The 56,992-nt window shown below is 64.1% G+C and carries 50 protein-coding genes and 4 pseudogenes (1 of these 54 cut by a window edge); 28 read left to right on the top strand and 26 right to left on the bottom strand.

What is annotated here, in order from left to right; all coding sequences use genetic code 11:
- The 4 genes from K307_RS34635 to K307_RS34620 form a co-directional block, all read left to right on the top strand.
- Positions 1 to 309: the 3' portion of a hypothetical protein gene (locus tag K307_RS34635; protein WP_042885548.1), read on the top strand. It extends 60 nt beyond the left edge of the window; 309 of the gene's 369 nt are visible here — the last part of the coding sequence; its start codon lies beyond the left edge, outside the window; it ends in the stop codon at positions 307 to 309.
- A gap of 4 nt (positions 310 to 313) precedes the next feature.
- The gene (locus K307_RS34630) at positions 314 to 508 is read left to right on the top strand and encodes a hypothetical protein (protein ID WP_042885545.1); all 195 of its coding nucleotides are present in this window, start codon (positions 314 to 316) and stop codon (positions 506 to 508) included.
- 867 nt (positions 509 to 1,375) lie between these two features.
- Positions 1,376 to 2,041 (top strand): helix-turn-helix transcriptional regulator, encoded by a 666-nt coding sequence (locus tag K307_RS34625; RefSeq protein ID WP_042885543.1) that lies wholly within the window; start codon positions 1,376 to 1,378, stop codon positions 2,039 to 2,041.
- Positions 2,038 to 2,604 carry a DUF6036 family nucleotidyltransferase gene (locus tag K307_RS34620; protein WP_042885542.1) on the top strand — a complete coding sequence of 189 codons (567 nt, stop codon included), beginning with the start codon at positions 2,038 to 2,040 and terminating at the stop codon, positions 2,602 to 2,604. The genes K307_RS34625 and K307_RS34620 overlap by 4 nt, the downstream gene beginning before the upstream one ends.
- A 193-nt stretch (positions 2,605 to 2,797) precedes the next feature.
- Here the strand turns inward: K307_RS34620 and K307_RS34615 are convergent, their stop codons facing one another.
- Entirely contained in the window at positions 2,798 to 2,980 is a 183-nt protein-coding gene (locus tag K307_RS34615) for a tyrosine-type recombinase/integrase (RefSeq protein ID WP_042885540.1), read from the bottom strand.
- A gap of 313 nt (positions 2,981 to 3,293) precedes the next feature.
- Here K307_RS34615 and K307_RS34610 point away from each other — a divergent pair, with 313 nt between their 5' ends.
- Positions 3,294 to 3,599 carry a YciI family protein gene (locus tag K307_RS34610; RefSeq protein WP_080744864.1) on the top strand — a complete coding sequence of 102 codons (306 nt, stop codon included), beginning with the start codon at positions 3,294 to 3,296 and terminating at the stop codon, positions 3,597 to 3,599.
- Between the two features lie 98 nt (positions 3,600 to 3,697).
- Here K307_RS34610 and K307_RS44900 read toward each other — a convergent pair whose 3' ends face one another.
- Together K307_RS44900 and K307_RS46805 are read right to left on the bottom strand one after the other, a co-directional pair.
- Entirely contained in the window at positions 3,698 to 4,648 is a 951-nt protein-coding gene (locus K307_RS44900; protein WP_042885538.1) for a hypothetical protein, read from the bottom strand.
- A 187-nt stretch (positions 4,649 to 4,835) separates the two neighbouring features.
- Positions 4,836 to 5,225: a plasmid pRiA4b ORF-3 family protein gene (locus tag K307_RS46805; protein WP_080745319.1), complete on the bottom strand. Its 390-nt coding sequence runs from the start codon at positions 5,223 to 5,225 to the stop codon at positions 4,836 to 4,838.
- Between the two features lie 466 nt (positions 5,226 to 5,691).
- Here K307_RS46805 and K307_RS34590 point away from each other — a divergent pair, with 466 nt between their 5' ends.
- The 5 genes from K307_RS34590 (at position 5,692) to K307_RS34570 (ending at position 10,487) form a co-directional block, all read left to right on the top strand.
- The gene (locus tag K307_RS34590; RefSeq protein WP_230626257.1) at positions 5,692 to 6,633 is read left to right on the top strand and encodes a Bug family tripartite tricarboxylate transporter substrate binding protein; all 942 of its coding nucleotides are present in this window, start codon (positions 5,692 to 5,694) and stop codon (positions 6,631 to 6,633) included.
- Between the two features lie 23 nt (positions 6,634 to 6,656).
- Positions 6,657 to 7,832, top strand: coding sequence for a CaiB/BaiF CoA transferase family protein (locus tag K307_RS34585; protein WP_051975294.1), 1,176 nt, complete (start codon positions 6,657 to 6,659; stop codon positions 7,830 to 7,832).
- Positions 7,833 to 7,863: 31 nt separating this feature from the next.
- Positions 7,864 to 8,649: a crotonase/enoyl-CoA hydratase family protein gene (locus K307_RS34580; protein WP_042885535.1), complete on the top strand. Its 786-nt coding sequence runs from the start codon at positions 7,864 to 7,866 to the stop codon at positions 8,647 to 8,649.
- A 25-nt stretch (positions 8,650 to 8,674) separates the two neighbouring features.
- Positions 8,675 to 9,430, top strand: a complete 756-nt coding sequence (locus K307_RS34575; RefSeq protein ID WP_042885534.1) for an SDR family NAD(P)-dependent oxidoreductase — start codon at positions 8,675 to 8,677, stop codon at positions 9,428 to 9,430.
- Positions 9,431 to 9,602: 172 nt separating this feature from the next.
- Complete coding sequence (locus tag K307_RS34570) at positions 9,603 to 10,487, top strand: LysR family transcriptional regulator (protein WP_419187193.1); 885 nt, start codon at positions 9,603 to 9,605, stop codon at positions 10,485 to 10,487.
- Between the two features lie 27 nt (positions 10,488 to 10,514).
- On the opposite strand, the gene K307_RS34565 is transcribed toward K307_RS34570, so the two are convergent.
- From K307_RS34565 to K307_RS34545, 5 genes are read right to left on the bottom strand one after another with little or no spacing between them, the layout of a single operon-like run.
- Positions 10,515 to 11,285 carry an enoyl-CoA hydratase/isomerase family protein gene (locus K307_RS34565; RefSeq protein WP_042885533.1) on the bottom strand — a complete coding sequence of 257 codons (771 nt, stop codon included), beginning with the start codon at positions 11,283 to 11,285 and terminating at the stop codon, positions 10,515 to 10,517.
- Positions 11,286 to 11,296: 11 nt separating this feature from the next.
- Positions 11,297 to 12,475: a thiolase family protein gene (locus K307_RS34560; protein ID WP_042885531.1), complete on the bottom strand. Its 1,179-nt coding sequence runs from the start codon at positions 12,473 to 12,475 to the stop codon at positions 11,297 to 11,299.
- A 52-nt stretch (positions 12,476 to 12,527) separates the two neighbouring features.
- A complete protein-coding gene (locus K307_RS34555; RefSeq protein ID WP_042885530.1) occupies positions 12,528 to 13,544 on the bottom strand; it encodes an acyl-CoA dehydrogenase in 1,017 nt (338 codons plus the stop codon).
- Positions 13,545 to 13,563: 19 nt separating this feature from the next.
- A complete protein-coding gene (locus tag K307_RS34550; protein WP_013959548.1) occupies positions 13,564 to 14,727 on the bottom strand; it encodes an acyl-CoA dehydrogenase family protein in 1,164 nt (387 codons plus the stop codon).
- A gap of 27 nt (positions 14,728 to 14,754) precedes the next feature.
- The gene (locus tag K307_RS34545) at positions 14,755 to 15,966 is read right to left on the bottom strand and encodes a CaiB/BaiF CoA transferase family protein (RefSeq protein WP_042885529.1); all 1,212 of its coding nucleotides are present in this window, start codon (positions 15,964 to 15,966) and stop codon (positions 14,755 to 14,757) included.
- Positions 15,967 to 16,295: 329 nt separating this feature from the next.
- Here K307_RS34545 and K307_RS34540 point away from each other — a divergent pair, with 329 nt between their 5' ends.
- The gene (locus K307_RS34540) at positions 16,296 to 17,273 is read left to right on the top strand and encodes a Bug family tripartite tricarboxylate transporter substrate binding protein (protein ID WP_042885528.1); all 978 of its coding nucleotides are present in this window, start codon (positions 16,296 to 16,298) and stop codon (positions 17,271 to 17,273) included.
- A 66-nt stretch (positions 17,274 to 17,339) separates the two neighbouring features.
- On the opposite strand, the gene K307_RS34535 is transcribed toward K307_RS34540, so the two are convergent.
- The 3 genes and pseudogenes from K307_RS34535 to K307_RS34530 all read right to left on the bottom strand — a co-directional run bounded on the left by K307_RS34535 (position 17,340) and on the right by K307_RS34530 (position 19,472).
- Positions 17,340 to 18,281 carry a porin gene (locus tag K307_RS34535; RefSeq protein ID WP_329955944.1) on the bottom strand — a complete coding sequence of 314 codons (942 nt, stop codon included), beginning with the start codon at positions 18,279 to 18,281 and terminating at the stop codon, positions 17,340 to 17,342.
- A gap of 58 nt (positions 18,282 to 18,339) precedes the next feature.
- Positions 18,340 to 18,474, bottom strand: a pseudogene (locus K307_RS50730) (porin); the annotation flags it as partial.
- 152 nt (positions 18,475 to 18,626) lie between these two features.
- Complete coding sequence (locus K307_RS34530; RefSeq protein WP_042885527.1) at positions 18,627 to 19,472, bottom strand: enoyl-CoA hydratase/isomerase family protein; 846 nt, start codon at positions 19,470 to 19,472, stop codon at positions 18,627 to 18,629.
- A gap of 274 nt (positions 19,473 to 19,746) precedes the next feature.
- Between K307_RS34530 and K307_RS34525 the strand changes: the two genes are divergently transcribed.
- Entirely contained in the window at positions 19,747 to 20,946 is a 1,200-nt protein-coding gene (locus K307_RS34525) for an acyl-CoA dehydrogenase family protein (protein WP_042885526.1), read from the top strand.
- 415 nt (positions 20,947 to 21,361) lie between these two features.
- Here K307_RS34525 and K307_RS50460 read toward each other — a convergent pair whose 3' ends face one another.
- The 3 genes from K307_RS50460 to K307_RS34515 all read right to left on the bottom strand — a co-directional run bounded on the left by K307_RS50460 (position 21,362) and on the right by K307_RS34515 (position 27,172).
- On the bottom strand, positions 21,362 to 21,484 hold the full coding sequence (locus K307_RS50460; protein ID WP_268989235.1) for a hypothetical protein: 123 nt from the start codon (positions 21,482 to 21,484) through the stop codon (positions 21,362 to 21,364).
- Positions 21,481 to 22,629 carry an acyl-CoA dehydrogenase family protein gene (locus K307_RS34520; RefSeq protein ID WP_042887780.1) on the bottom strand — a complete coding sequence of 383 codons (1,149 nt, stop codon included), beginning with the start codon at positions 22,627 to 22,629 and terminating at the stop codon, positions 21,481 to 21,483. The genes K307_RS50460 and K307_RS34520 overlap by 4 nt, the downstream gene beginning before the upstream one ends.
- Positions 22,630 to 23,266: 637 nt before the next feature.
- Positions 23,267 to 27,172, bottom strand: a complete 3,906-nt coding sequence (locus K307_RS34515) for a LuxR C-terminal-related transcriptional regulator (RefSeq protein ID WP_042885525.1) — start codon at positions 27,170 to 27,172, stop codon at positions 23,267 to 23,269.
- 317 nt (positions 27,173 to 27,489) lie between these two features.
- On the opposite strand from K307_RS34515, the gene K307_RS46800 reads away from it, so the two are divergent.
- The 11 genes from K307_RS46800 to K307_RS34465 all read left to right on the top strand — a co-directional run bounded on the left by K307_RS46800 (position 27,490) and on the right by K307_RS34465 (position 38,500).
- A complete protein-coding gene (locus K307_RS46800) occupies positions 27,490 to 27,858 on the top strand; it encodes a hypothetical protein (RefSeq protein WP_230626255.1) in 369 nt (122 codons plus the stop codon).
- Between the two features lie 27 nt (positions 27,859 to 27,885).
- Positions 27,886 to 28,476: a DUF2889 domain-containing protein gene (locus K307_RS34510; RefSeq protein WP_042885524.1), complete on the top strand. Its 591-nt coding sequence runs from the start codon at positions 27,886 to 27,888 to the stop codon at positions 28,474 to 28,476.
- A 111-nt stretch (positions 28,477 to 28,587) separates the two neighbouring features.
- Positions 28,588 to 29,754 (top strand): thiolase domain-containing protein, encoded by a 1,167-nt coding sequence (locus tag K307_RS34505; protein ID WP_042885522.1) that lies wholly within the window; start codon positions 28,588 to 28,590, stop codon positions 29,752 to 29,754.
- 32 nt (positions 29,755 to 29,786) lie between these two features.
- Positions 29,787 to 30,185, top strand: coding sequence for a Zn-ribbon domain-containing OB-fold protein (locus K307_RS34500; protein WP_042885521.1), 399 nt, complete (start codon positions 29,787 to 29,789; stop codon positions 30,183 to 30,185).
- 52 nt (positions 30,186 to 30,237) lie between these two features.
- Positions 30,238 to 32,337, top strand: coding sequence for an acetate--CoA ligase family protein (locus K307_RS34495; protein ID WP_042885519.1), 2,100 nt, complete (start codon positions 30,238 to 30,240; stop codon positions 32,335 to 32,337).
- Positions 32,338 to 32,854: 517 nt separating this feature from the next.
- Positions 32,855 to 33,685 (top strand): SDR family NAD(P)-dependent oxidoreductase, encoded by an 831-nt coding sequence (locus tag K307_RS34490; RefSeq protein WP_042885517.1) that lies wholly within the window; start codon positions 32,855 to 32,857, stop codon positions 33,683 to 33,685.
- 87 nt (positions 33,686 to 33,772) lie between these two features.
- A complete protein-coding gene (locus K307_RS34485) occupies positions 33,773 to 34,762 on the top strand; it encodes a Bug family tripartite tricarboxylate transporter substrate binding protein (protein ID WP_051975293.1) in 990 nt (329 codons plus the stop codon).
- A gap of 167 nt (positions 34,763 to 34,929) precedes the next feature.
- The gene (locus K307_RS34480) at positions 34,930 to 35,862 is read left to right on the top strand and encodes an SDR family oxidoreductase (RefSeq protein ID WP_042885515.1); all 933 of its coding nucleotides are present in this window, start codon (positions 34,930 to 34,932) and stop codon (positions 35,860 to 35,862) included.
- A 28-nt stretch (positions 35,863 to 35,890) separates the two neighbouring features.
- A complete protein-coding gene (locus K307_RS34475; RefSeq protein ID WP_042885514.1) occupies positions 35,891 to 36,334 on the top strand; it encodes a MaoC family dehydratase N-terminal domain-containing protein in 444 nt (147 codons plus the stop codon).
- A 13-nt stretch (positions 36,335 to 36,347) separates the two neighbouring features.
- A complete protein-coding gene (locus K307_RS34470; protein WP_042885513.1) occupies positions 36,348 to 36,767 on the top strand; it encodes a MaoC/PaaZ C-terminal domain-containing protein in 420 nt (139 codons plus the stop codon).
- 35 nt (positions 36,768 to 36,802) lie between these two features.
- Positions 36,803 to 38,500 (top strand): long-chain-fatty-acid--CoA ligase, encoded by a 1,698-nt coding sequence (locus K307_RS34465; protein WP_042885512.1) that lies wholly within the window; start codon positions 36,803 to 36,805, stop codon positions 38,498 to 38,500.
- A gap of 431 nt (positions 38,501 to 38,931) precedes the next feature.
- Here the strand turns inward: K307_RS34465 and K307_RS34460 are convergent, their stop codons facing one another.
- The 5 genes and pseudogenes from K307_RS34460 to K307_RS34445 all read right to left on the bottom strand — a co-directional run bounded on the left by K307_RS34460 (position 38,932) and on the right by K307_RS34445 (position 45,551).
- Positions 38,932 to 39,927: an IS110 family transposase gene (locus K307_RS34460; protein WP_042885511.1), complete on the bottom strand. Its 996-nt coding sequence runs from the start codon at positions 39,925 to 39,927 to the stop codon at positions 38,932 to 38,934.
- Positions 39,928 to 40,259: 332 nt separating this feature from the next.
- Positions 40,260 to 40,575 (bottom strand): annotated as a pseudogene (locus K307_RS46795) (transposase); the annotation flags it as partial.
- A gap of 159 nt (positions 40,576 to 40,734) precedes the next feature.
- Positions 40,735 to 41,922, bottom strand: coding sequence for a lipid-transfer protein (locus K307_RS34455; RefSeq protein WP_042885510.1), 1,188 nt, complete (start codon positions 41,920 to 41,922; stop codon positions 40,735 to 40,737).
- Between the two features lie 45 nt (positions 41,923 to 41,967).
- The gene (locus tag K307_RS34450) at positions 41,968 to 43,107 is read right to left on the bottom strand and encodes an acyl-CoA dehydrogenase family protein (RefSeq protein ID WP_042887778.1); all 1,140 of its coding nucleotides are present in this window, start codon (positions 43,105 to 43,107) and stop codon (positions 41,968 to 41,970) included.
- Between the two features lie 128 nt (positions 43,108 to 43,235).
- Positions 43,236 to 45,551: a LuxR C-terminal-related transcriptional regulator gene (locus K307_RS34445; RefSeq protein WP_230626253.1), complete on the bottom strand. Its 2,316-nt coding sequence runs from the start codon at positions 45,549 to 45,551 to the stop codon at positions 43,236 to 43,238.
- On the opposite strand from K307_RS34445, the gene K307_RS50015 reads away from it, so the two are divergent.
- Together K307_RS50015 and K307_RS51255 are read left to right on the top strand one after the other, a co-directional pair.
- A complete protein-coding gene (locus K307_RS50015; RefSeq protein WP_230626251.1) occupies positions 45,531 to 45,875 on the top strand; it encodes a hypothetical protein in 345 nt (114 codons plus the stop codon). The genes K307_RS34445 and K307_RS50015 overlap by 21 nt on opposite strands.
- Before the next feature lie 538 nt (positions 45,876 to 46,413).
- A pseudogene (locus K307_RS51255) lies at positions 46,414 to 47,038 on the top strand (DUF4158 domain-containing protein); the annotation flags it as partial.
- A 718-nt stretch (positions 47,039 to 47,756) separates the two neighbouring features.
- Here K307_RS51255 and K307_RS34435 read toward each other — a convergent pair.
- Both K307_RS34435 and K307_RS34430 read right to left on the bottom strand, forming a co-directional pair.
- Positions 47,757 to 48,221 (bottom strand): hypothetical protein, encoded by a 465-nt coding sequence (locus K307_RS34435; protein WP_042885508.1) that lies wholly within the window; start codon positions 48,219 to 48,221, stop codon positions 47,757 to 47,759.
- Positions 48,222 to 48,473: 252 nt separating this feature from the next.
- A pseudogene (locus K307_RS34430) lies at positions 48,474 to 48,727 on the bottom strand (H-NS histone family protein).
- Between the two features lie 58 nt (positions 48,728 to 48,785).
- On the opposite strand from K307_RS34430, the gene K307_RS50725 reads away from it, so the two are divergent.
- Positions 48,786 to 49,133 (top strand): hypothetical protein, encoded by a 348-nt coding sequence (locus K307_RS50725; RefSeq protein ID WP_042885507.1) that lies wholly within the window; start codon positions 48,786 to 48,788, stop codon positions 49,131 to 49,133.
- Positions 49,134 to 49,166: 33 nt separating this feature from the next.
- On the opposite strand, the gene K307_RS34420 is transcribed toward K307_RS50725, so the two are convergent.
- The 5 genes from K307_RS34420 to K307_RS34395 all read right to left on the bottom strand — a co-directional run bounded on the left by K307_RS34420 (position 49,167) and on the right by K307_RS34395 (position 55,429).
- Positions 49,167 to 49,733 (bottom strand): hypothetical protein, encoded by a 567-nt coding sequence (locus tag K307_RS34420; protein WP_155301319.1) that lies wholly within the window; start codon positions 49,731 to 49,733, stop codon positions 49,167 to 49,169.
- A gap of 2,601 nt (positions 49,734 to 52,334) precedes the next feature.
- Positions 52,335 to 53,396, bottom strand: a complete 1,062-nt coding sequence (locus tag K307_RS34410) for an HNH endonuclease (RefSeq protein WP_042885504.1) — start codon at positions 53,394 to 53,396, stop codon at positions 52,335 to 52,337.
- 2 nt (positions 53,397 to 53,398) lie between these two features.
- On the bottom strand, positions 53,399 to 53,791 hold the full coding sequence (locus K307_RS34405) for an HIT family protein (protein ID WP_042885503.1): 393 nt from the start codon (positions 53,789 to 53,791) through the stop codon (positions 53,399 to 53,401).
- A gap of 224 nt (positions 53,792 to 54,015) precedes the next feature.
- Entirely contained in the window at positions 54,016 to 54,276 is a 261-nt protein-coding gene (locus K307_RS34400) for an H-NS family nucleoid-associated regulatory protein (protein WP_042885502.1), read from the bottom strand.
- Complete coding sequence (locus tag K307_RS34395) at positions 54,257 to 55,429, bottom strand: DNA-binding protein (protein ID WP_042885501.1); 1,173 nt, start codon at positions 55,427 to 55,429, stop codon at positions 54,257 to 54,259. Before K307_RS34395 ends, K307_RS34400 begins: the two co-directional genes overlap by 20 nt.
- Before the next feature lie 736 nt (positions 55,430 to 56,165).
- On the opposite strand from K307_RS34395, the gene K307_RS34390 reads away from it, so the two are divergent.
- On the top strand, positions 56,166 to 56,516 hold the full coding sequence (locus K307_RS34390; RefSeq protein ID WP_051975292.1) for a DUF1778 domain-containing protein: 351 nt from the start codon (positions 56,166 to 56,168) through the stop codon (positions 56,514 to 56,516).
- 16 nt (positions 56,517 to 56,532) lie between these two features.
- Positions 56,533 to 56,964 carry a GNAT family N-acetyltransferase gene (locus K307_RS34385; protein WP_051975291.1) on the top strand — a complete coding sequence of 144 codons (432 nt, stop codon included), beginning with the start codon at positions 56,533 to 56,535 and terminating at the stop codon, positions 56,962 to 56,964.
- The last annotated feature ends 28 nt before the right edge of the window (positions 56,965 to 56,992 follow it).

The raw sequence follows: 56,992 nt of genomic DNA, 5'->3' as shown, positions 1-56,992 counted from the left end.
ACAGCGCCGCCCTACTCCGGCCGCCAGATGTCCACGTACGATATGTCGACGGAGTACACGGTGGAATACGTGCCGGACGGCTTCACGCTCATGGTCAACTACCGTTACCAGCGATTCACGATGCTGCCCAGTACCGCGGCGACCGATTGTAAAACAGCCGCCATCAATGTGGCCAACAGCCTGGCCGACCGACGGCACCGGCAGATCGAGTCAGTGGATGACCACCGCATCAAGCTGAGCACCAGCAGGAACTGGTTCGGCAAGGTAACGGCCTGCTCGGCCACCGCGCCGATAGTCTGGAAACGCTGAGACGATGGGGGCCAAGCCATCCGGGCGCCGCTTGACGCGGGCATGGCTGGGCCATGAAAGCATCGATACGACGCACATCTACATGGAGTCTAATCTTGCGCACAAGGAAGAAGCGCTAGGTCGCCTGCAGCCTGCCGGGCAGCGTACGCCGCGTTTTCACGCAACCGACAAGGTCATGGCGTTCCTCGAAACCCTCTGATTATGCGCACCGCAACGGCCGAGGTTTCCGTGCTCCAGACAGCTCCCTGGCCGTCGCTTCGCCTAATCTGCCGGTGTGGGTAATCGAAAATATCTTAAGCTTCAGATATTTGCGAATCCCGGCCAACCCTCGGTTTCGCCGTAGAGCGCCTGGTGTAACACCGCACCAAGCCTGATGAGCATGCCTCAAAAAGCGATCGACCGTCGGCTGAGGTCCGAGTGGGCCGACAGACATCTGCGCCCTACGCATCAGACATAACATCCCCAGCAACCAGCAAAATTTCGCTCTACGGGTGTTATGTATAAACTGGGCAGCGTCCGACGGCTGGCGCTTCTGGGGGATCGAGGCAAATCAATCAGGCGCAACTGCCGGAGGACTCGCTGGCTGAGACTTCAGGACGCGAAGGAGTTCGCCTCATTTGTCTACGCAGTGCGTAGACAAGGTCTCGCTTGGATAGGCTCCCAAGTGGCACAGCAGGCGATATTCTGGACGCTAACGCCGCGCATGCCCGCCTCCAGTTGCCGCGACGCGGGAAGCGACGATTTATTCGCCGTGATGCCCGGACGATTTTGATGTCTTGACGTCCACGATACCAGGTTTGTTCATGGGGGCGAGCATCTGGCCCAAGCACGATTGCTAGTGCTCGTCCGCCAGCATGGACGCCGGCGGCATATCGGCAAAGCGAGGCTCGTTGGGCGCGGGCCAAACGCGTGCTCGCGTGGGCCGTTCGCGCCAGAGCGGCGGTTTGCCGGCCTAGGCCGTGTGAAGCTTGCCAGCTTCCCGTTCAAACAACACCGAACTGGCGATGAAGCGAATATGTTCAGCAAACTAGTCTATTTTTAAGATTTTGACTAGAATACTGAACATATGCCAGCCTTCACTGACACTACCTCAGTCCTAGAACGTCACTTGTTGCTGCAACTCGGCGACCGCATCAAGCGCCTGCGGAAGGCCCAGAACATCAGCACGGTCGAGATGGCCAAGCGCGTTGGCATCTCCCGGACGACCCTCTCTGCCGTCGAGGCAGGTGACCCCGCGCCGACGATGGGCACTTACCTTCGCGTCATGTCGGTCCTCGGTGTGGCCGGTGACCTCGCACTGTTAGTCAGCGACACGTTCCAGCCGCCACCGGCGAATTCAGCAGCCGCTTCTTCCAAGCGTACCAGACCGCAGGTGCAGGTTATGGTGACGACGGATCCCAGCCGCCATCAAGCTCAGGACTTGCAGAGCATGGCGCTCCACAAGGAGGCGATCCGCATGATTCATGAGGACCCTGCGCTACTGGGTCGGGCCCAAGAGGTGCTGAAGCGATGGCGCTCGCAGGGAGATTCACGGTCTGATTCTCTTTGGTCCGAGTGGGAAACGATTCTTGCGAACCGGTCGTGGCGCAAAGTGCTTGGCCGAACTCGACGTGCTCAAGAGCTTCGCCAGGCCTCTCCCTTGCCGACGGTTCTACCTGATGCCGTTCGGCAGGACGTGCTTGCACAAATCCAGGCGTTGAAGAAAGGTGTTGTCCTCGGGGATCAGGAATGAACCGGGAAGATTTGGAACACATCATTCGGGCTGCGGCCGACATCACGAACGAATACGAGTTCGTTGTCGTCGGCAGCCAATCGATCCTAGGGCCGATCCCCAACCCTCCGGCGGTCTTCACGATGTCCGCGGAGGCCGACATCTACCCGCTCAATGCTGTCGACAAGGCAGATGCGATTGATGCCGCCATCGGAGAAGGCTCACGCTTTCACGAGACGTACGGTTACTATGCGCAGGGCGTCGGGCCTGAGACTGCGTGCCTCCCTGCCGGATGGCAAAGCCGCTTGCAACGCATTCAGACGGCGGGCACGAATGGACGGGTTGGCTATTGCTTGGACGTCGTTGACCTCTTTATGGCGAAGGCGGTAGCGGATCGCGATAAGGACCGCGTCTTTTGTATGGCCCTAATCCAATACGGCTATGTTTTGCCGCGCACAGCGATCAGCCGCGTCGACGACATGCCAATAGAAAAAGCTGCACAGGGACGACTGCGTGCACGCATCAAGCGCTGGACGAAGGCCTTGCGGGACCAAGGTCATGCGGTTCCTGATGGCGACGTTTAGTCTGAGCTACCTTGTCTTCGGCGTCCGTTAGGCTCGTAGTTGCAGTAACAACGTTTCCGGGTGCTCGGCAACTCGCCATAAGCGCCCGTTATCGGACCTTATCGCCGCGCCGCCGGCTCACGCTCTTCTCACACCCATGCCTTGCGACGAACAACTTGGAGTGCAACGGCAGAAGCCGGCCAGAAGCGGTCAATCACGTAGCCGCCTCGCGCCCCGATAGCAGTCGGTCCATCGGGCTGCACACCGCCAAGCCGCCCATCCGCATCACGTGGGCGTAGATCGTCGTCGTGGCCACGTCCGCATGGCCCAGCAGCTCCTGCACCGTGCGGATGTCGCTGCCACTTTGCAGCAGATGTGCGGCGACACACGCGTACACAAAGGAGCAAAAGGCAAAACATATGACGACATCTGATGACCCTCATGGCAAGATCACACAGCCGCTGGCCAGTTGTAACGGCAGCGCTAAAACACAGCAAATTTAATGCTGGATGAAAATACAGCCAATGAGAGCAAAGACGATGCAAGATCAACGGCTTACATGCTCGGAATCTGCAAGTGTTAGAGCGCATCATCCGTATTAGGGCGCGTTACACATCGCCCCATAACACGTTAGGCCTCACAAATAGCACCGACCTCAACCGAAGGACCGAACGATGACGAAATACCTTATCTCCTTTCCTGGAAGGGCGATGGAAGTCCCCGCCGAGGACTTTGCCGCAGTGGGCGAAGCTGCGCACGAGGTCATGCGCGAGGCGAAGGCTGCAGGCGTGTACGTGTTCGGTGGTGGTATCAACGAGGATGTCGCACCACTCATGGTCGCCTCAGACGGCACGGTCACAAACGAAACCTATCCCCAGACGAAGGAGTTCGACGGCGGCTTCTGTGTCCTGCAGCTCCCGTCGCGCGAAGCCGCCATCCTGTGGGCTGCAAAGATCGCCAAAGCTTGCCGCTGCTCGCAGGAACTCCGCGAGTTTGGGTATGACCCCGAGAGCTGACGGGTAGGGCCCATACCCACTGCGATCGATGACACTCTCCCGCATCTACTTTCTTCATCGCCATGAACTTCAGGAGACCGCGCCAAAACGGGGGCTGACTAAGCGGCAAGGCGGTGGTCTTCTTCCCTGGCGGTGGAGGGATACCATCGTTCAACGTGAGACCGGAGCTGGTTATTGAGCACGGCCGTCCGGATTTGCAGTAGGTTGTGCGCGTGCCTCGGCCGCCAGGCCATCTGCTGTCGTTTGACGAACCGCTTGCTGACCACCTGGTTGACGGCTGACTCGACAAAACCTGATGCAATGGGCTCCCCATGCCGATAACAGTCACCGTAGTTCACGATGAAGTGCCGGTTGTTGTCGAGGTAGACAATGAACTCCTCGAGCTTGCCAAGGAGTTTGGCCTCCTCAGGGCTGGCCTCGGCGTCCAGATCCCAGCCCAGGCTTTCGAGTCGGCGCAACGCCGGATAGGGGCAGCCGTGCCACAGGTGCCACTTGGCGCCATGCAGCGTCTTGATCAATGCGGTATTGCTGGGGCCATCGCAGTGTGCCGGCCGGCCCTTGATCATCTGTTCGAGGTTCTGGATCCGCATAGCGATGTGGAACCAGTCGAGAACGTACTCGCCGCGGTCACCAAAGCCGAGCTGTGCAAACCGTACCGTCTCTCCGCCGTCCGACAGGAAGGTAACCGGTTGCAGGCAGCGGGCGACCGGGCTAAAGCTAGCTGCGTCGCCCTTGCACCGCCGACAGGGGTACAGCCTGGGACTGTCAATCGACAATCGCCCGAACGCACTACGGAAGACCAAGTGATGGTGGCCCTTGCAAGCCAGCTGCGCCCCGCACGTGGGACAAACGCTGGTCCGGGCAACTGCCTCGGCAACCTGTGCCGCGACCATCGTGCGCTGCAGCCGCCCCAGCAACGATTTCGCCTCCTCCAGATGGAGGCCCAGCGAGCCCACATCAAGGCCGCCTCTCTCGAACTGGGCTATTTCGGTGATGGTGGCTGGCTCGCCTCCCTCATCGTGCACTACGAGTTGCAAGCTGATAGGCATGGCCGCCCTCCTCCCGTGGAAGCTGCGGCGACCAGTCTACGCCTGGAGCCGTCGCAACCGATCATTGAAAATTTGGCGGTCGAAGCGGCGGTCCGGCCAAGTCAGCCACTGGTCGACCTCATCGCGTAAGTCTTCCAGCACGATTGGACCCTCGCGCAGCGACTCAATCCAATCGAGGAACTCATACTCACCGCGTTCGTCTCTGGGGAAGTCGGCCAGGATGTTGCCGCAACATACGCCGCTCCATCCGTATCTCGTGACGCCACCACGCGTTGAAGTCATACACATAGGCGAAGCCTTCGTGTTCGCGGAGATGAAACGCGGTCAGCGGTAGCTCGTTTGCCACGGTGGAGAACTGCAAGACGCCCTCATGAGCTTCGCCGTAACGCCTGCCACGAATGCTGAACTGGTGCAGATGTTGGTCGGCCCAGCCCATGACTACCTGGATGACATGGTGCAATTGCCCGAGCGTCAAGTGCTCGGGAACGAGGACGCGTCGCCAAACCGGCGGGCTCAGGCCGCGCAGAGCAATTCGAAGTTGAAGGACGGAGGTCGCCGGCCCGGGATCGGAAGCCATGTGCGCATTGTAGGTGTCTCATTGGCATCTCAGTAGAGGTCGTCTGCCCCCGTTTTGGCGCGGTCTCCTTCAATGGTGTGCGACGCCGCACCTCCAACTTCGCCATTTTCTCGCTGATGCCTCTGCGAGCCATGAGCCGGTAATACGACTGTCAGAAGTCTTTGTAGCGCGGATCGTGTTCGCTATTGACTACGGGCCGTGTCGCGACGCCAGTTTCCATGGCCGCCTGTGCTACCGCTGGCGCAACAATGTTGCACTACGCCGAGGCCCGCCTCCTATCGAGTGAGACGGCTACCGAATGGGGCCGTCGCCGATACAGCGGACGTATCGGCTGACATATCGAAAGTATTTTTCCAGAGGCATTGCTGTCAGTAACATCCGAGTCGATCCGGATGCCAAACCTTTTGGGCTACCGGCACGAAAACAAGGAGACAACATGGCAACTGACGCCGTGAGGCGACGCCTCATGCTGGCCGCGCTCGGGCTATTCGCCCTGCCGGCCGGTGCGCAGCCCGATTACCCGGCAAGGCCAGTCAAGCTCGTGGTGTCGTTGCCGCCCGGCAGCGGCGCGGATTCCACGGCGCGCTTCATTGCCCAGAAGCTCGCTGCAAAGCTGGGCCAGCCGTTCGTGGTGGAGAACCGCCCCGGCGGGAACGGCTTCATCGGCGCCCGCGCCGTCGCCGACGCCGCGCCTGATGGCTACACGCTCTTCGTCGGCAGCAACTCGACGATGGTAACCAACGCCGTGCTGTTCACTAACCCGCCCTACGATCCCGTCAACGGCTTTGCCCCCGTTGAGCGCCTCGCGCGCTTTGCCATGGTCGTCGTCGTGCCGGCGAATTCGCCGTACAAGGCGCTTGGGGGGCTCATCGGCGCCCTGCGCACCGCGCCGGGCAAACTCAACTACGCGGCGGGTAGTCCCACCTACCAGATCTATACCGAACTGCTGAACGAGCGCTTCCATGTGCGCGCGAATCCCATCGCTTACAAGGGCACGGCGCCGGCCATGACCGACGTCGCCGCTGGCCACGTCGACTACGCGATCGGCGAGATCAGCGCGGTGTTACCGCTGATTCGCGCGGGCCGTGTCCGCCCGCTCGCCGTGACCGCCCCGCAGCGGCTCAAGGATCTTCCGCAGGTTCCTACCGTTGCCGAAAGCGGTGCGCCGGGCTTCGATGTGGCGGCATGGACCGGCGTCTTTGCGCCGTCCAAGGTGCCCGCGCAGATCGTTAACGTGCTGTCCGCCGCCGTACGTGAAGCCATGCAGCAGCCCGACAGCGTGAAGTTCATCACGGGCCTGGGCGGGGAGGTTTATCTCGGCGGGCCCCAACACTTCCGCCAGTTCCAGCTGGCCGAAATTGAGCGAACGCGCGACATCGTCAAGCGTGCCGCCATCCAGATTGAATAACCCATCGGACCAATTGAGATTCTATGCACACGGAACAACAAGCGCCGCAACGTGGCCCGCTGGCAGGTGTCAGGGTTATCGAAATGGCCGGCATCGGTCCCGGCCCGCTGGCCGGCATGATGCTGGCCGACATGGGTGCCGAGGTGCTGCGCATCGAGCGGCCAGGCGAAACCGATCTTGGCGTCAAGCGTGAGCGCCGCTACGACCTGATGCTGCGCGGGCGCAAGGCGATTGCGCTCGACCTGAAGGAACCACTTGCTGTGCAGGCCGTGCTGGACCTCGTGGCATCGGCCGACATGCTGATCGAGGGCTTCCGGCCCGGCGTCATGGAGCGGCTCGGCCTCGGACCCGAGGCTTGCCACGCGCGCAACCCGCGGCTCGTCTATGGCCGGGTCACGGGCTGGGGCCAGACGGGCCCGCTTGCGTCCAGCGCGGGGCACGATATCAACTACATCGCGCTCACCGGCGCCTTGAACGCCATCGGCCGACGCGGGCAGCCGCCTTCGATTCCGCCGGCCTACCTCGGCGATTTCGCGGGTGGCGGCATGTTCCTCGTCGCTGGCGTGCTCGCTGCACTGTTCGAGGCGAGCAAATCGGGTAAGGGCCAGGTCGTCGATGCGGCGATTGTCGATGGCACGGCGGCGTTGAGCAGCGTCTTCTTCGGGCTGTCGGCCGCCGGCATGTGGAACGCAGAGCGCGGCACCAACGTGCTCGACTCCGGCGCGCACTACTACAACGTCTACGCGTGCAAGGGCGGCGGCTGGATCTCGGTGGGGCCGATCGAGGCGCGCTTCTATCGGGATCTGCTGGCCCGCATTGGCATCGATCCCGACAGCCTCGGCGAGCAACTGGACCCGCGCAATTGGCCGGATGCAACCGACCGGCTGGCCGCGATCTTCCTCACGCGCACGCGCGACGAATGGACCGCACTGCTCGAAGGCACCGACGCCTGCGTGGCCCCGGTACTCGATTTCACCGAGGCGCCGCACCACCCTCACCTGCAGGCCCGGCAGACGTTCGTCGACATCGACGGCGTCACGCAGCCCGCGCCGGCGCCACGGTTCAGCCGCACGCCATCCGCCCGCCCGACACAGCCGCGCGCCGCCGACGTACGCGACTACGCGCAAACGCTGGCGGGCTGGCTGCCTCCGGAGCGCATCGCAGGCATCCGCGCGCTGACCGAGCAAGCTGCGCGCTGACCGGACACCATCTCATCATTTTTCACTATCCATGAGCAATTTCCTCGATATCCGCCGTGACGGTCCCGTGGCCATCGTCACGATGAACCGTCCCGAGACGCGCAACGCAGTTTCCGACGACGACGCCGTAGACGCTCTGGTCGCCATGTGCGATGCCTTCAACCGCGATCACAGCGTGCGTGTGGTGGTCCTGACCGGCGCCGGCGCGGCGTTTTCCTCGGGCGGCAACCTCAAGACGCTGCGCGCAAAGTTCGGCAACGAGAGCGGCGAGCCCGTGATGGCGCGCTACGCCTACCGCGAAGGCATCCAGCGCCTGCCGCTGGCGCTAGCCAATCTCGAAATCCCGGTCATAGCCGCCATCAACGGTCCGGCGCTCGGTGCCGGCAACGACCTGGCCTGCACCTGCGATATCCGCATCGCATCGGAGCAGGCTAGCTTCGCGGCCACGTTCGTGAAACTGGGACTGATTCCGGGCGATGGAGGCGCATGGCTGTTGCCCCGCGTCGTGGGTGCGTCGCGTGCGGCGGAACTTTGCTTCACCGGCGACACGATCGACGCGAAGCAGGCGCTGGAGTACGGGCTGGTGTCCCGCGTGGTGCCGCACGACGCGTTGCTGCCCACGGCCCTGGAACTGGCGCACCGAATCGCGGCCAATCCGGGCCACGCGCTGCGCATGTGCAAGCGGTTGCTCAAGGAGGCGCAGCACGCGCGTCTCGACACGATCCTCGAAATGTCAGCCGGCTTCCAGGCGCTAGCCCATCACACCGCCGAGCACAACGCGGCGCTCGACGGCGTGCTGGCACGGATCCGCGGATAAGGGGAGAGAGGGACAAAGGGACAACATGGACATTCTCGATAATGTATTCCTGATCTCCGGCGGCGCATCCGGCCTGGGCGAAGCAACCGCGCGCATGCTGGCTGCGGCCGGCGCAAAAGTGGCCATTGCCGACATTAACGAGGCCGGCGAAGCACTGGCCGCTGAACTGGACGGGCGCTTCGTGCGTTGCGACGTGTCCAGCGGAGCCGATGCCGATGCGGCTGTACGCGCGGCCACCGCCATCGGCCGGCTTACCGGACTCGTCAACTGCGCCGGCGTGGCACCGGCCTGCAAGACCGTGGGCAAGGATGGCCCGCATCCGCTCGACCTGTTCGAGCGGACCGTGCGGATCAACCTGATCGGCACGTTCAACATGACGCGCGTGGCGGCGGCCAGCATGGTGCAGAACGAACCCGACGCCAATGGCGAACGCGGCCTGATCATCAACACCGCATCGGTGGCCGCGTTCGAGGGGCAAGTTGGCCAAGCGGCATATGCGGCGTCCAAGGGTGGTGTCGCCGCCATGACGCTGGCCGTGGCGCGTGACCTGGCGCGCGACGGCGTGCGGTGCGTGACCATCGCGCCGGGCCTGTTCGAGACGCCCATGCTGCTTGGCTTGCCCGAACTCGTGCGCGACGCGCTGGGCCGGATGGTGCCGTTCCCGTCGCGCCTGGGCAGGCCGGCCGAGTATGCCCGTCTGGTCGAAGCGATCATCGGCAACACGATGCTGAACGGCGAAGTGATCCGGCTCGACGGCGCGATCCGGATGCAGCCGAAGTAGGCCACATCGATCCTCTCCAGGGCAGGGCCAGGAGCCGGCAGTATGCCGGCTCCGTTGCGTTCCGGGGCGCGCCACGCCACTGATTGTCCCGATTGTCATGCGCGGTGCACCAATGTAGATTTCCACCACACTTCGCCGATTCTCAAAGGGAATGGACATGGATCTTCGTCAAATGAAACAGGCCCTGGTGCTAAGCGAGACGCTGAACTTCCACCGCGCCGCCGAACGGCTGCACATGGCGCAGCCCCCGCTCTCCACTGCCATCCGCAAGCTCGAGGAAGAACTCGGCGTGACGCTGTTCGACCGGCAACCGTCGGGCCTCTCGCTGACCTCGGTGGGCGAACTCGTGCTGCCCCTGATGCGCAGCACGCTGTTCTTCGCCGACGAAATCCGCCGGGCCGCGCGCGAGGGCGAGCGTGGCGAGCAAGGCACGCTCAGGGTGGGCTTCGTAGGCTCGTCGGTGTATTCGGTCATGCCGCAGTTGATCCGCGCGTTCCGGCTGCGCTATCCGCACGTGGAGCTGACCATCGAGGAATCGACCACGGCCGACCTGCTGCGCGCCCTCGAGGACCATTCGCTCGATGTGGCGCTCGTGCGTTATCCGGTGCTGGCGCAGACGCGGGCGCAGATCACGTTCCTGCGCGCCGATCCGCTCGTGCTGGCTGTCAGCACCGACTCAGCCCTTGCCGACCGTACGACCGTGGACCTGTCTGAACTCGGCAACACGCCGTTCATCGTGTACTCGGAATCGCGCGTGCCGGCGATGCACGCGATGACGATGTCGGCGTTTCACCAGGCCGGCATCCGTCCACCCATCGTGCAGCAGGCGGTCCAGGTACAGACGCTGCTGGCGCTGGTGGAGAGCGGGCTGGGCGTGGCGCTGGTGCCGGCCACCGCGGCCGGCTACGCCGGAGGCGGCACGCGGTTGATTGCGCTGACCGGCATACCCGAAAAGCTCAGCTTCGGGCTTGCGCTGGCAACGATGCGCGATACCAGCGTCCCCACAGCGCGCAATTTTGTGGCGTTGGCGGAGGCCGTGGCGCAGTCGGCCGCATGATCGTCCCGAAACGCGCGCCGCTGCGCTCTAACGCCCCTGAAAAACCGGTTGGCGCTTCTCGGTGAAGGCCTGCAGGCCCTCGCGCATATCGTGGGAACGCTGGTGGTTGCGCAGTTCGAGCAGCTCGTGCCGCAGTGCGTCGCCCAGCGTCTTGTCGGCGGCCTCAGCCACCACCCGCTTCATGCGCGCCAGCACCAGTGGGCTTTTCGCGGCCAGCGCTTGTGCCAATGCCTGGGCGCGCGTCTGAAGTACGGCGTCGGGCACCACCTCATTGACCAGCCCGAAACGCTCCATCTGCGCGGCGGTAAAGCTCTCGCCGGTGTACAGCAACCATCGCGCCACGTTAGGCGGCAGCTTGCGCGACAACACCGCGGCCCCACCGGCGCCTGGAAATACGCCGAAGTTGGCATGGGCGTCCCCGAGCTTCGCGCTTTCGGCAGCAAGCACGAGATCGCACGCCATCACGGTTTCGAGTCCGCCTGCCAGCGCCAGGCCGTTCACGGCGGCGATGACAGGTTTGGGAAACGCGCGCAGCGTATCGATGAAGCGTACAACGACGTCCAGGAAATCGGGCTCGCCCGTGGTGCCGGGCTCGGCCACTTCCTTGAGATCCGCGCCGGCGCAGAACGCCCTGCCATTGCCGGTCAGGACCACCACGCGGATAGCGGGGTCGTCGCGCCAGGCGTCAAGCTGCGCGGCCATCGCTCCAGCCGTCGCGCGGTTCAGGCTGTTCATGGCGGCTGGGCGGTCCATCGTCAGCCAGCCGACGGGACCATCGATGCGGGTTTGCAGGCACATCGCGGTCTCCGTCAGCAAAGTTCGAGTCCCATGGCCACGGCTTCGCCGCCGCCCAGGCAGAGGCTGGCAAGGCCCCGCTTCATGCCGCGCTGCTGCAGCGCATGGATGAGCGTTACCAGCAGCCGCGCCCCGGAGGCTCCCACCGGATGGCCCAGCGCGCAGGCGCCGCCATTGACGTTGAGCCGCTCGGGGCTGATGCCGAGCTGCGCCATCGCGATCATCGATACCACGGCGAATGCTTCGTTGATTTCGTACAGGTCCACGTCCTGCGTGGTCCAGCCGGCCTTGTCGAGCACGCGGCGCGACGCATGCACTGGTGCTTCGGCAAACTGTTGCGGCGGGTTGGCGCGCGTGGCATGGGCAACGATGCGCGCCAGCGGCTTCAGGCGCTGCCGTACCGCATCGCTCTCGCGCATCAGCACCAGCGCCGCCGCGCCGTCGGAGATCGAGGAAGCATTGCCCGGCGTGACCGTGCCGCCGTCGCGGAACACGGCCCTGAGCTTCGGCAGCTTGTCGGCGTCGCATTGGCCCGGCGTTTCGTCCTCTGCGAATTCGGCACCGCGTTTCAGCGGCACAGGGGCGATCTCATCACGGAAGCGGCCTTCCGCCACCGACGCCTGGGCGCGCAGCAGGCTTTCGCGCGCGTACGCGTCCTGTGCCTCGCGGCCAATGTTGTGCGCCTCGGCGGCCAGGTCGGCGTAGTAGCCCATCAGGTGCCCTTCATAGGCGTCTTCCAGGCCGTCGCGGTACATGTGGTCGAGCAACTGGCCATGGCCGAGCCGGTAGCCCTGGCGGCCGCGCGGCACGATATGGGGCGCATTGGTCATCGACTCCATACCCCCTGCCACCGCCACGTTGCAGGTGCCGGCCAGTAGCAGATCATGCGCAAGCATGACCGCTTTCATGCCTGAGCCGCACATCTTGCTGATGGTGGTGGCGGGTGTGGTGGTAGGCAACCCGGCGCGCAGCACGGCCTGCCGCGCCGGTGCCTGGCCCACGCCGGCGAACAAGCACAGGCCCATGATCGCTTCATCGACCGAAGCAGGGGCGACGCCGGCCTGTCCCACGGCCGCGCCAATGGCGACCGCGCCCAGTTCGGGCGCGCTGCACGATGACAGCGCGCCGTTGAATGCGCCAATCGGGGTGCGCCTGGCACCCACGATGACAATGGATTCGTTGTTGTTCTGCATGAAAGTCTCTGTGCCTACAAGCTGGAGAATGGGGCTGGACCGACGCCGAAGGTCAGGCGGGGACGGCCAGCTGTGTGCGGGCGAAGTCAAGGATGGCGTGGCCCGATGCCGCGTCCTGCGCGAACACCGCCTCGCCAAGCAACGTGGCGCAGTACGTCTCGCTACCTGCCACGCTGCGCCACTCGTGCAGGCGGCGCGTGAACAGCCCGAGCGCCAATTCCTCGGTAATGCCGATGGCGCCGTGTACCGCATGCGCGATCGCCGCCACACGCTGGCCGGCCTCGCAGGCGCGCAGTTTGGCGGCGGCTGCGCGCAGCGGGTCAGGCACGTAGCCGTCCGCGGCACAGCCAATGCGCGCCGCAAACACGGCCGAGCTGGCCTGTTCGGCCATCACGCTCAGTTCCTGCTGCACGGCCTGGAACTGGCCGATGGCCCGGCCGAACTGCTGGCGGTCGTTAACATACGTGACGCTCATCGCCAGCACGCGCTGCATCGCACCGGCCATGCCTGCGGCGTGGGCCGCGTTGCAAAGCGCCAGGATGTCGGGCTCGCCATCGCTGAAGCGGAATATCGCGGCATCGGCCGACTGCCATTGCAGCGAAGCCGACGCATGCGGCCGATAAATGCCGGGCACATGCGTGGCGGCCACCACTGGCAGCAGCAACCATTCTCCGCGCCACACTGTCAGCACGAGTTCAGCCAACGCCGCGCCCGGCACATTGCGGCACGTGATCTGCGTCGCGCCCGAGCACGGTGCGATGGCGATGCACTCGCCCTCGCTCCTGCGGCCCGCTTTTGCGAGCATGGCACGCGCGATGGCGGTCTCGGCGAACGGATGGCTCAGGCCAGAACGGCCGGCGGCGAGGAACAGCGGGAACGCGTCGGCCAGCGACAAGCCCGCGCCATCGAGTTCGGCGGGAACCAGTGCGTCGGTGTAACCGAGGGCGTCAATGGCGGACCACTGACGCGCAGCGGCATCGTCTGCGCTGGACTCGCTGCGGCGCACCGCGTCGTCGGCGCACAGGTCGGCGAGCGCGCGCTCGAAGCCTTCCAGAAGGGAATCAGTCATGGCGTGTGTCTATATTGCGTCAACGAAGTCCGAGCGCGCGGGCAATGATGCCGCGCATGATCTGCCGCGTGCCGCCCCGCAGGGAGAAGCTTGGGGACAGCTGCGTGACGTAGGCCAGCGCGCGCTGCAGCGGCTCCGACGGTTCGAATTCGGGCATCCCTTCCATGGCCTCGGCGATCCAGGCCGGCACGGTCTGCTCGAACTCGGTGCCGAGATCCTTCACGTAAGCCGCGTCAGTCTCGGGGTTCCCGCCCTTGTCGAGCAGGTCGGCCACGGCGAGCGACATGGCGCGCAGCACGGCAAGCCGCCCGGCAATGCGTCCGGCGATCGCCTTGACGGCATCGGGCACCGGCAGCCCGCAGGCCCGCACCTCCGCCAGCCACGTTTCGGCCACGAGCTGGCTGGTCAGGATTCGCTCCGGGCCGCTGCGTTCGAAGGCTAGTTCGGCGGTCACCTGCTTCCAGCCCGATCCTTCCTCGCCGACCACCGCATCGGCGGGCAGGTCCACATCCTCGAATACCACTTCGCAGAAGTGCGCGTCGCCGGCCATGTCCTCGATCGGGCGATAGCTGATACCGGGCAGGCTCAGGTCGATCAGCACCTGCGACAGACCCTTGTGGCGGTCGCCATGCTGGCCTGACGTACGCACCAGTGCGCACATGTAGTGGGTGCGGTGTGCGTTGGTCGTCCAGATCTTGCGGCCGTTGAGCCGCCAGCCGGTCTCGGTGCGCACCGCGCGCGTTCGCACGCTCGACAGATCCGAGCCCGTGTCCGGCTCGCTCATGCCGATGCACATGAACATCTCGCCGCGCACCATGCGGGGCACGAAATACTCGCGCTGCGCCGGCGTCCCGAACTTCAGGATCAGCGGCGCGGTCTGGCGTTCCGCGAACCAGTGGGCCGACACGGGCGCACCGGCGGCGATCAGCTCCTCCACCAGCACGAAGCGCGCAAAGGCGCTGCGACCCGCGCCGCCATACTCCTTCGGCAGCGACAGGCCAAGCCAGCGCCGCTCGGCAAGCGCGCGGCTGAATTCCGCGTCATAGCCCATCCATGTGCGGGCACGCACGTGCGTGGGCGTATCGGCCAGCGCCTGTTGCAGGAAAGCGCGGATCGGGCCGCGCAGCGCCTCATCTTCGGGAGGGAGGGCGACGAGTGGCAATGACTCGAGGCTCGTGGTCAAGGGAATGCTCCTGGTAGCGGATTGTCGTTACTGGCGCGATGGCGCCAGCACGGTAGCGCCGGACGCAGCCAGCTTGCTGATGTCTTTGGTGCTGTAGCCGGCTTCGGCCAGCACCTCGGCGCTGTGCTCGCCGAGGCGCGGCGCCTGGCGCGTGATCTCGGGCGATGACTTCGACCACGTGCTGGGCACAGCCATCGAGCGGATGGCACCTTCGGTCGGGTGTTCAACCACTTCGAAGAAGCCTACCGCATCGAGATGCGGGTCGGCCAGCAGCGAGTCGATCGTGTGCAGCTGCATCACTGGCATGTCGGCGGCTTCGAGTACTGCGATCCATTCCGCGGTCGTGCGGGTAGGCATCACCTCCGCCACCATGCGGTACAGCGCATCGATATGCTTGGTGCGCTCGCCGATCGTGGCGAAGCGCGGGTCGCTGTCCATCAGGTCCGGCTGTCCGACCAGCGCGAAGAACTGGCGCCATTGCTTGTCGTTGTAAAACAGCACGCACAGGTAGCCGTCCTTGGTGCTGAGCGGGCGCCGATTGTGGTCCAGGATGCGGGCATAGCCGCTCGGGCCGATCGTCGGCTCGAACGTCATGCCACCCATGTGGTCACCTAGTACGAACTGCGCCATGGTCTCGAACATCGGCACGTCTACGCGCTGGCCCTCGCCGGTGCGCTCGCGATACAGCAGGCCGGCGCTGACCGCGTTGGCGGCGGCCAGGCCGACGATGCGATCGGCCATCGCACTGGGCGCGTAGCGCGGCAGATCGGCGCCAGCGGCCTTGGCCAGCGACGGGATGGCGACTGCGCCCTGGATCAGGTCGTCGTAGGCCGATTTGGCCGCGTAGGGGCCGCCCTGTCCGTAGCCGTAGACGCCCACGTAGAGGATGCGCGGATTGATCTTCGCGATGTCTTCATAGCCGAGGTTCAGCCGTGCCATGGCCTGGGGGCGCACGTTGTAGATCAGCACGTCGGCATCGGCCGCGAGCCGCAATAGCGCCTCGCGCCCGGCTGGCTGCTTCAGGTCCAGCACGATGCTGCGCTTGCTGCGGTTCGCGTGCAGGAAAATCCCCGCCATACCGTCGTTTCGCCGGGGCCCGACGTCGCGCACGGTATCGCCCGCGGGCGGTTCTACCTTGATCACATCTGCGCCCAGGTCGCCAAGGATCTGCGTGGCGTAAGGTCCCATCAGAACCGTCGTCATGTCGACGATCCGGATGCCCTGCAGTGGGCCGCTCATGGCCGGCTCCGCCGGTGCGATGGCGTCACGTCCTTCATGATGTCTCCTCCGTTCGTATGCGGCCATCGTACAGAACAGCGGGAAGGCGAAAAAATACTTTTGATATGTCGCGCCATACACGGGATGTATCGGGGTATCGGTCTGTCGGTGGTGCGAAGCGGTACTACCTGCCACGCACCGTTTCATCTGCTGGATATGCGCCGTCCAACCCACCCTTGTCGGGGTGTATCGCCTGCCCGCGTGTGGGGCAATCATGCCGGACGTGCGCCATGCCGATGCACGCGGCCCGCGTTGTACGGCGGCACCGATTCAATAAAAGGAGACCACTTATGCCCAGTTTCAAGCCCCGCATGCTGAGGCTGCTGTGCCCCTGGCTGGCGGGATTCGCCATCGCAACACCGGTCCATGCCGGCGAGTATCCCGAGCGGCCCGTCAGGATCGTCTCGGTCACCAGCGCAGGCACCGGCGTCGACGACTACACGCGCCTGCTGGCTAAGTACCTCACGGACAAGCTCGGGCGGAGCTTCGTAGTCGAGAACCGGCCTGGCGGCAACATGGTCGTGGCAACCGACTTGGTGGCGAAGGCTGCGCCGGATGGCTACACCGTACTGCTCGCGGGCTCCGGCGCCATGGCGGCCAACCCATACCTGTTCCGCAAGCTGCCCTATGACCCGATGAAGGACTTCGTGCCCGTGGCGCGGCTGTCGGTGCTGCCGATCGCCATCATCGTTCCGGGCAACTCGCCCTATCGCTCGGTGAAGGAACTCGTGGCGAGCGCGCAGGCGAATCCCGGCAAGCTAAACTGCGCCACCTCGAGCAACGGCTATCGCGTCATCGCCTATGCCTTCAATGAAGCCGCGAAGATCGACGCGGCAAGCGTGCCTTACAAGGCCTCGAACGCGTTGATGACGGACGTGATGGCCGGCGTGGTGGACTACGCGGCGGTCGAGGCGTCCGCCATCATTCCGCACGTGCAGAGCGGCAAGCTCCGTGCGCTGGCCGTCACCGGCCCATCCCGCCTATCGCCGCTAAAGGACGTGCCGACGCTGGCCGAACTGGGCCTTGAGCGGCAACCGTTGAATACCTGGACCGGCCTCTTCGCGCCAGCCGGCACGCCGCAGCCGATCGTCGACAAGCTGGCCAGGCTGGCGCTGGAGTTCATCGGTACGCCTGAGGCGGTGGCGCACTACCACGCACGCGGCAGCGCAGCCTATCCCGCCGACGGCGCGGCGCTGCGCAAGACCATCGTCGCGGACCAGCAGATCTGGAAGCGGATGATCGCGCTGACTGGCATCCAGCCGGAGTGACGAGGCAACAGCGCCGCCCACCCTTTTCGGGTCGGCGGCGCTCCTATCGTCCTGCCGGACCTGCAATCAGAAGATGTGCCGCACGCCCGTGGTCACACCGACCATGTTCTTCTGTCCCGGTGCTTGCGGATAGTTGAACAGGTAGCCGGTGAAGGGGCCGTCGTTGATCAGGCTGCCGTTGTGGACGTAGCTGCTGGCGAGGTACACGTCGGTCCGCTTGCTGAGCGAGTAATCGAGCACGAGCGAAACCTGCTGCGGATTGGCGGGATTGGTCGCCACGCCCGCTGGCGTCGGACGGTACTGCTTGATGTTCGAGTAGTAGTAGCCGAGCTGCACGCCCAATGCCGCAGTCACGTCATAGTTGACGCCGGCGAACCAGAAGTCGTCGCGGATCAGCGTGGCGTCGTTGCTGAACTGGCTATCGCGATAGCGGTAGCCGCCGCTGATCTTGAGCCGGCCCGTCGTGTAGCTCGCGGCCACGCCGGTCTTGCGCTCGCGGCCCGTGTTGCCAGGCGTCGCGGCCGGCGCGGGATTCCACTGGTCGTACCCCACGCCCACGGCAAAGCCACCGCCCTCGTACGAGACCGCCGCGCCCCATGCGCTGTTGTCCTTGATATTGCCGGGCGCTTCTCCCGGGCCCAGGGGCTGCCCCGTTCCGGCTGCCTGCAACGATGATGCCGTGCCGAACGAATAGTGCGCTCCCACTTGCACGCCGCCGAACTTGCCGCGGTACTTGGCCATGTTCGATTGGCGGTAGTTCAGGCCCAGCCACCATACCCCCGGTTCATAGCTGGCCGCAAAGCGCAATGGCGCGAAGACAATCAGCGCGTCGGTCATCGACGTGTACTGGCGGCCGAACGTAAGCCGGCCATGATCCTTGTTGCCTAGCCCCACGATGGCCGTCCGGTTGAACAACGGCGCGGTGGTCAGGTTGCCCGAGTCCCAGTCGAACCCCGACTCCAGGTTGAACAGCGCCGACCACCCCTGCCCCAGGGTCTTCCGTCCCACGCAGGCCCCAGCGCGACGCTGACAGGCCGCCCGCGCGCGGCATGTCGAAACGCTTGCCCACCGGCGCGGTGGCCGTGCCCGTCGTGGCCAGGTTCGCGGGCGCGGTGCCCACGCGGTTGACGTATTCGATGCTGCCGTCGATCACGCCATACAGCGTGACGTTGGTCTGCGCATGGACGACACCAGCAGCCATCGTGCCCAGCGCCGCCAACGACGCGCGCGCGAGTTGTGATTTCTTCATTTTCTCCCCTTCTCCCTTTGCTTGGTGGCGTCGCCCCAGTGGTTGGGGCGACCTGATGCGCCGCGCTAGCGTCCTCCACGCATGCGCGGATTAAAAAAATCCAGTCACGCCGGGTTACGCCGGACTTCACGATCCCAGTCATACTTCGGCGCTTCGCCGCGCAGGAAGCCGCGCACCGCTTCCCCGTAGTGCGGCGCCGCGGCGGCTAGCGCCTGGGCCTGTGCCTCGATCTCGAACATCGTGTCGTAAGGCGTCTCGAACGTCGCGTTTGCAGCGCGCTTGGTCAGCGCCATGGCTTCACGAGGGCCGTTGAGGAAGCGCGCCGCAAACCGGCGCGCGGCTTCTGGCAGCGCATCGGCGGTGTAGATGTCGTGCACGATGCCAAGTTGCCGGGCCTCCTGGGCGTCCACGCGGCGACCGGTCAGCATCAGTTCCTTTGCCTTGCTCATCCCGACGATGCGCGGCAGCGCGTAGAGCGCACCCATGTCCGGTATCAGTCCGACTTTCACGAACGTCATCGAGAACGACGCCCGCTCCGAGGCGAGCACGAAATCGGCTGCCAGCACCAGCGAGCAGCCAGCGCCTGCCGCAGGGCCATCGACGGCGGCAATGACCGGCACGCCAAGCTGGTGCAGCCGCCGTAACCACGCATGGGTAGCGGCCACGCGGTGGCGCATCACCTCGGGGGCGCGTGCCGCAGGATCGGGGTCGTCAATCAGCGCCGCGACGGACTTCAGGTCGCCGCCAGCGCAAAAGCTGCCGCCCGAACCGGTAAGGATCAGCGCACGAATGCTGCACTCGTTTTCAACGATATCGAGCATGTCGGCATAGTCCTGCCGCATCTCCAGCGACAGCGCGTTGCGCGCCCCGGGGCGCTGGTGCGTGAACTCCGCGATCCCGTCGAGGACGGTCAGTACGGAATGGCGCAGCGGATATTGCGAGGTTGGCATTGAGGATCCTTCGGTGGATGGGAAACGTCCTGCACGTGCTGGGCAGACAGTCTCCACGCACGCGCAGCCCAACGGTCCCACCCGACGTGAGGGGATGCAACGCAACCCGAAGGGACATATGGAACGCGACGAATGTATCGCCACAGCGGCGCGCACCTGGCGACACTTATCGCCACCAAAGGCGGGGGGCACAACCTCATGCCGCCTTGCTTTAAGGTGCAGCATGTCGGCAAGCCGCGTTCGCGGTGCCGCCGGTTAATGGAGAGCAACGCAAATGGACTTTCGAGCCGACCCCAACCTCACGCAGTTCCGCCAGCAGGTACGCACGTTCCTGCGCGATCACCTGCCCGCCGACACGCCAAGCCGCAACCACGGCATGCGTTCTCCGCGCGACACGCTAGTCGCGTGGCAGAGCACCCTCAATAGACAAGGCTGGGGTGCGCCGTCCTGGGCGTCCGAGCACGGGGGGCCGGGCTGGACCGTGCAGCAGCGCCTGGTGTTCGACGAGGAATGCGCGCTGGCTGGCGCCCCCTCGCAGGACAATTTCGCGCAGAAGCTCGTGGGCCCCGTAATCAACCATTTCGGCACCCCCGCGCAGCGGGAGGAGCATATCGGCGCGATCCTGTGCGGTGACCGGATCTGGTGCCAGGGCTTCTCGGAACCTGGCTCCGGTTCTGACCTGGCCTCACTGCGCACGCAGGCCATGCGCGATGGCGATGACTACATCATCAATGGCCAGAAGACCTGGACCAGCTATGCCCACCACGCCGACTGGATCTTCCTGCTCGTGCGCACGGGCGCTGGCGAGAGGAAGCAGGCGGGCATCAGCTTCCTGCTGGTGGACATGAAGACGCCGGGCATCACCGTGCGGCCGATCATCAGCATCGACGGCTGCCACCACCTGAACGAGACGTTCTTCGACAACGTACGGGTGCCCGCCACGAACCTGATCGGCGAGGAAGGCCGCGGCTGGCAGGTGACCAAGTTTCTGCTGAACAACGAGCACGCATTCACGGCCGACCTGCCGACGCTGCGCCGCATGCAACGCCAGCTGCGCACGTTGGCGGCAGCGCCGGCTCAGGGCCGCGCGCTGCGCACGCAACCGCAGTTTGCGCTGCGGCTGGCCCGCTACGAGGCCGAGCTGGAGGCCGTGTCGGTGCTGGTGCAGCGCGTGGCCGCCCTGGAACAGGCCGGCGACCACAGCGCCACCGCGCACGCCTTGGGTTCGGTGCTGAAGATCCTCGGCACGGAACTCCAGCAGCAGATGGGGCAGTTCCTGGTCGAGAGCCTGGGGGACTATGCGCCCGTGGCCTATCCGTTCAGCGCGGAAGGCAGCGAGGCAGAGCCGCTGCCGATGCAGGACACCATGCAGGACCTTGCCACCGAAGCGTTCTTCCGCCGCGCCACCACGATCTACGGGGGCACCAGCGAGATCCAGCGCGGCATCATCGCCAAGGCGAAGTTCCAGCTCTGAAGTGTCTCCACGATTGCCTGTTGCTGCCATTCGCAGCCACAGGCAACGGTTCTGGCCGGGCAGTGACCCGGCTCTTTTTTTGCCCGACCCACAAGAAAAGAAAAGCCACGCGGCATCGAGGGATGTCTCTGCGTGCCGTCCGGGTGATCGACGCCGCCACGCACACCGGGCGCTTGGGACCGTGGCGCTCTATCGTCATCTCGATCTCGGTTTGTGCGCCGCCGTCTTCGAGCGCACCGTAGGGTATTCCCATGAAGCCGCCGCGCCGGCTACCGACCGGCACCGGTGCAGGACAACGCTACTTGCCCTGGTCACGTTCGCGATCCCAGGCAGCAGGCTTAGCGTCAGGCGTCCCTGGGCGACGGTGGTGCCAAGCGCGCCGGATCTCGCGCGGCCTCCTCTGGCCGTGGATTCGTTAGTGACCCCGGTGGCGTCGGCAAACGGTGTTTAGGCGGCACTGGCCGATGGCGACCCAGTCACCGACGCCGATGACCTCGCCCATCGGCGTTGGCTCGCGGGTTTCTTCTTTGATGTTCATGCCTGTACTCGTTCGTTGTTGAGGGAATGCTGCAACGCTTCGGCCACCAGTGATTCATGGAGGTCGGCGTTGCCGAACAGCGCATCGGCTACCACTGCGCGCTTGAAGTAATGACCGACGATATATTCATCAGTCATGCCAATACCGCCGTGCAGCTGGATGCCCTGGCCGCACACATACTTGGCCGCGCGGCCGACCAGCGACTTCGCCTGCGACACCGTGCGCTGCACGTCGTCCGGCGTGCCGGTCTCCACGGTCGCAAGCAGCGCATATAGCATCGAACGCGCCAGCTCCGTCTCGGCGGCCATGTCAGCCATGCGATGCTGCAGGACCTGGAAGCTGCCGATAGGCACGCCAAACTGCTTGCGTACCTTCAGGTACTCCGCCGTGATCTCGATCGTCTTGTCCATGGCGCTGACGAGTTCCGCACACAGCGCCGCCGTGGCGTGAAACAGACCATGCTGGAGCGCTGCCAGGCCAGTGCCGGGCTCGCCCAGCAGCGCGTCGCCTGGCACGGCGGCGATGTCAAACGTGATCTCCGCCGCCCAGGTGGCGTCATGGAGCGGCACCGCGCGGCACGTTACCCCCGGCGTGTCGGCACGGACTACGAAGAGGCGGAGTTCTCCACCATGCATGGCCGACACGACAAAGGCGTCGGCCTCGGTGCCACCGAGCACGAGCGTCTTGGTGCCGTTTAGCACGTAACCGCCCGCTGTCGCCTCGGCGCACGTGGCGATGGGGGCCGGCAGGCCCCGAGTTCCCGCTTCGCTGTAGGCCAGCGCCACCCGCCGCGATCCGTCTGCCAGCGCGGGTAGCAGTGCATCGCGCTGCGCGGGCGTGGCGCCGGCCAGCAACGTCTGCGCAGCGGCCACGGCACAGCCGAGGAACGGCTCGATCACGAGGCCGCGGCCGAACTGGCCCGCGATCAGCACGGTGTCGAGCAACGTGCCGCCCAGGCCGCCCTGTGCTTCGGGCAACGCGGCGGCAAGCCAGCCGTTGTTCGCGAACGTGGCCCAGTGCCGGCCATCGCAGCGCGACCCGGACTTGACCAGCGCGGTGCGCGCCTCGAAGCCGTAGTCCTTCTCGACGAAGCGCGCCACGCTGTCCTGCAGCAGCAGCTGCTCAAAGGTAAGTTCGAAATTCATGTTCATTTGGGTTGGAAAAGCGGAACTTCATACGTCAGAGGGAAAGCAGTGTGCGCGGGCGAAGGCCATCAGACCGGATCAGTTGAACACGCCGCGCGACAGGCCCGGTGGGAACAACGCCGGCTTGAACATCGGGATGGCCCCGCGCCAGGCAGCTCCCCACGGTCCAGCCGGCGTCGTTGCGCGCGGTGCGGATGGTGCGTCGCTGCGACATCAGATAGAACTCCTTGCTGCGTACGACGAATACCTGGTTCTTGACCTCGCGCGCCTATTCGCTCAGCAGCGCCAGCGTGAACGGGGCGATCTTTGCCGGGTTCAGCGCATCAGAACCTGCATGCGTGCCCGGGCTTCGGGGCGTGCTGGCCGGGACGCTGCCTGCCATGCGTGTGAACGCGAACAGCGCGACGCGGTTCAGGCGCCCCCATTGCACTTCTGCCCGGATGGACCATCATCGCGGCGCGGCCGGCCGGGGAGTACTCCCCGACGTGGGTGGAAGGCGGTGGCGGAACTTATGATGAAATTTGTTAGGGCGAAATTTGAACGGACTTAAGGGGAACTGCAGCGGGACTATCCAGTGCTGGGGACGTGCGCCATCCCCACTCCCGTGCATGACGTGGCCTGGCCGCAGTTGCGCACGTCAAGCCGCCAGCGCGCTGCCCGGTTGCGACGGCGCCAGGTCGCGCAGCCGCGCTGCAGCCCTACCCCGGCCGTTGACACCGAGCTTCACGTAGATGTTTTTGAGATGCCATTTCACCGTTTCTGGCGACACGTTGAGCACACTCGCGATCTTCTTGTTCGACATGGCCTGCGCCAGCAGCCCGAGAACCTCGCGCTCGCGCTCGCTCAGCATGGCGATGGCCCCCGCCTGCTCCGAGGTACCTGGCGGCGCAGGCGCGGCCGTTATGGCAGCCGTCAGCAAACGGCGCGCGTAGAAAGCAAGCACGGGGTCGTCGAGCCCCTCACCGATGAGTGCCGCGAACGATGGTGCAGCACCGGCCGTCGCGTCGAGCAGCGTGCGGGTCAGCCCCGAACCGTGCCCCGTCCGAAGCGCCCGCACTAATGCAGCGCGCGCACCTGCGCTATTGCCTGCTGCATGGCGTGCCAGCGCCGTCTGCAGCCACAGTGTGGCGGACCGGGCGGGCCGTGCTTCGCTTTCCAGTATGAGCCGAGCTTCGAGGCGTGCCGCCGCGTTCGCATAGTCGTGCGTATGAAGCAACATCTCGATCCCGGCCTGTGCAGCGATGCGGGCGACATGGGCGGCTACCGTGCCGGGCTGGCCGGCGTAGCGCTGCGCAAGCTGCTGCACGCGCTGGAGCACCGCATTGGCGCGTTCGGTCTCACCGAGCTGAAGATGCCGGCTCAAACGCAGGAGCAGCGCCTCCGCCAGCAGGCGGTCGATCCGATAGCGCACGGCGTAGGCTTCGAGCCGGTCCAGGCACGCGGTGGCCTGCGCCCGCCGCCCGGCGAGCCAGTACGCCCTGGACAGAACTGTGAACGCTCGCAGTACCACATCGGGCAGCGACACGCGCTCGAGCATTGCGATGCGCGGCTCTAGCAACTCGCATGCGCTGTCATAGTCGTTGAGCTCATAAAGGATGTCGGCCAGCAAACCGGCGGCCATGCATGTCAGTCCGAGGAAAGCGGGGCCGCGGCGCTCGGCCTCGCGCAGCACCTCGCGGGCACTCTTGGCCGCGTGCTGGATCTCGCCCTCCATCGCCAGGCTCATCGCGGTGATATAGCGGCCAAACATGCTGCTGCGCGGCACATTGCTGCGTCGCTCGGTATCGCTTTGTAGGCGGCGCGCCTCTTTGTATTCTCCGCGCAGCAGGAAGTACCACGACAGCACGTTGCTGCGGCAGGTCCACCAGAGATCGTCTGCCTGGGGCGGGATCGCCCAGAGTTCGGGCAGCATGCCGATGATCGTGTCGATATCATCCAGCTGCACCGCGCGGCCGGCGCGAAGCAGGCAGACGACGTAGGGGTGGACGGTGTCGGTGCGGTCGCACAGCACTGCGAGCCGCTCCAGGCTCTGTTCCAGCCCGTCCACGTCGCGCATGTAGAGCCGCAGGAACGCCACCAGCGCCAGCAGGCCGAAGCGGCTCTGCACCTGGTCATCGGGCAGCCGGCGCATCAGCGTCAGCAGCTGCGTCAGGTCGCCGCTCTTGAGCAGGTCGTGCCCGCTTGATTCCACCATTGCCGCGGCGGCAGCCGCCTCGCCCGCGCGGACGGCGTGGTAGACGGCGTCGCCGAGCTGGCCGCGTCGGTCGAACCAGCTCCAGGCGGCGGCATGCAGCGCGCGCGCCTCCGTGGTGACGCAGGCAATGTCCGGATCGCCAATCCTGCCGTTATCCGCGGGCTCCAGCCTCGCCAGCAGCGTTTCTCGCAGCAGCGGATGGATCCGATACCACGCCTCGCTGTCGCCGCTGCCTACCTGGGTGATGAATTGGTTGTCGGATTCGAGCCGGGCCAGCCGCGCGGCGATGCGCGACGGGGTATCGGTCTCGCCCGGCATTGCCGCGCACAGGTTGGCGCAGAAATGAGGGCAGATGGCCATGCGCGTGAGCATGGCGAGGTCATCCGATGCCATCAGGCCCAGCACCTCACGCTCGAAATACGCGGCGAACATGTGCGGGTCTCTTGCACGTGCGAACGGATAGTCACCGCCCTGCCGTTTCCGCAATTCCACGGCGAAGAGCTGCAGCCCGGCCACCCAGCCATCGGTCAGCGCGTGAAGAGCCGCGGCGTCGCGCGTCGACACCGCACCGACCTGGTCATGCAGAAAGCGTGCCGACTCCTCCGGCGTAAAGCGCAGGTCGTGCATGTCGAGCTCGGTCAGCAGCCGTTGAGCGCGCAATGCCTCGAGCGCTAGGGGCAGCGCGCTGCGCGAGCTGAACGCAAGATGGAGCTTTGGCGGTGCGTAGTCGAGCAGACGCTGGAGCGCACGAAAGATGCGTGTGTCAGTGAGGTGGTGCAGATCATCGATCATCAAAACCAACTCGCGCTCGCGCTGGTCTAGCGTCTGCACCAGCGTAATGACCCAGTGTTCGATCGCGTTATCGTCCTGGCCGGTGCCGGTCAGAGCTGCCGCGTTGCGCGCGATGGCGGGATCCGCCTCGGCCAGGCTGGCCAGCAGGCATTCGAAGAATCGTGCGGGCGCGTTGTCTTCCACGCCCAGCGCCAGCCAGCTCACGTCGAAGCCCAGTGAGATCAGCCCCTTGCGCCAGACCATCAACGCGCTTGTCTTGCCCGCGCCGGCCTGGCCTTGGATCACCACGCAGCGCTGCCGGCGCGCGTCCAGCAGCCGGCTCATCAGTCGCTCGCGCGGCAGCAGCTTGCGCACATGACGCGGCGGCAGCAGCTTTGCGCTGGCCACGGCTTCTACCGTGCGCGGGCGGACCCGCGGCGCTGCTGGATGCGATACCAGCGAAAGGACTGGCTGTGCGGTGGCGCGCGGCGGCGGCGATGGCTGTATCGGCGCTTGGGCACGCCCGCGGCCGATCATAGGCCATGCGTGCCCTGCCGGCGCCAGGTCGGCGGCATCGACCGGCTCTACCAGGCCGACCACATCCACTTCGCAATGGGGGGCCGCGTCAGCCCCGCGCACCCAGTCGAACGGCCGCCGCGCTTCATACTGTCCTACCGCCGCAAGCACCTGCGCGACGCTTGCCGGCAATCCGCCGGACGATTCTCGCAGCAACGCCTGGACGCCGCGCAGCCAAGCGGCGTGGCCCGCCACGAAGCGCACGGTCCAGCGTTGGCCGGCCAGCACCTCCTGTACCTTGGGATGCTCGTGCGAGAGAGGGTTGTCAGCCAGAATCAGCAACTGGCGGCCAGGCGGCGCGTGCGGCGCCAGCCGGCGCAGGAAGGCCAGCCAGCCGCCGACGCGTCCGGCATCGGAATCAGGCGCGGTAGCGGCGTCGAGCATCTTCAGCGTGGTCAGGAACGACACCCCCATCGTGCGGCGGAAAGCTGCGCTGTTGCGCTGGTTGGCTACGGCAAATGCCGGTTTGCCGGCGGGAGCGCCCGCCTCCATCGCCACGGCCACCGCATGCTCGGGCGCCGCGAGGTAGAGGCCGACGATCTCGGCGGCGTGCAGTTTATCGGCCGTGCCGGACAGTAACGCGGCAGCGGCGGTTCGATCCGGGCGGGCCGGCAGGCCGCTGGCACGCCAGTGGCGCGACACGCAGGCCGAGCTAACGCCCAGTTCGGCGGCAAGCTGGCGCGCGCTCAGTGTTCCGGGCTCGGCATCGCGTGCCAGCGCCACGAGACGAGCGACGTCCATCCGCACCGGCGGCGCACCGCGAGGCAGATCCCGTTCGATCCCGGCCAGCCGCGACACGGCATAGCGGTCGCGCCAGCGCGCCACCTGTACGCGCCCTACGCCGACCTCGGCCGCGATGTCCTTGTTCTGCCATCCTGCGGCAGCCAGCAGAATCATGCGCGCGCGCTGGGCGAGCCGCGCGTTTCCCGAACCTGCCGCAGCGAGCGCCTCGAGTTCTGCACGCTCGGTGTCGGTCAGCACGATGTGGCAAGCGAAACGCATACGTGGTGTTCCTCCTTATTGCTGGTGGCCCGTCAGAAGTACCATCTGGCCCCGCCCCCCGTATGTCCCGTTGCTACGGCGGGCCGTACGACCCTAATATTCGTCGAAGCCTTTGGCGCAGGCACTTTTGCTGCCGGGGAAGACTACCAAGGATGCATGGCGAGCCAACCTAGCCAGAATGGCGAGCGCTGGCTCGCATAGTGATGTCTACGGAACAAAACACGGGGTCAACTCGGTAAAGGTCGTGCCGTTTTCTCGTATCCGCTGCTGAACCGCACCCAGCCATGCCCCACGTCCTCCCCCCCGCCGAAGCACTGATGGACCTGCTCCACGAGGTGCGGCAAGTCAGCCGCCAACTACAGGTAGCCGCCCGGCGCTGCACGCGCGGAATCACCTATGCCGACGCGCTGCGGGACCTGATCGACGACCGCATGCATGGTGCCGATCGGCGCGCGCGAATCATCTGCTACGCGTCGGCGGCGGAGCTTGGCGTCCACGTTGAACTGGCTGCCGAACACGCCCGGCAGGCGATGACGGGGGGGCTCGGGTTTCCGATGCGCGTGCTGTTCTGGGCCGCCTACCGACGTATGCAGTCGGGGCGGCACCGGCGGCCGGGCGCCTGGCCCCGGCCTGACGGAGAGCCAGAAGCGACAAGCGAAGACATTCACCGGTGGGCGCCTCATTGACCACACCGGCACAGGAGATACAGCCACATGACCCTTCCCACCCGCAAGCCCCTGCATAGGCGGCAGATCACCTGCACCGCCTACCTGCGCGACGACGGCGTGATCGACATCGAAGCAGAGTTGAAAGACGTCTCGCCCGACGGCACGCACCTGCTGTTCAAGCAGGTGCCGCCCGGCGGCGCCATCCACCATATGCACGTCTCGGTGACGGTGGACATGGACCTCGTGATCCAAGACATCACCGCCCGCATGCTGAGCGGTCCGGCCGGCAGCTGCCCCGAAGTGGAACCGGCCTACGATGCGCTGCGCGGCCTGGCGCTGCGCGCGGGCTTCCGGCGCATGGTCAAGGAGCGCGTGGGCGGCGTGAAAGGCTGCACGCACATGACCGACCTGCTTGGCCCGATGGCCACCACGGCCGTGCAGAGCCGCTTCGCGCTCGACCGTGCCCGGCGCAATGGTCGCATGCCTGGCGATGAAGTCGGCTTCATGCCTAAGCCGGCGCTGATCGAGTCGTGCCACACCTATCGCGCGGAAAGCGCCGCCGTGAAGGTCATCTGGCCGCCGCACCGCCGCGCGCGCGACGCCGACACCCCAACCCAGGACTGCGCGCCCGCCTGAAAAGCGCTTCGCCTGCCCCGTGACAGCGCGAGCATGGCCGTGCGGGCCAGGCCCGCTCTCGTCCGCAAAACGTTTCATCCCCCGCCAACGTTTCGATTGAAGGAATCAAACATGAGCATCAAAGGCAAGGCATATGTCGTCGGTGCCTATGAACATCCGACCCGCAAGGCACCGGACAAGTCAGTGGCCCAGCTTCACGCCGAAAGCGCCCGCAGCGCGCTCGAAGACGCCGGACTGACGCTGGCCGACGTTGATGGCTACTTCTGCGCCGGCGATGCACCCGGACTCGGCGTGCTGAACATGGTCGACTACCTCGGCCTGAAGCTGCGCCACGTCGACGCCACCGAGACCGGTGGTTCGTCGTACCTGGTGCATGTGTCGCACGCCGCGCAGGCTATCGCCATGGGCAAGTGCAACGTGGCGCTGATCACGCTGGCCGGCCGCCCACGCTCCGAGGGTTCGAGCGGCACCAAACCGCGCGCCTGGGGCTCCAACATTCCCGACTCGCCCTTCGAGTTGCCATACAGCCCGGCCACCGTCAATTCGTATGGCATGGTCGCCATGCGCCATATGCATGAATATGGCACCACGCCCGAGCAACTGGCCTGGATCAAGGTGGCCGCGTCGCACCATGCGCAACACAACCCCCACGCCATGCTGCGCGACGTGGTGACCGTGGAAGACGTGCTGAACTCGCCGATGATCTCAGACCCGCTGCGCAAGCTCGACTGCTGCGTGGTGTCCGACGGCGGCGGCGCACTCATCGTCGCCCGCCCGGAGATCGCGGCCAAGCTGAACCGGCCGAGGATCAAGGTGCTGGGCGCGGGCGAGCATGTGAAGGGCCAGCTAGGCGGCCATGTGGACCTGACGTGGTCGGCGGCCAAGGTTTCGGGCGCCGCGGCATTCGCCGAAGCGGGCGTGGCCCCCGGGGACATCAAGTACGCATCGATCTATGACAGCTTCACGATCACCGTACTGATGCAGCTCGAAGACCTCGGCTTCTGCAAAAAAGGCGAAGGCGGCAGATTCGTCATGGACGGCAACCTGATCTCCGGCGTTGGCAAGCTGCCGTTCAACACCGACGGGGGCGGTCTGTGCAACAACCACCCGGCCAATCGGGGCGGCATTACCAAGGTAATCGAGGCCGTGCGCCAGTTACGCGGCGAAGCGCACCCGGCCGTGCAGGTCAAGAACTGCGACCTAGCCCTGGCCCAAGGAACCGGCGGCCTGCTTGGCTCCCGCCACGGCAGCGCCACGCTGATCCTCGAACGCGAGTAGTCCGCCTCACACAATACATCCGCGCAATCCACATGAGCACTCCATACACTCCCCAAGTTCTGACGTCGCCCGAACAATCGCCGGAGAACGCCGAATTCTGGGCGGCTGCCAGCGAAGGCCGCCTGCTTGTGCGCCACTGCGAGCGCTGCGAAAAACCGCATTGGTATCCGCGCACGCTGTGCCCGTTCTGCATGGGCGAAACCTATTGGAAGGCGGCGTCCGGCCGGGGTACGATCTATTCGTACAGCGTCACGCGCCGTGCGGCCCCCACCCCGTTCTGCATGGCTTATGTCACGCTCGAGGAAGGCGTGACGATGATGACGCGCATCGTCGATTGCGACCTCGATACCGTGCGCATTGGCCAGAAGGTGCAGGTGACCTTCACGCCCACCGACAACGGCCCCCCCATGCCGACGTTCAAGCCGCTCTGATGTCCGCCTCCACGTAAAACCGCCCTCGCAGATACACGCACACAACGCAGCCATGACCACCCTGTCCATTCCAGATTGCCTGCTTCACCCGAATTCGGTCGCCGTGATCGGCGCTTCCGACGATCCGATCCGCATTGGCGGCCGGCCAATAGCCTCGATGCTTGCCAAGGGCTTCGCTGGCCGCATCCTGCCGGTCAACCCGAACCGCGCTACGGTGCAGGGCCTGCCGGCCTATCCGTCGGTGGCCGCGCTTCCCGAAGTCCCGGACGTGGCGATCATCGCCGTGCCCGGCGAGCATGCGGTCACAGCGGTCCAGGCACTGGCCGACCGCGGCACGAAGGCGGTCATCATGTTTACGGCAGGCTTTGCCGAGGTCAACGATGAAGGCGCGGCCACGCAGGCTGAGATGGTTGCCATCGCGCGCCGGGCCGGCATGCGGCTGCTCGGGCCCAACACGCTGGGCATGGTCAACATGCACAACGGCTTCGTTGGCAGCTTCTCGGGCTTTGCATCGGCGACCGGGTCACGGCCCGGCCGCGTGGGCATCGTCAGCCAGTCCGGCGCCTATGGTAGCCATTTGGTCACGTCGGCCATGGAAGCGGGTGTATTCCCGTCCAGCGTGGTCATGACCGGCAACGAGGCGGACCTGAACGTGGCCGATATCGTGCGCCTGTTCGCCGCGGACCCCAACACCGACGTGATTGCCGTCTACGCCGAGGGCATCAGCGACGGCCCGGGCCTGATAGAGGCATTCCGCGCAGCGCATGCCGCGCGCAAGCCCGTGGTGATGATGAAAGTGGGCCGCAGCGAAGTGGGCGGGGCCGCTGCACGTTCGCATACCGCATCGATTGCCGGTGATGACGCCGTGATTAGCGCCGTCCTCGACGAGCTGGGCGTGGTGCGGGTGCGTACCACCGAGGAAATGCTCGACATCCTGCGCCTGGCGGGGCGCCGCATCTTCCCGGCCAACAACTCGCTGGGCGTGGTGACCGTCAGCGGCGGCGCCGGCGTGATCGTCTCGGATGCCGCCGAGGAACTCGGCATCCCGATGCCCGAGATGCCAGCCGCCGCACAAGCCCGCATGCGCAAACTGCTGCCGATCTGCGCCGCACGCAATCCGGTGGACGTGACTGCCCAGTTCATCAACGACACCACGCTGGTCACGCCGTTCACGGAGTCGATGATGGCTGAAGGGGGCTACGCCACGCTGCTGGCGTTCTTCAGCTACGCGGCGGCCGTACCGGGCGTGGCCGATTCGCTGCTGCAGCAACTGGGCGACGTTCGCAAGCGCTATCCGGATCGGCTCTACGTGCTGGTGGCCCGTGGCGATCCGACCATCCTCGCTCGCTTCGAGGAAGCCGGCTTCACGGTGTTCGGCGATCCGAGTCGCGCCGTGACCGCCATCGCCGCGATGGGCCGCTTCGGTGAGGCATTCGCAGGAAACACGTTGGCACCGGTGCCCCGGGTGACCAATGTCACGCTGCCGCGGCAGGCGCCGACCGAAGCGGAGGCGAAGGCGCTGCTGGCGAAAGCCGGCATCCCGAGCGCGCCTGAACGCGCTTGTGCCGAAATGGAGGTTGCTGTGGCGGCCGCGCGCGAGATCGGATTCCCGGTCGTGCTAAAGATCCTGTCGCCCGACATTATTCATAAGTCCGAGATTGGCGGCGTGCTGCTGAACGTGGCCAACGAAGGCGCGGTGCGTGAAGGCTTTGCGCTGCTGCTGGACCGAGCCGCCAAGGCCATGCCCGACGCACGCATCGAGGGTGTGCTCGTGGCCAAGCAGATGAACGGCGGAGTGGAGTGCATCATGGGTATCAACCGCGACCCGGTGTTCGGCCCGATCGCCATGTTCGGGCTCGGTGGTGTGTTCGTCGAGGTGCTCAAGGACGTGGTGCTCCGCCGCTGCCCGTTCGGCCCGGACGTGGCCGAACAGATGATCCGCTCGATCAAGGGCGCACCACTGCTGCTCGGTGCGCGCGGACGGCCCGTGGCGGACATTGCCGCGCTGGCCCAGGCGCTGTCGCAGTTGTCCGCATTCGCCGTTGCCGCGGGCCCGCGCCTGCAGTCGATCGACCTGAACCCGGTGCTGGCCATGCCGCACGGCCAGGGCGTCTACGCTGTGGATGCGGTGATCGAGGTGGACCCTGAGTGATGAGTGGCCTCCTCTCCGGGGTGTTGAGCGTCGAGGGGAGAAATTAGCCGCGAGCGTCAGCGCTCGCGGCACCCGTTATCAATCAGTTACGGCTCGTATCGAGCGCCTCTGCGTTAGCGAGGGCCGGCGATCCGCCATGCCGTACCTCCACCCATGCCTGTGGACCGGCCGGTGGTCGGAGAGAGCACAGCAGCGAGCCCGTCCAAGGAGACTGGCGAGCGGCCTGTCGATCACGCAAACGGGCAAGCCGCTCGGCTATGGCGAGGTCTCGAACCTCATTCGCGCCAATCGTCACTGAAAAGGCACCACGCCGCACCAGCAGCGCAATCGGCTCCGCGAGATGCATTAGGCACCCAGAGCCTTGGCGACGCTGCCCTGCCGGGCCTCGCTTACCTTTTGGCCCGTTCTACACCGTTCCCGTTGCCCACCACTCGCCAATCCGGGTAGTGCCTCAGCGCGTCGCGCTTGCAATCATTAAGCCACGCGATACGCGGACCCCACACTACGGAGAGTGTTCATGAGCAGGAAGCTGGAAGGCAAGGTTGCCATCGTCACGGGATCGGGCCGGGGCATTGGCCGCGCGGTAGCGCTGAAGTTTGCGAGCGAAGGCGCCAGGGTGATCGTCAACGATCTCGACCAGGCACCGGCCGACGAGGTGGTGGCCGAGATCGTGAAGACGGGCGGCACGGCTGTTGCGTTCGCGGGCAGCGTGGTGGCACCGGACTTTGGCTCGAACATCGTCAAGCTGGCACTCGACACATTCGGCGCGGTAGACATCATCGTCAACAACGCAGGCTATACCTGGGACAACGTGATTCAGAAGATGAGCGACGAGCAGTGGGATGCGATCGTCGATTGCCACCTCAAGGCGCCGTTCATGTTGCTGCGCGCGGCACAGCCTTATTTCCGGGAGGCCAGCAAGGCCGAGGCAGACGCTGGGCGCGAAGTGTTCCGCAAGGTCGTCAACATTTCGTCGGTCTCGGGCACGCAGGGCAATGCGGGCCAGGTCAACTACTCTGCTGCCAAGGCGGGCGTGATCGGCATGACCAAGACGCTGGCCAAGGAATGGGGCCGCATGAAGGTCAATGTGAACTGCGTGGCGTTCGGCGCCATCGAAACGCGCCTGACCCAGTCGACCACCGAGGACAAGACCGTGCAGGTGGAAGGCCGCGAGATCAAGGTGGGGGTGCATCCGGACCGCATCGCGGCAGCCGGGCGCGACACCCCGCTTGGCCGGTTCGGCACCGCCGAGGAAGCGGCCGGCGCGGTCTACATGCTCTGCATCCCCGAATCGAACTACGTCAATGGCCAGACCATCATCTGTGGCGGCGGACGCGGCGGCTTCTGAGCGCGCGAAAACAGCAAGACAGCACGCGACGTTCCCGGAGCTTCCGCGGCACGTCGCTACCATAACAACGACACGGAGACAACGCCCATGACGAATATCGACAGAGCCCGACGCGCCCTCGCCTGGCTGGCGACCGGCGTCGCCATCACGCTGATTCCTGCGGGCGGTAGCGCCCTGGCACAGGGCTATCCCGAACGGCCGGTAAAGATCGTATCGCCCACGAGCCCCGGCACGGGCGTCGACGATTTCTCGCGGTTGCTGGCGAAGCACCTGACCGAGAAGCTCGGCAAGCCATTCTATGTGGAGAACCGCCCAGGCGGCAATTCGATCATCGCCACCGACGCTGTGGCCAAGGCAGCCCCCAACGGCTACACGCTGCTGCTGGCACTGTCGAGCGCCATGTCGGCCAACCCATTCCTGTTCAAGCAACTCCCTTACAGTCCCACGCGCGACTTCGTTCCTGTTGCGCGCCTGAGTTCGCTTCCTGTCACTGTAGTCGTCCCGGCCACCTCGCCGTACCGCACGCTTGGGCAGTTGATGGCCGCTGCGCGCGCCCAGCCCGGCAAGTTGAACTACGGCACCAGCAGTTCAGGCTACCGTGCGATGCTGGCGGCCATTAACGATGCCGGGAAAGCCAAGGCTGTTGATGTCCCCTACAAGGCCATGAGCACGTTGCTGCCCGATCTCATCGGTGGCGTGGTGGACTACACCGTGCTCGAGATTTCGGCGGCCGTGCCGCTGATCCAGTCAGGAAAGCTGCGCGCGCTGGCGGTCTCCAATACTGCCCGTGTCCCGGTAATCGCCGACGTGCCTACGCTGGCCGAGGCGGGCATGCCGGATGCAACGGTCATTGGTTGGGTTGGACTTGCCGCCCCCGCGGGTACGCCCGCCGCCGTGGTGGACAAGCTCGCGGAGGCGGCGCTCGAGTTCGTCAACACGCCGGAAGCCAAAGCGCATTTCGCACAACGAGGCACCAGCGCCTATCCGCTGGGCCCGAAGGCATTCGCCAGCGCACTGGTTAGCGACCAGGCACAGTGGCAGCGCGTGATCTCAATGGCGGGCATCCTCGCCGAGTAGCGCGCCAGGCGATGCCGCTCCCGGCACGCCAATCGACTGCTCCATCCGGCTAGTGCGCCCTGTCTTGCCGCTGCAAATAATGAGGCACTGCGTATGCCGCGGCCCGGTGCCGGCGGCGTGCGCGACCGCACAACCCAATCTTGTGTCAACCAATGAAAGGAAGAGCTATGCAACAACTCTGCAAGGACCGCGTCGTTGTCATCACCGGCGCCGGTCGCGGCCTGGGCCGCGAATATGCGCTGGAATTCGCCCGCCACGGCGCGAAGGTTGTCGTGAACGATCTCGGCGCCTCTGCCGACGGTTCCAGCGTGGTTGCCGGTCCGGCACAGGATGTGGTGGACGAGATCCGCGCCATGGGCGGAGAGGCCATCGCCAACAATGCCGACGTGGCTGACTGGGACGGCGCCGGCAGCATGATCCAGAGCGCGATCGACACGTTCGGGGGCCTCGACGTGGTGGTCAACAACGCCGCCATCCTGCGCGACCGCATGCTCGTGAACATGCCGGTGGAAGACTGGGACGCCGTGATCCGCGTCCACCTGCGCGGCACGTTCGTGCCGATGCGCCATGCCAGCACCTACTGGCGCGACGAATCCAAGGCCGGCCGCCAGCGCCAGGCGCGCGTGATCAATACGTCGTCGTCGGCGGGCCTGTTCGGCAACATCGGCCAGACCTGCTACGGCGCGGCCAAGGCTGGCATCGCCGCCATGTCGAATATCGCCGCCGAAGAGCTGAGCCGTTACGGCGTGACGGTCAACACAATTTACCCGAGTGGCACCACGCGCCATACCGAGCACCTGCTCAAGAGCGGGCGGCTCAGCGTGTCGATCGACGCCGTGGAAGGCTTCGACGCTTTCGACCCGGCCAATGTGGCCCCGCTGATCGTCTGGCTTGGCAGCGAGCAGTCCGAAGGCGTCACGGGCCGCGTGTTCGGCAGCCGTGGCGGACGCATCACGGTGGCCGAAGGCTGGCATGCCGGCCCCCGCATCGAGAAGGCCGGGCGCTGGGAAGTGGCCGAACTGGGCGAGCGCATGCACGAACTGGTCTCGCGCGCCGCGCCGAGCGCCAACCTCGACGGTGTCATCCCCGGCCGCGCCTGATGGCGCAACCAGACCCACGGAGAACAAAATGCTCGACAAAAACCTGATCGGCCACAGCTTTGGCCAGCGCCAAGTCAACGTGGAAGAGTGGCCGGTGCGCTGGTACGCGAACGCGATCGGCGAAACCAATCCGGAGTACAGCAACGTGGCCGCCGCTCAGGCCGCCGGCTTGCCTTCGCTGCGCGTGCCGCCCACCTTCCTGTCGTGCCTCGAAGGCTGGCTGTTCAAGACCTTCGACCTGCTCGCGATGGCGAAGATCGAGCCATCGCGCGTGCTCCATGCGGAGCAGCAGTACGACTACCACGCCCCGGTGCATGTCGGGGACACGCTGACCTACGAGCCAAAGATCGTCGATGTCTATGACAAGAAGGATGGCGCGCTCGAATTCCTGGTCAAGGAAACGCGCATTACCAACCAGCACGGCGCCCACGTGGCGGACTCGCGTACCGTGCTCGTACAACGCAGAGTCTGAAGGAGATTCCATCATGACGCAACGCAACCTCGCCGGCCTGAAGGTCGGTGACAGTATTCCGGACCTGCAACTGCCGGCGGTCAGCCGCCGCACACTGGCGGTCTACGCCGGCGCCTCGGGCGACCATCATCCGCTCCATATCGATTCGGACTACGCTAAGAAAAATGGCCTTGGCGACGTGTTCGCACACGGGATGCTGTCTGCCGCCTACCTGGGCCGTCTGGTTACCGACTGGGCCGGCCCCGCGCGGCTGCGCGGCCTGAAGATGCGCTTCACGGGCATCACGCACCTCTATGACGAGCCACGCTGCACCGGCCGCGTCACGGAGTGCTTCGAACACGGTGGCGAAGCACGGCTGCGCGTGGAGATGCAGTGCGTGAACCAGAAGGGCGAGCAGAAGATCGTGGGCGAGGCCGTCGTCGCCGTGGTCTGACTTCCGATCCAATCATTCATTCAGCAATCGTCCCCATGCCGCAACTAACACGACATTTCGCGCACTGGCCCGCCGGCGTACCCCGCTCGCTGGAGGTGGCGGACTGCAACCTGTTCTGCCACCTCGAGGAGTCTGCAACGCGCGTGCCCGACAAGCCGGCCGTCGTGTTCTACGGCCATCGAATGACGTTCCACGATCTGCATGCCGCCGCCATGGCCTTGGCCGGCTATCTTCAGCATCGACTGTCGGTGCGGCAAGGGGACCGCGTACTGCTATTGATGCAGAACTGCCCTCAGTACATGATTGCCTTCTATGCCGTCATGCGCTGCGATGCCGTGGTCGTTGCCATGAATCCCATGAGTACGCGGGAGGAAATGGAGTACTACGCGCGCGACAGCGGCGCGCGCGTAGTGATCGCGACCCAGGACCTGATAGACCCCGTTACCGGCCTGCTCGAACAGGATGTGCTCGACGGCTGTGTAGTGGGCCTGGCGGGTGAGTTCGCCGGCAGGCCCAAGGACGTGCCCTATCTCGCCATCCCCGGCTTCGTCACCGAACCGCGGCAAGGTGCGATGCATCCGCGCATGCATGATTTCTCGCAGGCGTTGGCCGCCGGCATCGCGCCGCTGCCCGTGCGCGCCCGGGGCCGCGACCTCGCAGTGATCGGCTACACGTCCGGCACAACGGGCAAGCCCAAGGGTGCGATGCTCAGCCATGCCAACTTCGCCTACACGCTCGCGCATCGTGAGCACTGGCAATCGGACCGCGCCGATGAGGACGAGTTGCTGACGCTGCCAGTCAGCCACCTGGCTGGCATGCGCGCGATGAACCAGGCCGTGCGGCTGGGCCGCACCCTCGCAATGCTGACGCGCTGGGACGCCAACGCCGCGCTGGAATTAATCGAAAGGCTGCGGCTGCGCTCATGGGCGGCCGTGCCGACGATGCTCGCGGAGTTATTCGCACGGCCCGATATCGACCAGCGTGACCTTTCCTCGCTGACGCGCATCTACGGCGGCGCGTCAGCCATGCCGGAGGCGCTGGCGCGCAGGATGCAATCGCGGCTCGGCATTCCATTTCTGGAAAGCTACGGCCTCACGGAGTTTTGCGGCATGTCGCACAGCAATCCGCCGCAGGCCCCAAGGCGACAGTGTGCCGGGGTTCCCGTGATCAACTGCGATGCCCGCGTGATTAATCCCGAAACGGGCGTCGAGTTAGGGACCAATGAGCCAGGCGAGATCGTCATGCACGGGCCGACCATGTTTGGCGGCTACTGGAACAAGCCGGAAGCGACGGCCGCGGCCTTCATCGAGCTCGACGGCAAGCGGTTCCTACGCAGCGGCGACCTCGGCTACCATGATGAGGACGGCTACTTCTATATTACGGATCGGCTCAAGCGCATGATTAATGCATCGGGCCTGAAGGTGTGGCCCGCCGAGATCGAATCGATCCTATACGGGCACCCAGCCGTGCAGGAAGCGTGCGTGATCTCCGCCTTCGACCCGCATCGCGGCGAAACGGTAAAGGCGCTCGTGGTGCTCCGCCCTGCTTCGCGCGGCATGGTCCAGCCACAGGCACTGGTCGACTGGGCCCGAGGGTGCATGTCTGCGTACAAGGTGCCGCGCACGGTGGAGTTTGTCGATAGCTTGCCAAAGACGTCGACGGGAAAAATCCTCTGGCGCGAAATGCAGTTGGAGCAGGACGAGCGGGATCGGGAGGCGCGGGGGCAAGTTTAAAGGTTGGGGGCTGTTCCTGATGCAGAGGCCGGCGTGGTATTTGCCGGTCTTTTTTGGTTCTCATATGAACGCGCCTGGTCCTTCCAGGTGAACGCAAGGTCAGGCTCGACAGAGGGTTGGTTGCAGACTCATACATGGCCCCCACCCCTCTTTGCCAAATGACCTGCTCTACGGCGCACAGGAGATGGATTGCTTATATACATACGGCCTGTACGTTGGCGCTCGTATAGGCCTGGCCCCAATGGATTGCGCTCGGTGACACCTTCATATATCCACGGCCTTGTAGGCCCTAAGTCTGCGCAGGATCTGTCACCGACGGTCCAACCTGTTTGCCATTGAGTCAAATCACTTGTGCAATCGATGATGGGTTCAATTCTTCCTTTTGTTGCTGGATCTCTGTTACAGAGCGAGTCTCACGCGGGTGCGTAGTCTTACTCCTTGGCTAACAGCACCCAAATTGTTCGGGCGGTCTTGTTCGCCAATGCCACTACTGGGATATTCGTGCCGCGTCTGTCCCGCAGTTCGTTGATCCAGCGCGATAGTGCATCATGCCGGTTGGGAGCTTGTTGTACGACAGCACGAGCGCCATGGACGAGGAGCATGCGCAGGTAGCTGTTTCCTCGTTTGGTGATGCCAAACAGACGTTGCCTGCTACCAGACGAATGCTGGCGAGGAGTAAGCCCAAGCCACGCGGCGAATAGTCGCCCATTCTTGAACGCCCTCGCATTCCCTGCGGCTGCGATGATCGCCGTGGCGATCATCGGGCCGACGCCGCGGATCTTCTCCAGACGTTGACACTGAGCGGAAGTCCGATGTATCTGGCGAATCTTGTTGTCATATCGCGCGATCTGTTCATCGAGTTGCTTGAGTCGCTCGTACATGTCGCACAGCATTCCCTTGGTGAGTTCCGTCAACTCTGTGGTCGTGTCCGCGACGATCTCGGGGAGGTGCCGCTGTATTTGCAGCGAGCTTTGAGCAATGACGATGCCGTATTCGGCAAGCAGGCCACGAATCTGATTGATCTGCGCGATGCGATCTCGCATCGGCAAGCTTCGGATCCGGTGCATGCATTGAACGTCTTGCTGTTCGATGCCATTGATTGCCACGTAACGCATCGTCGGACGAGAGGCCGCTTCGACGATTGCCTCGGCGTCATTGCAGTCGTTCTTCAGAGATTTGACAAACGGCTTCACGAACTTCGGAGCAATCATCTGGACCTGGTGTCCCATAGCCATGAAGCGACGCGCCCAGTAGTGGGCGCCGCCACATGCTTCCAAGACAATTCGACAGGCTGGCAGACGGACTATTGTCTCCAGCAGCTTTGAACGACTTACCCGGCGACGCAGCACCGGCTTGCCATGCTCGTCTACTCCATGGATTTGAAAGACGTTTTTCGCAAGATCGATACCAACAAGCGCGATGCTCATGATGGACTCCCAAGTAGCCTAATAGCTACGTTTCCATGCCCCCGTCTCTCGAGACTTCATGATCGCATGGAGTCTCGAGAGACGGGGGAGGGATGGGGCCATTCCACTATATCCGGCCTCATCGTGCAGGCCATGCCTGCGGGTCCTGATGGAATTCGCCGAGAGCCCTCTCACACCAAAGCAGGCTTGCGCTCTTGCAGTCCACCCTGTCACGCCATCATCTATCCGCTTACCATCGCAACTTGCTGACGAGGATTCGTCAGGCGTACAAGCTACACCGGCTTCACTGACACGTGGTTCTTTTCAAATGTGGTTCCGTGCACTAGCAGCGCCTAGGCAGTGCGAACCATTTTGTTGGCTAAGGCCACGGCGGCGACGTTGGTCGGTCGTCTCTGGCGCAGACGATCGCACCAGATTCCCTTCTCTTTCGATTGGAATAGCATCCGTGCGCGAGCGCTGGTAAACATCGCGGCGGATGCTAATGCCTCCGAGCTGGACCTTGCCCGCTGTACCGGTCTGGCGAGGTACCAGGCCGAGGAAGGCGGCCAGCTCTCTTCCTGACTTGAAGGCTTTGGCGTCTCCGGCGGTAGCAATTGGCGCAGTGGCCGTGAGCCTGCCAATGCCCGGGATGACGGCGACCGTTTGACAGTCCACCTGGCGCTTCTTGCAATCAGTCAATTGCCGTTCCAGCCGGTCATCTACCAGGTCTGTTCCCAGTACAAGCTTCCAGTGTCACCCTAGGCAAAAAAGAAGCCGCCGGACGCATTCAAGCGTCGCGGCGGCCGAAGTCCGACTCTGTACAAAAGCTTAGTTCTTGCCGTAGAGCGTCACCACGCAGGCGCCGCCCAGACCGATGTTGTGGGCGAGTGCGAGTCGCGCACCCTCCACCTGGCGCTTGTCGGCGCCGCCGCGCAACTGCTGCGTCAGCTCATAGCACTGCGCCAGGCCGGTGGCGCCTAGGGGGTGCCCCTTTGACAGTAGGCCGCCCGAAGGGTTGATGACGACCTTGCCGCCATAGGTGTTGTCGCCGTCGCGGACGAACTTCTCGGCACCGCCTTCGGGGCAGAAGCCCAGCGTCTCGTAACTGATGACTTCGTTCTGCGCGAAGCAGTCGTGCAGTTCGCACACGTCGATATCTTCGGGACCCACGCCCGCTTTTTCGTAGACATTGCCCACAGCGGCGCGCGTCATATGCGAGCCAACCCAGCTCAGCATCGAAGGCGGTTCGAACGCCTCGGGCGGATCAGTGGTCAGGGACTGCGCGAGAATCTGCACGTCGGTGCGCAGGCCATTCTTGCGCGCAAATCGCTCCGAGACGACGATTGCCGCCGCCGCGCCGCAGGTGGGCGGGCACGCCATCAGCCGCGTCATGACACCGGGAACCATCACGGTGTCGGCCATCACCTCCCCGACGGTCAGTACCTTGCGGAACAGCGCCAGCGGGTTGTTGGCGGCATGCCGGCTCGCCTTGGCGCGCACCGCTGCGAACGTTTCCATGCTTGCGCCGTACTTCTCCATGTACTCGCGCCCGGCACCGCCGAAAGAGCGCAGCGCCTGGCCGAGGTGGCTCATGTCTTCGGTCAGCGACTTCAGCACGGGCAAGAAGCGCGTGCGCGGGGGCGGACGGTCGTCCCAGTGCATCTTCAGCGCGCCCGGCTGCATCTGTTCGAACCCGAGCGCCAGCACGCAGTCGGCGTCGCCCGATGCAACGGCCTTGCGGGCCAGGTATAGCGCCGTTGAGCCCGTCGAACAGTTGTTGTTGACGTTGACCACCGGGATGCCGGTCATGCCAACCTCGTACACCGTGGTCTGGCCGCAGGTGGAATCGCCGTACACGTACCCGGCGTAGGCTTCCTGCAGTTGCTCGTAGCCGATGCCGGCGTCGGCCAGGGCCAGCCGCACGGCATCGGCACCCATCTCGAAGTAGTTCTTGCTGGCGCCCGGCTTCAGGAACGGGATCATGCCCACGCCGGCGACTATGACTTTCTCATTCATGGTTCAACCTGTTATTGAGACGGATTGCGGGAAATCGGTGGCGGTTCACAGCTTGCGTGAGATAAGGTCGCGCAGCACTTCGCTGGCGCCGCCCGCGATGCGGCAGACGCGGTAGTCCGTGAACGCGCGGGCGATCGGGTACTCAAGCATGTAGCCGTAGCCGCCATGGAGCTGGACCATGTCGTCGATGCATTTCCACAGCGTCTCAGTGGCGAAGAGCTTGGCGATAGCCGCTTCCTGGACGGTGAGCTTGCGCTTCATGTGCTCGCCGATGTAGTAGTCGACCATGGTCCGCACAGCTACCGATTGGGCCTTGACGTCGGCCAGCTTGAACTTGGTGTTCTGGAAATCCCAGACCGTCTGGTTGAAGGCGCGGCGGTCCTTGACGTAGTCCACCGTAATCTGCAGCAGCCGTTCGATGGCAATGGCGGCATAGATCGAGATCAGCAGGCGTTCCTGCGGCAGCTCCTGCATCAGGTATGCAAAGCCGCCGTTCTCGTCGCCGAGCCGGTTTTCCACGGGCACGCGCACATTGTCGAAGAACAGTTCGGCCGTGTCGGCGCCGGGCTGGCCCACCTTGTCGAGCTTGCGGCCGCGCTTGAACCCCGCGCGATTGGCCTCGACCATGATCAGGCTGACACCTTTGGCGCCCGCCGCCGGGTCCGTCTTGCAAACAAGCATGATCATGTCGCAGTTCAGGCCGTTGCTGATGAACGTCTTGCTGCCGTTGATTACGTACTCGTCGCCATCGCGCACTGCAGTGGTGCGGATGGCCTTGACGTCGGATCCGCCGCCCGGCTCGGTGATGCCCACCGCCATGATGGTCTTGCCAGCGCAGATATCGGGCAGCCATCGCTTTTTCTGCGCTTCGGTGCCTAGACGCACGATATAGGGCGCGATGATGTCCGAGTGGATCGAGAAGCCCGCACCCGAGATTCCTGCGCGATGCATCTCCTCCATGACCACCGCCGAGTGGCCAAAATCGCCGCCGCCGCCGCCGTATTCCACGGGGACCGACACGCAGAGCAGCCCTTCGCGGCCTGCCTTGAGCCAGGTATCGCGGTCTGTCTTGCCGGCCTTGTCCCACTCCGGCTGGCGCGGCGCGCACTCGCGCTCGAAGAACCTTCGCGCCATGGGACGCAGCATTTCATGGTCTTCCCGGAAGACCGTGCGATTCACTTCCACTGTCAAGCTCCTTTCCATGAGTAAGGTTCCGGCGGCGCGCTCCGATCCAGGCGCGCCTCTCGGATACCTCTCATGATGTCCAATCCAGCGTTGCAATTCACTAGCCGGATTGGGCAGCAAGGCGGCCGTCAGTGGGGTCTCGACGCCGAATCCATCTCAAGATCGCGCATGCGGGCCACCGCTTCGTCCCGCTCTGACACGCCGAGCTTGCTGTAGATCTTGCGCAGATGCCATTTGACCGTGTGGGACGTGACGCCCAGCACGCGCGCAATCTTCTTGTTTGGCATGGCCTGGGCGACCAGCGCCAGCACTTCGCGCTCCCGGACGTTGAGCACGTCCGTCGTGCCACCGGCATCGCGCAGGGCCGGCTGCGCGGCCGCTTCGCGCGTGCTGGCCGCCGCAGCCACGAGGCGCTTGGCGTAAAACGCCAGCACCGGGTCTAGCGCGTCAGGAGCCTGGGCTTCGAGCATGACCGGGATCTGGTCCGACACGTCGAGCAGGCTGCGAATGAGGCCGAGCTGGTGGCCAAGCCGCAGTGCCTCGAGCAACTGCCGGCGCGCCGCATCGGCGTCTCCGCGTCCGTGGTAAGCCACCGCGAGCGCTGCGTGGGCGGCGGCCATCGCCGCGCCCCGCCCCGCAGCCCTGGCGTCTTCGAGCAGCGGTTTCAGGCAGGCAATAGCACCGTCGTAGTCCTCCCAGTGCAGGTCTGCCGCTGCACGTGCGGCGTCGGCCACCCGCCGGATTTCGGCGCCGGTGCCGCGTGCCGCCGTGGCGTACCGCCGGCCGAGCGCGGTCAGCGATTCCAGAACCTCGATGGCCTCGGTGGTCGCGCCCTGCTCCAGTAGCATGCGCAGCCGCAGCGCCAGCGCGTGGGCCTGCATGCGGTCGAGCCCGCGCCGGCTGGCATAGTCGTCGAGGCGATCCAGCTGCTCGAGTGCCTCAAGGCGGTGGCCGAGCCGCCAATGCGCCGCCGCCACGGCCAGGAAGCCGCGCAGCGCCGCGTCAGGTACCGACGTCCGCTCCACCATGTCGAGGCATGGCTCCAGCTGCGTACACACTGCGTCGAGTTCGTTGAGCTCATAGATCACTTCGCCGAGCATCCCATCGACAACGGCGCCCACGTCGATGTAGAGCGTGTCGTGCCGGCCCACCTCGTGCTGCACCGCACGCAACGCGCGCTCGGCCTCCACCATGCGCCCTTCGAGGGACAGGCTCATGCCAGACAGCGCTTGTCCCGTCATTCGGCGCGCCGGCGCCACGTTGCGCTCCGCGCCTTCCTGCAGCAGCGCGCGAGCCGCATCGTAGTGGCCATGGTGCATATGCATCCACGCCAGCAGGTGGGCGCGGCCGGCGAACGCGAACGCCTGGGCATCATCGGGGATCGCTTCGAGCAAGGGTGCGATAGCATGGATCGATTCGGAGTCGTCGCGTTGCAGCGCCAGCGCTGCCTGCAGGACGCGCACAGCATAGCGCTCGCCCACGCCCAGCGCATCGAGGTCCGACTCGAACCGGCGCAACGCCGCATCGACTGCCCCAAGGTTGCCGGCGTACATGGCGAGATAGGCTGTTACGAGCCGCAGCGGAAAACGAGCCTGCACCTGCTCCGCGGGCAACCGGCGCACCAGGCTAGACACCTCGGACAGTTCGCCACGGCCCATCATTTCCACCGCGCAAGCCTCAACGATATCGGCCGCTGCCTGCACCTCCCCGGCTTGCACGGCATGGCGCACCGCGTCGTCGATGTGGCCGCGCGCGCCAAACCAGCGCCACGCGGCGCCATGCAGCGCGAGCCGGTCGGCAGGTGGCATTTCGTCAAGGCGGTGCGACAGCACCTCGCGCAGCAGCGGGTGTACGCGATACCAGGTTTCGCGGTCCTGGCTACGCACTTGGCTGATAAAGAGATTGTGGTCGTCGAGCCGCGTCAGGCGCGACGTCATGGCCGCTACCGCCTGCGGCACGCCGAGCAGCGTCGCGCAGAGCGACGCACAGAACTGGCTGCAGGTTGCCGCAATGGTCAGCAGCTGCAGGTCTTCCGGCCGCAGGTTGTCGAGCACTTCGCGCTCGAAATAGCTCGCAAACGCCTTGGCATCGCGCACGCGCACACGTGCATAACCACCGCCCTGCTTGGCATGCATGTCCACCGCGAACAGCTGCAGCCCGGCCACCCAGCCATCGGTCAGATCGTGCAGCACGCGCGCGTCGCGCCGATCGATGTGGCCCAATTGCTCGCGCAGGAAGCGCTCGGATTCCTCGGGAGTGAAGCGCAGGTCGTGAAGGTCGAACTCAACCACAAGCGACTGCGCGCGCAAACGCGCCAGCGATAGCGGAAACGCGCTGCGCGAACTGAAGACCAGATGCAGATTGGGCGGAGCGTAGTCGAGCAGGCATTGCAGCGCCTGACAGATCTGCGGACTGTTCAGGTATTGCAGATCGTCGACGATCACTGTCAGATCGCGCTGCCGGGCGGCAAGCGCCTCGACCAGGGACACGACCCAGTGTTCAAAATCCGCGCCATCGCTATCGCGCCGCATCAGCAGCGCCGCGTCGCGCACCACTTCACCGTCCACCATCCCAATGCCGGCCAGCAGGCAACTGAAGAAGCGCGTGAGTTCGTTGTCTTCCGCGGCGAGCGAGAGCCAAGCGACATCGAAATCAAGTGTCAGCAACGCTTGCCGCAACGCCACCAGGCTGCACGTCTTGCCACTGCCGGCCGGGCCTTGCAGAACGATGCAACGCTGGCGCCGCGCATCGAGGAGGCGCTGCTGTAGCGCATCCCGTGAAATTAGGCGGCGGGTCGCACGCGGGGGAACCAGTTTCGTACTGGCGACGGCCTCGATGGCAAGACCCGGGGACTGGTCTGCCGCCCGGGAGTTGGTAGCGTGCTCGTGCATGTCTAACGCTGTTATTACTATCCAGGCAGCACGGGGACAGTGCTGCAGAAGTTCGTCTAACCTTATAACGTACGCCGACAAGGCAGTCGAGCGCCGACTCTGCGCCGCCTGCTGGCCGGAAGTTCCTGTGCCTGCTCAGGCACTCCTAAAAAGCAGCACCGACCTCACATGCATTTAGCCTCGCATGCCTGCGATAGGACGGATGAATCGACCGTGGACACGGGTTACGCGTGGAATCTGTACGTATGTACCGTATTCAGATCGACGCTGCAAATAGGCCTACGACCAAGATACGCCCAAATCGCTATCATAAACCCTCAGGTTATATAGAAATTAATAATCATTACCTCAGGATATAACGCGGGATTGTCACCGAACAGACTGGCTGGCCCTTCAGCGATTGCCGAGATCCTGTATGGGCACCATCGAGCGTACCGCCTACCCGCGTTTCCCGAAGGTCTTCTCCATCAAGGAACTGCGGGCTTGCTACTCACCAAGCACGGAAGAACTGGACTGGGCTACCCGATCCACACGCGGGCAGGAATCACGGCTTGGTCTGCTGGTTCTCCTCAAGGTCTTCCAGCAGCTACACCACTTCCCAAACCCTCGACACGATTCCCGCAAGCGTGACTGAACTGGTGCGCATCAGCGCCGGGCTCAGCCCAGGTACCAGGGTCGGCTACGACCGTAAGGTGTCGCCGACCTTGTTCCGGCACTACACGGCCGTGCGAGAGTTCCTCGGCATCCAGACCTACATCGGTACCGATGCCAATGAGATAACTGTCCGCGCGGCACGCGACGCCGCCGAAACGATGGACCAGCCCGTTGACATCATCAATGCGACCATCGATGCGCTGGTCCTGCGTCAGATCGAACTGCCAGCCTTCTCCACGCTGGATGCCATTGCCGAGCAGGTCCACGCTCGCACCCAAACCGCCCTATTTCGCCGCGTCGCACGACGCCTGTCCCAGGAGGAGCAGCACCGGCTTGACCGGCTGCTGACCCGAGAGTTCAGATCGACGTCGGCGGCGATCCACTCGCGGTGCAGGGCTTCGTTCTTCAACACCACTGCCAAGGCGGCAAGAAGTGTGCACGACTGGCTGGTCGACTCCCATTTCAGCCCTTCGGCCAGACGCAGCATGACCGAGCGGTGTGCGCGGAAATGCCGCCACAGCAGCGGCAAGTAGTTGTTGCCACTGAAGGCACGGACCTCCGCGCAGCTCTCGCGTAGGGGCTCCAAATTGCCCGAGGGAGCAAGAAAGCGCCGCACTTCTCTACCGATCTGCGCATCGTCCTCGCCCTCGGCGACGATGTCGACCACACCGTCGAGCAGCGTGACAAGCTTTTCCATCTGCGCGCGCCGGCGGGACTGGATTTGCTCCAACTCTTCCCGTGCCGCTTGTGGATAGCGCTCATGCGTCGGATGAACATTTCGGCGAGATCGTCCCGCACCCGCACGCGCATGTGGTTGAGCAGCGCTACCATCAGGGTATAGCGTTTCTCCGGCGCGAACGAGTGCGCCCGCACCACGCCCTGCCGAGCCACGAGTGATTCGCCGCACGCTGGGCACACGCACCCACACGCTTTGCCGTTGGGCACCGCGTCGATATGGCGCAGTAACCCACTCGCGTCCAGCGCGAAGGTCAACATCGCTTCGTTGCCGGCATGCAGCGTCAACGAGGGGGGATACTCAATAAGGTCGGTCAGTGCGTGTGCTCGGGGATCGCTTTCCAATGCGGCCTCCCTTCCCGCCAACGCTCACAGCAGGTGGGTCTTCAGAACCATTTGGAACGCCTCTTCCGGGGACATCCCCTCCATCACCAGCATCACAAGCTCATCTCGGTAGTTGCGGATTTCGTTAGGCAGTTCTGCCTTATGGGCCCGAAAGTGAGCCGCCACCATCTCGAGGGCCTCTGGCTCTTTCGGCTTCTGCTTAACGGGCGTGGCATCTGTGTCGAGCAACGAGTACGAGCCAATCAGTGAACTCCTCTTGCTCTGAGCTTGGCGCTCCCCCAGCTTGCCGAGGGCATTTGCCACCCAATACCCACCCCAAGTATTCACGATGTTCTTGCCGAGGGCAGCGCACTGAATCTCATAGCGGCGCCGCCATTCTGGGTTGCTCTCTATCGCACCGAAGACTTCATCGATGACGTGTTCCGTGTACGGAGTGGGCAAGGTGTTCAGTACTTCTCGCACCAGGGATTTGACGTCGGCAGTTTTCATATGCTCCTCGCGTGAGGCCTATCGATCAGGCATTCATCAACTCGGCCAGCGCGTGGTGTCGCCTGGCGTCGGCCGGCACTCATCGTTGGCATCCATGGGGGCGCGCTAGCGTGCGGGGCCGATTCCGACGCCGCAGTTTGGGCACACAGGACTACGAGGGACGCCCGGGATTCGCAAATATCTGAAGCTTCAGATATTTGCGAATAGCGGCCAACCCTCCTGTACTCGCCGATCGCGAACTCCCTGGTAGCGCTACCCTACCTGGAAAAATTCTACCGACTGCCCCGCGTTGACCGCCCGCTTCAGCCAGGATGGCATCTCGCCCTGCCCGTCCCAAGTCAGTCCCTCGGCGTTGCGGTAGCAGACCGGCGCAGGTGGTGGTGGTGGCGGGGGTGGGGCGGATCGACGCACCCCGCAGCTTCCAGCGCCTCCATCGTCAGCCCGTAGTCGGCCATCTGGGCCTGGATCCAACGGATCGCCTCCGCCCGCTCTTCGTTGGCTGTCATCGTGGTCGTCACTGCTTGTTGCTGCCGTCTGTCGAATTAGGGCGGCGGCAGGTGCGCCTTGTTTTTCGTCCTGCTGTTCATCCAGTCTTTCGGCCGGCTTGTCGTTCGGCTCCGCGGTCGGAGCCGGGCTCCCGGCCTTGCGCCGCCGCCCACCACCATCTCGCTCGGGCGGCCCCATCCGCAATTCTGCCAGCAGCTGACGCGCGAGCGCCGCTTCGGCTTCGGCGCGCTCGGCCCGGCGCTGGGCCGCGGCCAGCTCGGTGTGAATAGCGTCCAGGTCGTTGGCCGCTTTCCGCTGCGCCTGCTCGGCTGTACGCTCCGCGTCCAGTTGGCCTGCGACCAAGATACGCCCTTACGCTCTGCTGCGCATAAGGCTTTATCTTGGCCGGAGGCGCTCAGGTGCTAGGCGGCGTATTTGTCAAGGCTCATTCAACTGAGCCTATCGTGCAGAGTTAAACCGCTGTAAGGCGGCCTCGCGCTCCAACTTCTCGCGGATTGCGGCGCGCTGCCTCTGTACCGTTACCGGACTATACGATGCGTGGACGAGCCAGTATTTTTTTCGAACAAAATCGTCCGCACCCCTGTAGTCATCTCTTAGGGTCGGTGTAAAACTAATCACCCTCATTCGATCCGGAGACTCGAAGCAGCCGTCAAGCCAAAGTATCGGATCTATCGCATGATCCCGGACAGCGCATTTCTTGAGACCTAGGATTCGGTAGATATCTTCAATCCTGTCATTGTCGCTCTTCTCAATCCAGTAATCGATCTCCACCAGGCGGCCCGTTGATGAGTTGACTGAAATATAGACCTGGCTTACGCCCATAAATGAAGAGTCAGCGACACACCGAAAAAGCCCCTTGCTCCTTGGGTGATGACCGCATCCATTGAGGCCTTGCTTTTTGAGGGCTGCCTCAGACATCCCAAGAGTCCACTTCTCGATGGTGAAAGCCTGAACGCCTGACGCCGCGCCGAAACTCAGCGAGAGCGCGAAAACAATCTTGCTCACCAAGGAATTCAGCCATCGGTCGGATGGCCTTCTTGCGATCGACCTGTTCATCCCCCCTACCTCTTGTCTAGCGCTCCTGCAACACCGACATTACAACAGATGACACTCATCTGAGTATCGCCCATTTGGCGCACCGGTCCGATGATTACTGGTTGCGGCAGACCCACCCCGCATAGAATCCGCGTGCCCATGTGCTCGCTGCGGTCCTGCGACAGGAAGACGGCCGTCACTCCGAAGATGCCGCCAGTTCCGATACCCGCATCGTCAACCCTTTGTCACAAGTCAATACAGCCACGCCATCAGCGCCACGAAGGCCAGAAACTTGATCGCTTCTTCGCTCATGCCCCTCCAGAAATGACATGCACGCCTTGAGCCGCTGGGCCAGACCCATCAGCCACCGATGCCGTCGCGCGGTACCGGCTGGGTGGCGCGTGCCGTGGCCTTGCGTTGATTCAAAGGAGATTGGCCCCTTAGGCGTTTGCGACGCCGGCTATGATCTCGGACGGTTGTTTCGTACGATCTTCCTGATCGACTAATTGAAGGACGGAGGTCGCCGGCCCACAATCGGAAGCCATGCGCGCATTGTAGGTGCCTCATTAGACTCTCGTTGGGAAGCGTCTTCGTTGCCCCCCGCTTTGGCGCGGTCTCCAATAAGGTCAGGCGATCGGGCTGCAACTCCAACCAACAAAGGGCTCGAGGCTGACTCATAACCGTATCAATCTGCAGGAAAAGGACGATCACCCCTTAATGGACGCATCCACGCCAGTCTCCCTCGGGCCACCCCCCCGGGACGATGGCAAACCGGACGACGGCCCTGGGCCCGCTCCGTGCCAGCGGCGGTGTTCCGGGTCGAGTCGCTCCTTCGGATCCGCCATAACGTGGCGTCATACTCCATTGAGCTTCGGCAATGGCTGATCTCTTCACCGTGACCCGGGATCGTAACCCAGGACTTCTATTGCGCGATCGCGACTAATGGAGGTGACATTAAAATCTGGCGCATACATCCACATTTGACCAGGCATCGAGACTTCAAAGAAGTAACGCGAATTCTGTTCCGTCTGCGCTATCACGTCCGAAGTGGTGGACGTGACGTGAATGCGTCCTACTGGCACTTTGGTAGTGAGATAACCTCCCGGGCCAATACGGCCGATCAAATATCGGTCAACATAGACCGGTGCCGTAATTGCAGAACCGAAAGCACTATTGCTTCTGACTACGTAAATTGTCGCGGTAGGTCCTCGACCTTCCTCCAGACTCGGGTAGTTTTGAAATTTTGTGGTGCTCGCGCACGCGGCTAAAAGCAGAGTCGCAACCAGAACGATTAGTTGTCTCATTTTCGCATGCCATTCATAAGGCAGAAGGAGAGTCGAACTCAGTAGTGAGCTAACGGCGTCACATCCCTCACTCGCGGGCGATGTCACGCCAGGGCGGTAGAAGCAGTGAAAATTCTGGGCGCCCCATCGCCACGATGGAATACGTCAAATGGATGAAGCGGCCGCTGGACCCGTACCCCGATAAGGTCCGCATCCATGCCTTGAGGTAACCGGTAGACGACCCGATCCACACGCGGGGAGAAATCGCTCCCTTCACCCTCAACAGCAGGCGGTGCGTCATTTAGCCTTACATCAACGCCCGGCGAACCCTCGCGGGTAACGTCGCGACGGGGGTGTTTCCCAGTCGAGGAGGTCATGTCTCGAGGTAACGCGAAGAACCACGCTTTCCTGCACGATGGCGTGGGCCGCTAGCGCGCTGTCGTCGGTCTATAGCGTTCAATTTACAGTGACAGGTATTCCCCATCGATCTCGAATCTGTGTTTGGCTGGCCCCGGAAGCGTCATGCAGCGGCCTGGCCATCTTCCGCCCTCCCTCCTCGTCCCTCGATCGATGGCCGTGTCAGCACCGACTTTCTCCAGTTCGGAGCGAGCCTCAGTTACGGCGGTTCCCGGCCCGACTACAATTGACCTTTCTTAAGTGGATGACCGCGTTTCGGCCAGACTCAGCCTTTTGGCCGCGCGCAGTCGAATGGCTAAAGGGTCGGGGAAGAGACAACCGGATAGAGTGCGGAGATCCATGCGCCTGCCGCACCGCACTGCCCCTCCAAAGATGAAGACCTCTCGCCGGCGACAAGGTTGGCGATGCCGCAGACCGTTCGTCGGACGTACCCAGCAATTATGTCTAAACCCTGAATTGCGTGAATCAGTAGCCGCAGGCCGTGGGGGCCTCTCAGCCCGCGGTATGGCTGCAGTGTCGAGCTGTTCCTCGCCTGACCGGGCTAGTCATTCGATGTCCAATCGTCGTCGGTTGGCGCGAGGCCAATTTGATTGGCCGTCAGATAGGGCCCCAATTCGGGAATGTCAACCAGCGGAGTTGGCATACCGGCTGACACCAGTTGGGCGCGGTCATCGAAAATTGCAACGCTAGGCTCACCCGCCAGGCGCGACTGAAAGTGGGATGATCGTACTTCTCGTGTGAAATCCGGCGGTTTGATCCCAAAAACTATTGCGACTCAAGGGGCTGCAATATCGCTGGTCGCGCGAAAGGCGGACGGGATAGAGCCTTGCTGCAGGCGGATCCCCGGGTACGATAACCCCTCTTTGAATCACTAAGCACCAAAACACCGCATATAGGACGAGTCCACTACCTCAAAGCGCTTTGGTGCTATCCAGGCGGAGCCGCCGCTCGCCAAAGCACTGCCGTATCCCCAAAGCGCGACGCGACGCGTGATTTCGGGCTCTGAGGGGAATCCCAGGCCAACAGCTACCTCGGCAAGATCGTCAGACCTCAACTCGAGGCGCTGTAGCCATTTCTCAAGATGGCGCTTTGCCGCCAGCATGTCGGACTTGCTGCGATTGCACTCCGGGTGTGCCACGACGAAATTGTGTGCCAGGTCGCGCGGATACAATGTGAAGGGGATAAAGTGGTCGACGTCCATGTTTGCCACCGCTGACCCGCAATAGAAACACTTAGCTCCGTCCACCAAGCGCAGACGTTCCCCGAGCGCCACGAGGGATTGCCTGGACGAATGGAAGAGAAATTCCCCCAAGTCGTCTGCATCGCCCAGGATGGCTTGGTTTCGCCTGTTAACCTTAATATGATCGATCCAATGGGACCTGGCTAGTTGCTGGATGAGCTGCTGGAACCGCCGCAGGCAATATGTCACTCCAGGATGAAGACGTATCCTTCCCGGACCTGCTCGCTCATATATAAATGGGTCCGTTCCCCCACCAAAGTTCTGCAGGTAAGTCAGGGGTTGCGCCGACACGGTTTCCGTCACTTTGCGCAACAAGTCCCTGTAGTTGGCATGCTTTGCAGCGAGTTGTGGACTCGATGCAGATACGCGAGCTCGAAATTCGGCAATAGCCGATATCACCCTTGCCTGGGCTCCGGCGTTTTGCACCAGGATGCCTGGCTGCGAACCTGGCCGACCGACGCCATATGGACTTGTGTGATTCCAATAGAGTTGGATAAATCGCTGGCCAATCTGGCTGTTGGTCAGTAACAACTCGCGCCCGTCATCACTTCCAAGTTCAACCGCAAGATCTGCAAACGCGATCAAAAGAGCGAATTTGTACGTGGCCGTGAAATCGCCTTCGGCGAACAGCCGCTGAACCTTTGCCAGGAAGGAAAGCTGTGCTTCGGCTGTCGGCGCCGAATCCCCTTGCATGGTTAGATCCCGGTCCAGTAGTCGGCTTTTTCAGGAATAATCCAACGCACTCCACCGCGCGGATCTGCGCGATCGCCGCTGAAACGAGGTATCAAGTGTAAATGCAGGTGTGGAACAGTCTGCCCCGCCGCGGCACCGTCATTGATGCCGATGTTGTATCCATCTGGCTTATGTGAACGGTCGATGCTCGTCCGGGCAATGCTTAATAATGACATCAGGGCGAGCTGTTCAGACTCGGTGATCTCAAAAAAAGAGCGGACATGCTTCTTGGGAACGATGAGGCTATGCCCGGGAGAAATGGGGAAGCCATCGTAGATCCAGACTGCGACTTCGTTCTCAGCCTGGATCCTCTCAGGGGCAAGCCCGCAAAAGGGGCATTGAATCTTGCTGTTCATCGCTGACAGTTTCTAAGCTTTTCCATGTTCGCCCTTTTTGGGTTCAAGGATGCCACAAGACTCCACTTATTGACATGACTCACCGGTCGCAGCAAACCTGCCTTCGTAGGCTGCGCGCTCCTGCGGCTCGATGAGCGCCGGCCTCCCTGCCATGCCAAGACAAGGGAAAGCCGCTATCAAAAGAGGGGGCCAGACCCGCAGCTGAGGCTGCAACAACAGACTGCCTATCCCATCCGGAAAAACTCCACCGATTGCCCTGCATTGACCGCCCGCCGCAGCCAGTCCGGCATGTCGCCCTGCCCGTTCCAGCTCTGCCCCGCGGCATTGCGGTAGCAGACCGGGCGCGGCACCGGCGGAGGGGGCGGCGGCGGATCAAAGCACCCCGCCGCCGCCAGTTCCTCCATCGTCAGCCCGTAGTCGGCCATCTGCGCCTGGATCCAGCGGATCGCGTCCGCCCGCTCATTTTCACTTGCCTTCGTTGCCATCGTTGCCGTCATCCGGGTTGAGGGAGGCCGCAGGTGCATCCTGTTCTTTGCCCTGTTCTTTGCCCTGTTCTTCGCTCTGTGCTTGCTTCTCGGTCGGCGCCGGGCCGCCGGCCTTGCGCCGCCGCCCACCTTCCCGCTCGCGCGGCGCCACCCGCAATTCTGCCAGCAGCTGGCGCGCCAGCGCCGCTTCGGCTTCGGCGCGCTCGGCCCGGCGCTGCGCCGCGGCCAATTCCGCCTGCACCGCGTCCACGTCGTGAGCCGATTTGCGCTGCGCCTGCTCGGCGCTGGCGAGCCGATCGGCGAGCGCAGCGGCCTGGGCTTCGAGCCGGGCGCGGACCTCGGCCTGCGCCACCGCCGCGTCGCGGGCCTCGCTGCGCGCCGCCACCAGTTCGCCGCGCAACGCTTCGGCCGTGCGATCGCTCTGCTGGCGCGCGGTACGCTCCGCGTCCAGTTCGCGCAAGCTCCGCCGCTCGCTGGCTTCGGCCCGTTCCTGCGCGAGGGTCACCTGCTCGCGGGCGCGCTCGAGCTCGGTCGAGAATTGGGTGCGCAGTTCCGCCAGTTGCCGCCCGGCGGCGTCCAGTTCCGCCCGCCCCGCCTCCAGCCGGGCCTGGGTCGCCGCGTGCGCCTGCCGCTCCGCGGCCAGGTCCGCCTGCACGGCGTCGTGCGCCTCGCGCGCCTCGGCCAGCTGCGCAGAGATGGCGGCCACCTCCTCCCGGGCCGCCGCGGTCTCGGTCCGCGCGGCGTCGCGCTCGGCCTCGGCGACGCTGGCCGCATGGCGGGCCTCGGCGCGCAGCGTGGCCAGCTCGCCGGTGGCGGCCTCGTTGGCCGCCTGCCAGATGGTCTGGACCGCCCCGGCCGCAATGTCCTTCAACGAATCCGGCAAGTCGGGATGGTCGATGGTCACGCGCGTGCGCCCGCGCAGTTCCTGCCAGAACGCCTGCAGCACCTCGGCGGGCGTGCCCATGCTGCCCTTGCGCACCAGGCTGTAGAGCTTGTTGGCGGTGGGCGTGACGCCGTAGCGGAAGAACAGCAGGCCGCAAACCTCGCGGTACAGCGCGCGGGTCTCGGGAAAGCGGCTGCGCAGTTCGGCGATGTCGTTGGCCATAGCGGCCTGCAGGGCGGCGTCGGTCAGATCCAGGTCGGCAGCGGGCATCGGGAGAAAAGACTGAAAAGTGATGATAAATATTACTACGTAATACGATATATATCCAATTTTCCTGGCACTACTTTAGACATAAGTCCGCTTATGTCTACAAATATGCCTAGGGTGCCACCCTCCCTTCCGCCTCCGTTGGTTTGCATAAATTTGTTCCCGTTTTTTGCAGAATTTTGTTCCTGGGCCCCATGGGCCACCCATGGGCCCGGCTGACGGGCGCCGCGGCGTGGAGGCCAGGAGTTCCGCGACGACCCATCCGGCCCCGCCCGCGCGCCCCCGGCTTGGCACAGGGGCGCGCGCGGCGCCCCTGACGGCGACCGTCCTCGGCTTCGTAAGCCGCAGCGCGTGCCGGGCAGCGACTAACCGACCTGTTGGGAAATGAACAAAATTGCTTCAACCGTCGGCCGGAAGAACAATTTTCTGAAAAATTAGTTGGCGCAAAATTGTTCCCAGCGTCTTGGAAACGGCTAGCCGGCGGGCGACCAGCGGGAACAAAATTATGCAAACCGACGGCCCAGCCGCGCGCTATGGCCCATGGCGGTGCCATTTTGGCACATGGTTGCATTTTGGCACCACCGCGACTATGATTCAGGTATCCCTTCCAATGCCAAACATGCGGTGGCATGGAGAGCCAAAGGGATGAACGTCAGTCCGTATGTAATCCGCCCGAAGTTGGGCGACGTGTCCGCACGCCGGGAGGCGCCGAAGGACACGGAAACAAGGGAACAAAACCATGGCAACGAAGCACGAGGTCATGACAACTCAGGACCGCGGGCGCATTACGGCCCGATTAAGTGCAGAGAACCAGGAGGTTCTGCAGCTCGCTGCTGACCTATCTGGAAGTACGTTAAACCAGTTCATCGTACAAGCAGCGCTTCGCGCGGCCGAGTCGGTGATCGACCATCAAGAGACCCTCCGGGTCATCAAGCTGACGGCCGAACAGTCCCGTCGCTTCCTCTCGATGCTCGATAACCCGCCTGCGCCAAACGAAGCCTTGCAGCGTGCGATGGCACGATATAGGAAGTCGAAAGGTGAAGATACAGGTAACACATTTGAATTCGTCCCACGACCGCAAGGCGTTTGATTGCGGGAATGACGTAATGAACAGCTGGCTGCGCCAAACAGCACGCCAGCAAGACGACAAGGATCTGATCAAGGTCTACGTCGCCACAACAGCTGATGAGCCGACCAAGATCGCTGGATACTATGCGATCAACACAACCTCGATTCTCACCGAGGGCATGGTCGGCCAAAAGCTCCCGACGAGCGTACCCGCGGTGCTCCTGGCACGGCTCGCAGTAGACGCGAGCTACAAGGGTCAGGGGCTCGGCGGGTACCTTCTGATGAATGCGCTCGAGCTGACGACTGCAACGGCCGAGCAGATCGGCATTCGTTGCATTGTCGTGGATGCAATCGATGCCAACGCGGGCGCGTTCTACAAGCACTACGGGTTCGAGCAATTGACGACGGACCCCGATCGCTTCGTCATGCACCTGCAAACGGTGCGCACTGCCATCCAGGGCAGCGTCTGAAGCAAGGGGCGCCAGCAGGCGCCCCTTT

Origin of the sequence: Cupriavidus necator A5-1, assembly GCF_000744095.1 — a bacterium.
Classification (GTDB): domain Bacteria; phylum Pseudomonadota; class Gammaproteobacteria; order Burkholderiales; family Burkholderiaceae; genus Cupriavidus; species Cupriavidus necator_A.
The sequence above is the reverse complement of the archived record's forward strand: the minus strand, read 5'-3'. Positions and strand labels throughout refer to the sequence as shown.

Excerpts from the sequence above, each read along its gene's own strand:
- K307_RS34405 (WP_042885503.1), bottom strand. The coding sequence starts at position 53,791 with ATGAACAGCAAGATTCAATGCCCCTTTTGCGGGCTTGCCCCTGAGAGG.
- K307_RS34555 (WP_042885530.1), bottom strand. The coding sequence starts at position 13,544 with ATGACTGATTCCCTTCTGGAAGGCTTCGAGCGCGCGCTCGCCGACCTG.
- K307_RS34480 (WP_042885515.1), top strand. The coding sequence starts at position 34,930 with ATGCAACAACTCTGCAAGGACCGCGTCGTTGTCATCACCGGCGCCGGT.
- K307_RS34515 (WP_042885525.1), bottom strand. The coding sequence starts at position 27,172 with ATGCGTTTCGCTTGCCACATCGTGCTGACCGACACCGAGCGTGCAGAA.
- K307_RS34630 (WP_042885545.1), top strand. The coding sequence starts at position 314 with ATGGGGGCCAAGCCATCCGGGCGCCGCTTGACGCGGGCATGGCTGGGC.
- K307_RS34620 (WP_042885542.1), top strand. The coding sequence starts at position 2,038 with ATGAACCGGGAAGATTTGGAACACATCATTCGGGCTGCGGCCGACATC.
- K307_RS34385 (WP_051975291.1), top strand. The coding sequence starts at position 56,533 with ATGAACAGCTGGCTGCGCCAAACAGCACGCCAGCAAGACGACAAGGAT.
- K307_RS34575 (WP_042885534.1), top strand. The coding sequence starts at position 8,675 with ATGGACATTCTCGATAATGTATTCCTGATCTCCGGCGGCGCATCCGGC.
- K307_RS34490 (WP_042885517.1), top strand. The coding sequence starts at position 32,855 with ATGAGCAGGAAGCTGGAAGGCAAGGTTGCCATCGTCACGGGATCGGGC.
- K307_RS34585 (WP_051975294.1), top strand. The coding sequence starts at position 6,657 with ATGCACACGGAACAACAAGCGCCGCAACGTGGCCCGCTGGCAGGTGTC.
- K307_RS34455 (WP_042885510.1), bottom strand. The coding sequence starts at position 41,922 with ATGAATGAGAAAGTCATAGTCGCCGGCGTGGGCATGATCCCGTTCCTG.
- K307_RS34475 (WP_042885514.1), top strand. The coding sequence starts at position 35,891 with ATGCTCGACAAAAACCTGATCGGCCACAGCTTTGGCCAGCGCCAAGTC.
- K307_RS34465 (WP_042885512.1), top strand. The coding sequence starts at position 36,803 with ATGCCGCAACTAACACGACATTTCGCGCACTGGCCCGCCGGCGTACCC.
- K307_RS34400 (WP_042885502.1), bottom strand. The coding sequence starts at position 54,276 with ATGGCAACGAAGGCAAGTGAAAATGAGCGGGCGGACGCGATCCGCTGG.
- K307_RS46805 (WP_080745319.1), bottom strand. The coding sequence starts at position 5,225 with ATGGCTTCCGATCCCGGGCCGGCGACCTCCGTCCTTCAACTTCGAATT.
- K307_RS34530 (WP_042885527.1), bottom strand. The coding sequence starts at position 19,472 with ATGCCAACCTCGCAATATCCGCTGCGCCATTCCGTACTGACCGTCCTC.
- K307_RS44900 (WP_042885538.1), bottom strand. The coding sequence starts at position 4,648 with ATGCCTATCAGCTTGCAACTCGTAGTGCACGATGAGGGAGGCGAGCCA.
- K307_RS34525 (WP_042885526.1), top strand. The coding sequence starts at position 19,747 with ATGGACTTTCGAGCCGACCCCAACCTCACGCAGTTCCGCCAGCAGGTA.
- K307_RS34390 (WP_051975292.1), top strand. The coding sequence starts at position 56,166 with ATGGCAACGAAGCACGAGGTCATGACAACTCAGGACCGCGGGCGCATT.
- K307_RS34510 (WP_042885524.1), top strand. The coding sequence starts at position 27,886 with ATGACCCTTCCCACCCGCAAGCCCCTGCATAGGCGGCAGATCACCTGC.
- K307_RS50460 (WP_268989235.1), bottom strand. The coding sequence starts at position 21,484 with ATGAACATCAAAGAAGAAACCCGCGAGCCAACGCCGATGGGCGAGGTC.
- K307_RS34395 (WP_042885501.1), bottom strand. The coding sequence starts at position 55,429 with ATGCCCGCTGCCGACCTGGATCTGACCGACGCCGCCCTGCAGGCCGCT.
- K307_RS46800 (WP_230626255.1), top strand. The coding sequence starts at position 27,490 with ATGGACCTGCTCCACGAGGTGCGGCAAGTCAGCCGCCAACTACAGGTA.
- K307_RS34545 (WP_042885529.1), bottom strand. The coding sequence starts at position 15,966 with ATGAGCGGCCCACTGCAGGGCATCCGGATCGTCGACATGACGACGGTT.
- K307_RS34565 (WP_042885533.1), bottom strand. The coding sequence starts at position 11,285 with ATGTGCCTGCAAACCCGCATCGATGGTCCCGTCGGCTGGCTGACGATG.
- K307_RS34540 (WP_042885528.1), top strand. The coding sequence starts at position 16,296 with ATGCCCAGTTTCAAGCCCCGCATGCTGAGGCTGCTGTGCCCCTGGCTG.
- K307_RS34435 (WP_042885508.1), bottom strand. The coding sequence starts at position 48,221 with ATGAAAACTGCCGACGTCAAATCCCTGGTGCGAGAAGTACTGAACACC.
- K307_RS34460 (WP_042885511.1), bottom strand. The coding sequence starts at position 39,927 with ATGAGCATCGCGCTTGTTGGTATCGATCTTGCGAAAAACGTCTTTCAA.
- K307_RS34410 (WP_042885504.1), bottom strand. The coding sequence starts at position 53,396 with ATGCAAGGGGATTCGGCGCCGACAGCCGAAGCACAGCTTTCCTTCCTG.
- K307_RS34590 (WP_230626257.1), top strand. The coding sequence starts at position 5,692 with ATGCTGGCCGCGCTCGGGCTATTCGCCCTGCCGGCCGGTGCGCAGCCC.
- K307_RS34505 (WP_042885522.1), top strand. The coding sequence starts at position 28,588 with ATGAGCATCAAAGGCAAGGCATATGTCGTCGGTGCCTATGAACATCCG.
- K307_RS34570 (WP_419187193.1), top strand. The coding sequence starts at position 9,603 with ATGAAACAGGCCCTGGTGCTAAGCGAGACGCTGAACTTCCACCGCGCC.
- K307_RS34520 (WP_042887780.1), bottom strand. The coding sequence starts at position 22,629 with ATGAATTTCGAACTTACCTTTGAGCAGCTGCTGCTGCAGGACAGCGTG.
- K307_RS34495 (WP_042885519.1), top strand. The coding sequence starts at position 30,238 with ATGACCACCCTGTCCATTCCAGATTGCCTGCTTCACCCGAATTCGGTC.
- K307_RS34610 (WP_080744864.1), top strand. The coding sequence starts at position 3,294 with ATGGAAGTCCCCGCCGAGGACTTTGCCGCAGTGGGCGAAGCTGCGCAC.
- K307_RS34500 (WP_042885521.1), top strand. The coding sequence starts at position 29,787 with ATGAGCACTCCATACACTCCCCAAGTTCTGACGTCGCCCGAACAATCG.
- K307_RS34580 (WP_042885535.1), top strand. The coding sequence starts at position 7,864 with ATGAGCAATTTCCTCGATATCCGCCGTGACGGTCCCGTGGCCATCGTC.
- K307_RS34625 (WP_042885543.1), top strand. The coding sequence starts at position 1,376 with ATGCCAGCCTTCACTGACACTACCTCAGTCCTAGAACGTCACTTGTTG.
- K307_RS34560 (WP_042885531.1), bottom strand. The coding sequence starts at position 12,475 with ATGCAGAACAACAACGAATCCATTGTCATCGTGGGTGCCAGGCGCACC.
- K307_RS34470 (WP_042885513.1), top strand. The coding sequence starts at position 36,348 with ATGACGCAACGCAACCTCGCCGGCCTGAAGGTCGGTGACAGTATTCCG.
- K307_RS34485 (WP_051975293.1), top strand. The coding sequence starts at position 33,773 with ATGACGAATATCGACAGAGCCCGACGCGCCCTCGCCTGGCTGGCGACC.